The 56,856-nt window shown below is 72.8% G+C and carries 46 protein-coding genes and 7 pseudogenes (2 of these 53 running past the window's edge); 26 read left to right on the top strand and 27 right to left on the bottom strand.

All coding sequences use genetic code 11. The annotated features are described in order from the left end of the window. Nucleotides 1–350: the final stretch of an AfsR/SARP family transcriptional regulator gene (locus tag KKZ08_RS30445; RefSeq protein ID WP_223777473.1), read on the top strand. 2,698 nt of this gene lie to the left of the window's left edge; the window shows 350 of its 3,048 coding nt (coding positions 2,699–3,048); its start codon lies beyond the left edge, outside the window; it ends in the stop codon at nt 348–350. Between the two features lie 402 nt (nt 351–752). Here KKZ08_RS30445 and msrB read toward each other — a convergent pair whose 3' ends face one another. The 4 genes from msrB to KKZ08_RS30425 all read right to left on the bottom strand — a co-directional run bounded on the left by msrB (nt 753) and on the right by KKZ08_RS30425 (nt 4,205). Continuing rightward, entirely contained in the window at nt 753–1,160 is a 408-nt protein-coding gene (gene msrB, locus KKZ08_RS30440; protein ID WP_223777472.1) for a peptide-methionine (R)-S-oxide reductase MsrB, read from the bottom strand. Between the two features lie 13 nt (nt 1,161–1,173). Next, nucleotides 1,174–2,577 (bottom strand): UDP-N-acetylmuramate--L-alanine ligase, encoded by a 1,404-nt coding sequence (gene murC, locus KKZ08_RS30435; protein ID WP_223777471.1) that lies wholly within the window; start codon nt 2,575–2,577, stop codon nt 1,174–1,176. A gap of 184 nt (nt 2,578–2,761) precedes the next feature. Then, entirely contained in the window at nt 2,762–3,235 is a 474-nt protein-coding gene (locus tag KKZ08_RS30430; protein WP_223777470.1) for an indole-3-glycerol phosphate synthase, read from the bottom strand. Nucleotides 3,236–3,368: 133 nt separating this feature from the next. Further along, nucleotides 3,369–4,205, bottom strand: coding sequence for a pyrimidine reductase family protein (locus KKZ08_RS30425; protein ID WP_223777469.1), 837 nt, complete (start codon nt 4,203–4,205; stop codon nt 3,369–3,371). Nucleotides 4,206–4,241: 36 nt separating this feature from the next. Here KKZ08_RS30425 and zapE point away from each other — a divergent pair, with 36 nt between their 5' ends. Together zapE and KKZ08_RS30415 are read left to right on the top strand one after the other, a co-directional pair. Then, nucleotides 4,242–5,333 (top strand): cell division protein ZapE, encoded by a 1,092-nt coding sequence (gene zapE / locus KKZ08_RS30420; protein ID WP_223777468.1) that lies wholly within the window; start codon nt 4,242–4,244, stop codon nt 5,331–5,333. 132 nt (nt 5,334–5,465) lie between these two features. Beyond that, nucleotides 5,466–6,827 (top strand): PhoX family protein, encoded by a 1,362-nt coding sequence (locus KKZ08_RS30415; protein WP_223777467.1) that lies wholly within the window; start codon nt 5,466–5,468, stop codon nt 6,825–6,827. A gap of 52 nt (nt 6,828–6,879) precedes the next feature. Here the strand turns inward: KKZ08_RS30415 and sph are convergent, their stop codons facing one another. Beyond that, nucleotides 6,880–7,866 carry a sphingomyelin phosphodiesterase gene (gene sph / locus KKZ08_RS30410; RefSeq protein WP_223777466.1) on the bottom strand — a complete coding sequence of 329 codons (987 nt, stop codon included), beginning with the start codon at nt 7,864–7,866 and terminating at the stop codon, nt 6,880–6,882. A gap of 364 nt (nt 7,867–8,230) precedes the next feature. Between sph and KKZ08_RS30405 the strand changes: the two genes are divergently transcribed. Next, nucleotides 8,231–8,986: a class I SAM-dependent methyltransferase gene (locus KKZ08_RS30405; RefSeq protein WP_223777465.1), complete on the top strand. Its 756-nt coding sequence runs from the start codon at nt 8,231–8,233 to the stop codon at nt 8,984–8,986. On the opposite strand, the gene KKZ08_RS30400 is transcribed toward KKZ08_RS30405, so the two are convergent. The 4 genes from KKZ08_RS30400 to KKZ08_RS30380 form a co-directional block, all read right to left on the bottom strand. Next, a complete protein-coding gene (locus tag KKZ08_RS30400; protein WP_223777464.1) occupies nt 8,983–10,032 on the bottom strand; it encodes a cytochrome P450 in 1,050 nt (349 codons plus the stop codon). The two genes, KKZ08_RS30405 and KKZ08_RS30400, sit on opposite strands and share 4 nt — an antisense overlap. Before the next feature lie 282 nt (nt 10,033–10,314). Beyond that, nucleotides 10,315–10,893 (bottom strand): TetR/AcrR family transcriptional regulator, encoded by a 579-nt coding sequence (locus KKZ08_RS30390; RefSeq protein WP_223777463.1) that lies wholly within the window; start codon nt 10,891–10,893, stop codon nt 10,315–10,317. 48 nt (nt 10,894–10,941) lie between these two features. Beyond that, nucleotides 10,942–11,400: a RidA family protein gene (locus KKZ08_RS30385; protein WP_223777462.1), complete on the bottom strand. Its 459-nt coding sequence runs from the start codon at nt 11,398–11,400 to the stop codon at nt 10,942–10,944. Between the two features lie 88 nt (nt 11,401–11,488). Further along, nucleotides 11,489–12,598 carry an MFS transporter gene (locus KKZ08_RS30380; RefSeq protein WP_223777461.1) on the bottom strand — a complete coding sequence of 370 codons (1,110 nt, stop codon included), beginning with the start codon at nt 12,596–12,598 and terminating at the stop codon, nt 11,489–11,491. Between the two features lie 201 nt (nt 12,599–12,799). Here KKZ08_RS30380 and KKZ08_RS30375 point away from each other — a divergent pair. Together KKZ08_RS30375 and KKZ08_RS30370 are read left to right on the top strand one after the other, a co-directional pair. Next, nucleotides 12,800–13,661, top strand: a pseudogene (locus KKZ08_RS30375) (polysaccharide deacetylase family protein). Nucleotides 13,662–13,671: 10 nt separating this feature from the next. Then, complete coding sequence (locus KKZ08_RS30370; RefSeq protein WP_223777459.1) at nt 13,672–13,890, top strand: hypothetical protein; 219 nt, start codon at nt 13,672–13,674, stop codon at nt 13,888–13,890. Between the two features lie 77 nt (nt 13,891–13,967). On the opposite strand, the pseudogene KKZ08_RS30365 reads toward KKZ08_RS30370, so the two are convergent. Continuing rightward, nucleotides 13,968–14,635 (bottom strand): annotated as a pseudogene (locus tag KKZ08_RS30365) (ABC transporter). After that, nucleotides 14,632–15,624 (bottom strand): ATP-binding cassette domain-containing protein, encoded by a 993-nt coding sequence (locus KKZ08_RS30360; RefSeq protein WP_223777458.1) that lies wholly within the window; start codon nt 15,622–15,624, stop codon nt 14,632–14,634. The pseudogene KKZ08_RS30365 and the gene KKZ08_RS30360 overlap by 4 nt, the downstream one beginning before the upstream one ends. Before the next feature lie 83 nt (nt 15,625–15,707). Here KKZ08_RS30360 and KKZ08_RS30355 point away from each other — a divergent pair, with 83 nt between their 5' ends. From KKZ08_RS30355 to KKZ08_RS30325, 7 genes are all read left to right on the top strand, one after another. Next, entirely contained in the window at nt 15,708–16,472 is a 765-nt protein-coding gene (locus KKZ08_RS30355) for an aminoacyl-tRNA hydrolase (RefSeq protein WP_223777457.1), read from the top strand. Between the two features lie 140 nt (nt 16,473–16,612). Beyond that, on the top strand, nt 16,613–17,380 hold the full coding sequence (locus KKZ08_RS30350) for a DUF4142 domain-containing protein (RefSeq protein WP_223777456.1): 768 nt from the start codon (nt 16,613–16,615) through the stop codon (nt 17,378–17,380). 106 nt (nt 17,381–17,486) lie between these two features. Continuing rightward, a complete protein-coding gene (locus KKZ08_RS30345) occupies nt 17,487–18,797 on the top strand; it encodes a DUF692 domain-containing protein (RefSeq protein ID WP_223777455.1) in 1,311 nt (436 codons plus the stop codon). Nucleotides 18,798–18,801: 4 nt separating this feature from the next. Beyond that, nucleotides 18,802–19,899: a TIGR04222 domain-containing membrane protein gene (locus tag KKZ08_RS30340; RefSeq protein ID WP_223777454.1), complete on the top strand. Its 1,098-nt coding sequence runs from the start codon at nt 18,802–18,804 to the stop codon at nt 19,897–19,899. Nucleotides 19,900–20,019: 120 nt separating this feature from the next. Further along, nucleotides 20,020–20,829, top strand: a complete 810-nt coding sequence (locus tag KKZ08_RS30335; protein ID WP_223777453.1) for a DUF4142 domain-containing protein — start codon at nt 20,020–20,022, stop codon at nt 20,827–20,829. Between the two features lie 39 nt (nt 20,830–20,868). Next, complete coding sequence (locus KKZ08_RS30330) at nt 20,869–21,642, top strand: TIGR04222 domain-containing membrane protein (protein ID WP_223777452.1); 774 nt, start codon at nt 20,869–20,871, stop codon at nt 21,640–21,642. A gap of 151 nt (nt 21,643–21,793) precedes the next feature. Next, entirely contained in the window at nt 21,794–23,395 is a 1,602-nt protein-coding gene (locus KKZ08_RS30325) for an alpha/beta hydrolase (RefSeq protein ID WP_223777451.1), read from the top strand. Nucleotides 23,396–23,414: 19 nt separating this feature from the next. Here KKZ08_RS30325 and KKZ08_RS30320 read toward each other — a convergent pair whose 3' ends face one another. The 3 genes from KKZ08_RS30320 to hemG all read right to left on the bottom strand — a co-directional run bounded on the left by KKZ08_RS30320 (nt 23,415) and on the right by hemG (nt 26,205). Beyond that, nucleotides 23,415–23,801, bottom strand: a complete 387-nt coding sequence (locus KKZ08_RS30320) for an RNHCP domain-containing protein (protein ID WP_223777450.1) — start codon at nt 23,799–23,801, stop codon at nt 23,415–23,417. A gap of 204 nt (nt 23,802–24,005) precedes the next feature. After that, on the bottom strand, nt 24,006–24,725 hold the full coding sequence (hemQ, locus tag KKZ08_RS30315) for a hydrogen peroxide-dependent heme synthase (RefSeq protein ID WP_223777449.1): 720 nt from the start codon (nt 24,723–24,725) through the stop codon (nt 24,006–24,008). Between the two features lie 4 nt (nt 24,726–24,729). Beyond that, nucleotides 24,730–26,205 carry a protoporphyrinogen oxidase gene (gene hemG / locus KKZ08_RS30310; RefSeq protein ID WP_223777448.1) on the bottom strand — a complete coding sequence of 492 codons (1,476 nt, stop codon included), beginning with the start codon at nt 26,203–26,205 and terminating at the stop codon, nt 24,730–24,732. A 138-nt stretch (nt 26,206–26,343) separates the two neighbouring features. Here hemG and KKZ08_RS30305 point away from each other — a divergent pair, with 138 nt between their 5' ends. The 3 genes and pseudogenes from KKZ08_RS30305 to KKZ08_RS30295 all read left to right on the top strand — a co-directional run. Then, on the top strand, nt 26,344–27,270 hold the full coding sequence (locus tag KKZ08_RS30305) for a DUF4349 domain-containing protein (RefSeq protein WP_223777447.1): 927 nt from the start codon (nt 26,344–26,346) through the stop codon (nt 27,268–27,270). A 94-nt stretch (nt 27,271–27,364) separates the two neighbouring features. Beyond that, on the top strand, nt 27,365–28,750 hold the full coding sequence (locus KKZ08_RS30300) for an FAD-dependent oxidoreductase (RefSeq protein ID WP_223777446.1): 1,386 nt from the start codon (nt 27,365–27,367) through the stop codon (nt 28,748–28,750). Between the two features lie 612 nt (nt 28,751–29,362). Continuing rightward, a pseudogene (locus KKZ08_RS30295) lies at nt 29,363–29,977 on the top strand (NAD-dependent epimerase/dehydratase family protein); the annotation flags it as partial. Between the two features lie 383 nt (nt 29,978–30,360). Here KKZ08_RS30295 and hemE read toward each other — a convergent pair. After that, on the bottom strand, nt 30,361–31,434 hold the full coding sequence (hemE, locus tag KKZ08_RS30290; RefSeq protein WP_223777445.1) for a uroporphyrinogen decarboxylase: 1,074 nt from the start codon (nt 31,432–31,434) through the stop codon (nt 30,361–30,363). Between the two features lie 85 nt (nt 31,435–31,519). Here hemE and KKZ08_RS30285 point away from each other — a divergent pair, with 85 nt between their 5' ends. The 4 genes and pseudogenes from KKZ08_RS30285 to KKZ08_RS38750 form a co-directional block, all read left to right on the top strand. Beyond that, nucleotides 31,520–32,191 (top strand): DUF3000 domain-containing protein, encoded by a 672-nt coding sequence (locus KKZ08_RS30285; RefSeq protein ID WP_223777444.1) that lies wholly within the window; start codon nt 31,520–31,522, stop codon nt 32,189–32,191. Between the two features lie 258 nt (nt 32,192–32,449). Further along, a complete protein-coding gene (locus KKZ08_RS30280; RefSeq protein ID WP_030687574.1) occupies nt 32,450–33,112 on the top strand; it encodes a response regulator transcription factor in 663 nt (220 codons plus the stop codon). A gap of 78 nt (nt 33,113–33,190) precedes the next feature. After that, nucleotides 33,191–34,328, top strand: a pseudogene (locus KKZ08_RS30275) (HRDC domain-containing protein); the annotation flags it as partial. After that, nucleotides 34,280–34,456 (top strand): annotated as a pseudogene (locus KKZ08_RS38750) (hypothetical protein); the annotation flags it as partial. The pseudogenes KKZ08_RS30275 and KKZ08_RS38750, both read left to right, overlap by 49 nt. Before the next feature lie 51 nt (nt 34,457–34,507). On the opposite strand, the gene KKZ08_RS30270 reads toward KKZ08_RS38750, so the two are convergent. Both KKZ08_RS30270 and KKZ08_RS30265 read right to left on the bottom strand, forming a co-directional pair. Further along, complete coding sequence (locus tag KKZ08_RS30270) at nt 34,508–35,506, bottom strand: alpha/beta fold hydrolase (protein WP_223777443.1); 999 nt, start codon at nt 35,504–35,506, stop codon at nt 34,508–34,510. Beyond that, a complete protein-coding gene (locus KKZ08_RS30265) occupies nt 35,503–36,423 on the bottom strand; it encodes a zinc-binding dehydrogenase (RefSeq protein ID WP_223777442.1) in 921 nt (306 codons plus the stop codon). The genes KKZ08_RS30270 and KKZ08_RS30265 overlap by 4 nt, the downstream gene beginning before the upstream one ends. An 89-nt stretch (nt 36,424–36,512) precedes the next feature. Between KKZ08_RS30265 and KKZ08_RS30260 the strand changes: the two genes are divergently transcribed. The 3 genes and pseudogenes from KKZ08_RS30260 to KKZ08_RS30250 all read left to right on the top strand — a co-directional run bounded on the left by KKZ08_RS30260 (nt 36,513) and on the right by KKZ08_RS30250 (nt 40,585). Then, nucleotides 36,513–37,451: a LysR family transcriptional regulator gene (locus KKZ08_RS30260; protein WP_223777441.1), complete on the top strand. Its 939-nt coding sequence runs from the start codon at nt 36,513–36,515 to the stop codon at nt 37,449–37,451. 118 nt (nt 37,452–37,569) lie between these two features. After that, nucleotides 37,570–38,708: pseudogene (locus KKZ08_RS30255) on the top strand (acetyl-CoA C-acyltransferase). Beyond that, nucleotides 38,705–40,585 (top strand): 3-hydroxyacyl-CoA dehydrogenase NAD-binding domain-containing protein, encoded by a 1,881-nt coding sequence (locus tag KKZ08_RS30250; RefSeq protein ID WP_223777440.1) that lies wholly within the window; start codon nt 38,705–38,707, stop codon nt 40,583–40,585. The pseudogene KKZ08_RS30255 and the gene KKZ08_RS30250 overlap by 4 nt, the downstream one beginning before the upstream one ends. 66 nt (nt 40,586–40,651) lie before the next feature. Here KKZ08_RS30250 and KKZ08_RS30245 read toward each other — a convergent pair whose 3' ends face one another. Further along, nucleotides 40,652–41,728, bottom strand: a complete 1,077-nt coding sequence (locus KKZ08_RS30245) for a hypothetical protein (RefSeq protein WP_223777439.1) — start codon at nt 41,726–41,728, stop codon at nt 40,652–40,654. Nucleotides 41,729–41,806: 78 nt separating this feature from the next. Between KKZ08_RS30245 and KKZ08_RS30240 the strand changes: the two genes are divergently transcribed. Then, entirely contained in the window at nt 41,807–42,175 is a 369-nt protein-coding gene (locus tag KKZ08_RS30240) for an NTP pyrophosphohydrolase (RefSeq protein ID WP_223777438.1), read from the top strand. A gap of 202 nt (nt 42,176–42,377) precedes the next feature. Here the strand turns inward: KKZ08_RS30240 and KKZ08_RS30235 are convergent, their stop codons facing one another. The 7 genes from KKZ08_RS30235 to KKZ08_RS30205 form a co-directional block, all read right to left on the bottom strand. Next, a complete protein-coding gene (locus KKZ08_RS30235; RefSeq protein ID WP_223777437.1) occupies nt 42,378–43,874 on the bottom strand; it encodes a glycosyltransferase family 39 protein in 1,497 nt (498 codons plus the stop codon). Nucleotides 43,875–43,957: 83 nt separating this feature from the next. Further along, entirely contained in the window at nt 43,958–45,460 is a 1,503-nt protein-coding gene (locus tag KKZ08_RS30230; protein ID WP_223777436.1) for an amino acid permease, read from the bottom strand. A gap of 159 nt (nt 45,461–45,619) precedes the next feature. After that, complete coding sequence (gene dxs, locus KKZ08_RS30225; RefSeq protein ID WP_223777435.1) at nt 45,620–47,551, bottom strand: 1-deoxy-D-xylulose-5-phosphate synthase; 1,932 nt, start codon at nt 47,549–47,551, stop codon at nt 45,620–45,622. Nucleotides 47,552–47,785: 234 nt separating this feature from the next. Then, a complete protein-coding gene (locus KKZ08_RS30220; RefSeq protein WP_223777434.1) occupies nt 47,786–49,078 on the bottom strand; it encodes a sugar ABC transporter permease in 1,293 nt (430 codons plus the stop codon). Continuing rightward, a complete protein-coding gene (locus KKZ08_RS30215; RefSeq protein ID WP_127911846.1) occupies nt 49,075–49,875 on the bottom strand; it encodes an ATP-binding cassette domain-containing protein in 801 nt (266 codons plus the stop codon). The genes KKZ08_RS30220 and KKZ08_RS30215 overlap by 4 nt, the downstream gene beginning before the upstream one ends. A 132-nt stretch (nt 49,876–50,007) precedes the next feature. Continuing rightward, complete coding sequence (locus KKZ08_RS30210; protein WP_223779248.1) at nt 50,008–51,096, bottom strand: substrate-binding domain-containing protein; 1,089 nt, start codon at nt 51,094–51,096, stop codon at nt 50,008–50,010. A 131-nt stretch (nt 51,097–51,227) separates the two neighbouring features. After that, nucleotides 51,228–52,427 carry an ROK family transcriptional regulator gene (locus tag KKZ08_RS30205; protein ID WP_223777433.1) on the bottom strand — a complete coding sequence of 400 codons (1,200 nt, stop codon included), beginning with the start codon at nt 52,425–52,427 and terminating at the stop codon, nt 51,228–51,230. 336 nt (nt 52,428–52,763) lie between these two features. Between KKZ08_RS30205 and KKZ08_RS30200 the strand changes: the two genes are divergently transcribed. Both KKZ08_RS30200 and KKZ08_RS30195 read left to right on the top strand, forming a co-directional pair. Continuing rightward, a complete protein-coding gene (locus KKZ08_RS30200; RefSeq protein ID WP_223777432.1) occupies nt 52,764–53,849 on the top strand; it encodes a serine/threonine-protein kinase in 1,086 nt (361 codons plus the stop codon). Nucleotides 53,850–53,992: 143 nt separating this feature from the next. Next, a complete protein-coding gene (locus KKZ08_RS30195) occupies nt 53,993–54,376 on the top strand; it encodes a hypothetical protein (RefSeq protein WP_223777431.1) in 384 nt (127 codons plus the stop codon). Nucleotides 54,377–54,800: 424 nt separating this feature from the next. On the opposite strand, the pseudogene KKZ08_RS30190 reads toward KKZ08_RS30195, so the two are convergent. Next, nucleotides 54,801–55,694, bottom strand: a pseudogene (locus KKZ08_RS30190) (serine/threonine-protein kinase); the annotation flags it as partial. Between the two features lie 134 nt (nt 55,695–55,828). Further along, nucleotides 55,829–56,856 carry the end of a CHAT domain-containing protein gene (locus KKZ08_RS30185; protein WP_223777430.1) on the bottom strand. It continues 2,146 nt past the right edge of the window, so only the last 1,028 of its 3,174 coding nucleotides appear in the window; the start codon falls outside the window, past its right edge; the stop codon is at nt 55,829–55,831.

Genomic DNA, 56,856 nt, shown 5'->3' with positions numbered 1-56,856 from the left:
CTTTTCAGCGTCTGGGAGACCGGCGCAATGCGTCGATAACCCTGCACGGAATGGGCCTCGCCCTGCACGCGGCGGCCCGCTTCGAGGAGTCGGCGGATCATCACTCCCGCGCCCTGGATCTTGCGCGGAGCATCGGCTCGGCACACGAGGAAGCGCAGGCCCTGCACGGTCTGGGGGCGGCCGAGCACCGCCTGGGCCGCACGGCGTCGGCGGCGGACCACCTCGCCGTGGCGGTGGCCGTGGCCGAGCGCACGGGAGCGGCGGACGAGGCGGCTCGGGCGCGGGCCACGTTGGCGGGGATCAGAGCGGAATCAAGCATTCCGGATGGAAAGCCCGGCGAGCGGGTGTAGGTCCGCCTCGCATTATCAGAACGGGCGCCGACCAGCGGGCGGATCACGAATTCTTTCCGCGGGCTTGCCAGGCGATTGGCTTTAGTACAAGATCCCGGCAGGCGGAGGAAAGCCTTCCGCCAATCCGTAGATTCAGTAGCTGGGAGTTAGTCCGCACATGGCACGATCGCACCACAGGGGCCGCACGAAGCGCACCCTTTCCACCGTCGCTGTCGGCCTTTTCGTACTCGCCATGGCCGCACTCATTTGCATGCCATCGGTGTTCAGTGAATCCGCGGAGACGACCGCGTCCAAGAGCCCCGCTCACACCGCCGCTCCCCACCCGGGAGGGCCCCGCGCCTGACCGCGCACGCCCGCACGGCGGCGGTGATCCCGCCGCCGTGCTCACCAGCCGTGCCTCGCTCAGCCCTCGTCCGCCGTGAGCCGCAGCGAGATCGAGTTGATGCAGTACCGCTGATCCGTCGGCGTCGGATACCCCTCGCCCTCGAAGACATGGCCGAGGTGCGACCCGCACCGCGCACACCGCACCTCCGTGCGCACCATGCCGTGCGAGGTGTCCTGGAGCAGTTCGACCGCGTCCGTGTCCTTCGGGTCGAAGAAGCTCGGCCAGCCGCAGTGCGACTCGAACTTCTCCGCCGAGGTGAACAGCTCCGCGCCGCACGCGCGGCAGGAGTAGACACCCTTGGTCTTGGTGTCCGTGTACTCACCGACGAAGGCGGGTTCCGTGCCGGCCTGGCGCAGCACCGCGTACTCCGAGGGGGTCAGCTCCGCCCGCCACTGCTCGTCCGGCTTCTCGACGTCGTACGCCATGGGTGACATCCCCTTACTTCGACAAGTGGGCCAGGATCCGCGGGCCGAGGTCCGTGACGTCGCCCGCTCCCATGGTCAGAACGAGATCACCGGGCTTCGCCATTCCCGCGATCGCCGCCACGGCCGCGTCCTTGTCCGCCGCGGCCGCCACCTCGGCGCCCGCCGCGCGGGCCGCGTCGATGATCAGGGCGCTGGTGACGCCGGGGATCGGGTCCTCGCGGGCCGGGTAGATGTCGAGGACCACGGAGGAGTCGGCGAGGGCGAGGGTCTGGCCCATCTCGGTGCCCAGTTCCTGGGTGCGCGAGAAGAGGTGGGGCTGGAAGAGGACGAGGATGCGGGAGTCGCCCGCGGCGGAGCGCATCGCCTCCAGGTCGGCCGTCATCTCCGTCGGGTGGTGCGCGTACGAGTCGATGACCTGCACGCCCGCGGCCTCGCCCTTGAGCTGGAGGCGGCGCTTGACGCCGGTGTACGACTTCAGGGCGCCCGCGAGGTTCCGGGACGGGATGCCGAGGGCGATGCCCGCCGCGAGGGCGGCGACCGCGTTGTTCGCGTAGTGGCGGCCGGGCACCGAGACCGTGAAGGTCAGCAGCTTGCCGTCGAGGAGAACGGTGACCTCGCTGGTCAGGCCGCGCGCGGTGATCTTGTGGATACGCAGGTCGGCGCCCTCGGACTCGCCGTACGTGACGACCTTCAGCTCGCCCAGGTCCCGCACGCGCTTGGTCAGCTCGACGGCGCCCGCCTGGTCCGCCGAGATCACCAGCGTGCCGCCGGGGACGACCTTGCCCGCGAAGATCTCGAAGGACTCGTAGATCTCGTCCATCGACGCGTAGTTGGCGTGGTGGTCGAGCTCCACGTTGAGGACGATGGCGACCTCGGGCGCGTACTTGTGGAAGCTGCGGTCGCTCTCGTCGGCCTCGGCGACGAAGATGTCGCCCTCGCCGTGCAGGGCGTTCGACCCCGGCACGTCCAGGTCGCCGCCGATCGCGTACGACGGGGCGAGGCCGAGGGTGGCGAGCGTGACGGCGAGCATCGACGTCGTCGTGGTCTTGCCGTGCGTGCCCGCCACGGCGATCGGGCGCCGGCCGTTCATCAGGGAGGCCAGGGCGTCCGAGCGGTGCACCACGGGGATGCCGAGCTCGGCGGCGCGGGCCAGCTCGGGGTTGTCGGCGCGGATCGCGGAGGAGACGACGACGCAGGTCGCGTCGGACGCGAGGTGCGCGGCGTCGTGCCCGATGTGGACCGTGACGCCGAGCGCCCGCAGCGCCTCGGCCGTGGCGGACTCCCGGGCGTCACTGCCCGCGACCTTGGCGCCGCGCTGGGCCAGGATCTTCGCGATGCCCGACATTCCGGCGCCGCCGATGCCGATGAAGTGCGGTCGGTCCATGTCGGCCATGGACTGGGGCAGGCCGGGTGCCATGCGTGTGTCTCCCCTGGGTGGTGCGACGGTGTCGCGTTCGTACGACGGTGAAGGCCCCAGCCTATTCCCTGCGTGGAGGACGACATCGCGCGCCGCCAGGGGCGCCCCGAAGGGGCGCGGGGAACTGCGCGACCAGCCCCCACGAACCCGCAGGACAAAGAAACCGCCCCCGCACAGCGAAGCGTCACGCCTCGCTGTGCGAGAACAGCTTGAGGACCGGCACGCCCACCTTGTGCCGCGCCCGCGAGGCCCAGTCCCGGTGGAAGAACTCCTCCACGTAGTGCGGGTCGGTCAGCACGATCACCTCGTCGGCGTCCGCCTCGTCGACCAGGGTCCGCAGGGCGTCCAGCGGGTGGTCCTCGATCAGCCGCCCCTGCGCCTCGCAGCCCGCCGCGTGCAGCGCCGCCAGGGATACCCGCAGCGCCTGCTCGCCGAGGGCCGCCGCGTCCGCCCCCTCGGGGGTCTCTCCCTCGCGTGCCGCCTCGTCGAGCTCGCCCAGGGCGACGTCGTCGATGGCCCGCAGCAGCCGGTCCGCCTGATCGCCCCGGGGCTGGAGCAGCACGTGGAAGGTGACCGGCTCGTCACCGTGCAAGGTGGTGACGAATTCCACGTCGGCGGACGTCAGGGCCTTCTCGATCATCAATACGCTTGTGAACACGACAGGCGCCCTTCTCATCCGTGGGCCGTCCTGAGGCCCTTGCGGAAACCATCCTGCCCCGTGGCCGCACGGGGGTCTGCGAGATCTAGTGTGCCCGGCGAAAGACAAACGGAACGACTGATTCCGCTGATGCTCAGCTACGACGGTATCGGGTGAAAAGGAACCCGGCTTCCTCTAGTACGGACGTAAGTACGAATTGATCGGGGGTGGCCAGCGCGTGCCCGCCCGCGATCCGCTGCGCGTCCCCGGCGGTGAGCATCGGCGAGACCGTCAGGCAGAGCTCGTCCAGCGCCCCCGCGGCCACGAACTGCCCGAGCAGGCGCGGCCCGCCCTCGGTGAGCAGCCGGGTCAGCCCCCGCTCCGCAAGGGCGGGCGCCACACGCGCCGGGTCCACGGTCGCGCCCTCCCCGGCGATCACCACGACGGCGCCCGCCCGCTCGGCGGCGGTGACCCTGTCGGCGGGCGCGGCGGCGCCGGTCACCACGAGGGTGGGCGTCAGCGGCTCCGTGAAAAGCGGAAGCGAGAAATCCAGGTCGAGGCTCGCGCTGACGACCGCGATGGCGGGCGCCGGGGTCTGCCCGGCCGCGGCCCTGCGCGCCGCGAAGGCCTCACGCGCGCGCGGCGGGCGGTAGCCCTCCAGGCGTACCGTTTCCGCTCCCACGACCACGGCGTCGGCGAGCCCGCGCAGGGTGCCGAAGATCCGCATGTCGGTGTCGTTGGAGATGGGCTGGGAGCGGCCGTCGTGCTGGGCGGCGCCGTCGAGCGTGGACACCATGTTGGCGCGCAGCCAGGTCGCCTCCCCGGCGAGCACCCCCGGGGGGTAGGCGTAGGCCTCGGCCAGCTCGTCGAGGCTCCAGTCCCGCGCGGCCGCGGCGCTCGTACCGCTCGCACCCACGGCGTCGGCGGCGTCTGCCGTCCGGTCGGCTGTCTGGTCGGCTGTCTGGTCGGTCACAGGGAACAGGCGTCGCATATCCGCAGTCTCGCACGCCCCCTAAACTGGGGAACCGTGTCGCCCTCCACCACCGCCTCCGGGCCCAGCTCCCTCCCCGACGTGGCTCCGCAGTCCCTGTGCGCCCGCGAGCCCCACGTCCCCGCCGGCCGTCTGGTCGCCGAGATGGTGCCGCCGCCGCGCTTCGACGCGGTCCGCTTCGACACGTACATCCCGGACCCGAACCAGCCCAGCCAGACCGAGGCCGTCCGCGTCCTGAGCGGCTTCGCGGCCGGGCTCGGCGGGGCGCACGCCTCGGGGGCGGGCAAGAAGCGCTGGTTCCAGAAGAAGGCGCCCGCGCCCACGGGACCGCGCGGCGTCTACCTCGACGGTGGCTACGGCGTCGGCAAGACCCACCTCCTCGCCTCCCTCTGGCACGCGACGCCCGCGGCGCCCGAGCAGAAGGCGTTCGGCACCTTCGTCGAGCTGACGAACCTGGTGGGGGCACTCGGCTTCCAGCAGACGGTGCGCACGCTCAGTGACCACCGGCTGCTCTGCATCGACGAGTTCGAGCTCGACGACCCGGGTGACACGGTGCTCGTCTCCTCGCTGCTCGCCAAGCTCGTCGAGCAGGGCGTGGCACTGGCCGCGACCTCGAACACGCTGCCGGGCAAGCTCGGCGAGGGCCGGTTCGCCGCCACCGACTTCATGCGGGAGATCCAGGGCCTGTCCGCGCACTTCACGGCGTTGCGCATCGACGGCGAGGACTACCGCCACCGCGGTCTTCCGGAGGCTCCCGCCCCGTATTCGGAGGAGCAGGTCACCAAGGCGGCGTACGCGACCGCGGGCGCCTCCCTCGACGACTTCCCGCACCTGCTCGCACACCTGGCCAAGGTCCACCCGAGCCGCTACGGCGCGCTGACCGACCAGCTCACGGCCGTCTGCCTCACGGAGGTGACGCCGGTGCCCGACCAGTCGACCGCGCTGCGCCTCGTGGTGCTCGCCGACCGGCTGTACGACCGGGAGGTGCCGGTGCTGGCCTCCGGTGTGCCCTTCGACCAGCTGTTCAGCGAGGAGATGCTGAACGGCGGGTACCGCAAGAAGTACTTCCGCGCCATATCGCGGCTCACGGCGCTCGCCCGTGACGCCAAGGGGCTCGTGCACGCGTAGCCGGTGCGCGGCAGGGGGCTGCCGCGCCGCCGCCACGCCGAACCGATCTCTCCGCGCGTGGTTCCCGCGCACCAAGGCACGTGGTACACACATCCGGTCATATTCCTGTCCGCCAGCAGGAGGTTGCCCATCATGTCTGCCACTCGACGTCAGGTTCTGGCCCGCACCGGTGCCGTAGGCGCGGGAATCGCCTTCACCGGCGCGCTCTCCGAACTCTTCGCGGGCACCGCGGCCGCGCACGGAAAGGCCGGATACGGCCCCCTCGTCCCCGACCCCAAGGGCCTGCTCGACCTGCCGAAAGGTTTCCGCTACCGGGTCCTCTCCCGCGAGGGCGACGAACTCCGGTCGGGCGAGGGCAAGGTGCCCAGCAACCACGACGGCATGGCCGCCTTCCCGGGCAAGGGCGGCGGCGTCCACCTCGTGCGCAACCACGAGAACCGCGTCACCGGCAAGATCGGCGTACCGACGGTCGAAGGCCTCACCTACGACCGGGCCGCCAAGGGCGGCTGTACGGCGCTGGCCCTGGACCGGAGAGACAACGTCCTGGACGAACGCGTCGCGATCGCCGGGACGGCGGTGAACTGCGCGGGCGGGCCGACCCCTTGGGGCACCTGGCTCACCTGCGAGGAGACCGAGGACAAGGCCGGCACGAACGGCTACACCAAGGACCACGGCTTCATCTTCGAGGTCGACCCGGTGGACCCGCGCCGCACCGGCGCCGTGCCGCTCACCGCGATGGGCCGCTTCCAGCACGAGGCCATCGCCGTCGACCCCCGGCGCGGCGTCGTCTACGAGACCGAGGACGCCTTCCAGAAGCCGTTCGGTCTCTTCTACCGCTTCCTGCCCGCGAAGCCGGGGGGCGGCCGCGGTTCGCTGCGTGCGGGCGGCAGGCTCCAGGCGATGCGCGTGCCGGGCGTACCGGACCTGTCCTCCATCCAGGAGACGGGCGCGCGCTTCGACGGCATCGAGTGGGTCGACGTCCCGGACCCGCTGGCCACGCAAACCCCCATCCGCCACCAGGATTTCGGGCCGAAGGGCATCACGCACGCGCAGAAGCTGGAGGGCTGCTACTGGGGCGGTTCGTCCGTCTACTTCGTCTCGTCCTTCGCGCGCAGCGCGGAGGGCTCGGCGGGCGACCACTTCGGCCAGATCTGGCGGTACGACCCGGCCAAGCGCCGCCTCACCCTCGTCATCGTCTTCGGCCCGAGCACGGACATCCAGCTGCCCGGCGAGTCCCCCGACAACATCTGCCTGGCGCCCAGCGGCGGCCTGATGGTGTGCGAGGACGGCGACGGCGCGCAGCACGTCTACGGCCTCACGCGGCGCGGCGAGGTCTACGCGATGGCCCGCAACCGCCAGACCATCGGCACCCCCGAGAAGCCCGAGTGGGGCGAGTTCGCGGGCGTCACGTTCTCCCCCGACCACGACACGATGTACGTCAACTGCTACACCCCCGGCACGACGTTCGCCGTGACGGGGCCCTGGCACAAGTAGCGGCACGTCCGGCGGGGGCACGGTTCTCGTGTCCCCGCCGGGCGCCCGGTGATCAGTACGCCGTCACGGGGTAGTGGTCCGAGAGATTCGTGTACGTGTACTTCGTGCCCCAGCTGGAGACCGTCCAGGGCGCGCTCTGCTCCTTGAGCACGTTGTTGTGCCAGGTGGCGGGGCGGGCGTGGCCCTTGCGGTGCAGGATGTGGTCCAGGTCCTCGCGGGGGTCGTCGGGGTAGCGCTCGACGGCGATCGAGTTGTCCCGGGTGTCGAAGGAGTACGGGTGGCCCGTGCGCGCGTCGGCCGGGACGAAGCCGCCGTCCGCGAGCATCGAGGCGTACTCCGGGCTGTGCGTGTCGACGTTGAAGTCGCCCGCCACGATGACCTGTTCGTTTGCCGGGATGTTCTTGGCGTCGAGGAAGGCGTCCATCTCCTTGAACTGCTTGGCGCGCGTCGCGGCCGCCTCGCCGCTGCCGCAGCCCGGGTCGGTGGACTGGGCGTGCGTGCCCACCACGTGCGCCCGGGTGCCGTTCACGTCCAGCACGGCATAGACGAAGCCCTTGTTGGAGTACGCGTCGGAGCCGCAGGCGTCCTTGTAGACGTACTGCTCCTTGCGCTGGACCGGCCACTTGCTGAGGACCGTCACGCCGCCGTCCTCGGGCGTCACGGAGGAGTACGCGCCGCCGGTGGCGTCCCAGCCGTCCTTGCCTCGGCCCATCACGGGGGTCTGGTGCGGATAGCGCTCCTTGGCGGCGGCCTTCAGCGCGTCGGAGGAGGAGTTGTCGAACGCCTCCTGGAGCACGACGACGTCCTGCCCACCGAAGAAGCGTGCCGCCGGTATGGCCCTGGCGCGGTGGTCCTGGCCCCAGTTGGGGTAGAGCGTCTTGCTGAACAGGAACGTGTTGTACGTGAGCACCTTGAGCGAGGGGGTCGCGGCGGACCCGTCGGCGGCGGTCGCGGCCGGGGCGACGGCGGCGAGGGTGGCGGCGGCGAGCGCGGTGGCGACCGCCGCCGCGTGGGACCTGCGCAGCGCTGAGTGCGGCACGGAGACTCCTGAGGGTGGGGGGTGGTTGCAGCTGTTCCGGATGGTGCGGAAGGCGCCCCCGTTCGGGCGCTCGAACATCCAATCAGCCGCGGTTACTTCTGGGGATACTTCGCGTGAACACGTCCGTTCGTTTCCCTCGTCCCCCTCGGAAAACCCGCTCCGGCGACGTCCGGAAAGGCCCCGTGCGGCCCTTCGGCGGGCGTGCGGGCGGCGTTTGGGGGGGGCCGGGCGAGGCCGCGGCCAGCCTCCGCACGGGCCCGTCAGGCAGCGGCCGAGGCTCTCCCACCGCCTCCCACAAACCCCGCCTGACCTGCGCTTACCCCTTTCGCCGACCTACGATTGCCCTACCGCGAAAGGGGACTTGATGGACCGCGACATCCGCACGACCGACGACGTGATGGACCTTCTCGACGACCTGTTCGCCCCCGAGGCCGACCGCTGGACGTCCGACGGCGCCTCCTGGTGGGACGACTTCTACGCCGACCGCACCAAGCCGGTGCCGTTCTTCGTGGCGAAGCCGGACGAGAACCTCGTCTCCTACGTCGAGCGGGGCCTCCTCACGCCGGGCCGCGCCCTCGACCTCGGCTGCGGCCCTGGCCGCAACGCCCTGCACCTCGCCTCCCTCGGCTTCGAGGTGGACGCCGTCGACCTGTCACCGGCCGCCATCGCCTGGGCCGGGGAGCGCGCCCGCGAGGCGGGGGTCGACGTGTGCTTCCACCAGGGCGACGCCTTCGCGCTGACGCGGGCGGAGTTGGCGGGGCCGTACGACCTGGTCTACGACTCCGGCTGCTTCCACCACCTGCCGCCGCACCACCGCGTCAGCTATCTCGCGCTCCTGGACCGCGTCCTGGCCCCCGGCGGCCACTTCGCGCTCACGTGCTTCGCGGCCGGCGAGGGCGGCATGGGTTCCGAGCTGCCCGACGCGGACTTCTACCGTGACGCGCGGCTGCACGGCGGCCTCGCCTACGAGGACGAGTCGCTGCGGCGGATCTTCCGCGACCTGACGGAGGTGGAGGTGCGCCGCATGCGCGACGAGCCCGCGGACTCCGCGCTCTTCGGCGAACCCTTCCTCTGGACGGGCCTGTTCCGTCGCGGCGGACCAGCTGTCCCGGGCCGCTAACCGCGCCGCACCAGCCGCACCTTGTCGACGCCGAGCAGCCCCGCGAGCGGCACCTTCGCGGTGGTCTGCCGGGCGTCGACCGTCACCCCGTCGGCGCGCAGGATGTCGAGCAGCATCTCGGCCAGCGGCATCACCATGTGCCGTCCCCAGCAGCGTTCGGAGGCGTGCCCGAAGGGGAGGTAGCCGGGGTGGTCGTCGGGGTCGAGGGTGGCCCAGCGCTCCGGACGGAACGTGTCGGGTTCGTCCCAGAGCGCCGGGTCGCGGTGGCTGAGCAGCGGCAGCAGCAGGACGTCGTCGCCGGCACCGATGCGGGCGTCGAGGGCGGGGTACTCCGGGGACGCGTTGCGCAGGATGTTCCAGGAGGGCGGCAGCAGCCGCATCGCCTCGTACAGAATGTGCTCGTTCGGCGTGTCGTCGTCGAAAGGCGCCCCGAGCCAGTACGCGTTCGCGACGAGCATGGAGACGGTGAAGCAGACAGGGGCCGCGGCCCGCCGGTACAGGCCCATCGCGTACCGCCGGTCGCTGTAGTTCGCGGCGTCGGCGGTCAGCCCGGCGATCGCGGTCACGGGCGCTCCGGGGCGGAGCCGGCCGGGCAGCGCCGCACCGGCCGCGATGACGGTCCAGGTCAGTTTGGGCGTCAGCTCCAGAGTGCGGTCCATGAGGACGCGCAGCCGGTAGGGGTCGGCGCCGAGGATCAGGTCGCGCAGGTGGACGTGGCCGACGTGCGGCCACACGCCGGTCAGGTCGGTCCCGCCCGGCACGGGTACGCGCAGCGCGGCGCGTACGTCGCGGCCGATCGCCCGCATGACGCCCGATGCCTCGGGGCGGGAGATGGAGCGGCCGTGCAGCGGCTTGAAGGTCGGGCGTTCATGTTCCGTGGCCGGCCGGGCGGCGAGGATCCGGTCGGTGAGCTCGGGTCCGGCGACGCCCATCGTGTCGGCGTCCAGGCGGAACACGTCCTCGCCTCGGTGGTCGCGCAGCAGGGCGTGGAGTCGGGGCGTGAAGACGGTGGTCCGGGCGAACCGGTCGGTACCGGAGAGGGGCATCGGTGGTCTCCAGGGGCGGGCGGCCCGCGTCCGGCGGCCGCTCGGGCACGCCGGACGCGGCTCTGAGGGACGGTTCGCCGGTTTAGTACCAGTGGTACCAGGCGTACGCCTTCAGGCTCTTCTCCCCGGTGATCCTCTTCTTGAGCGAACGGACGATCTTCATGCACATACCTCCGGTCGTTTCCGCTGGTTCACGTGGACCAGCGGAGCGTGCAGGGAGGCGATCAACATCCGATGAACGGACACCGGGGCCGCGTGAGCGGTACGTCAGCGCGGCGCGTGTCAGAGGTCGGCGAGCGCGCCGTCCACCGTGGCGAGCAGGGTCTCGCGGTCGTCGTGCACGCGGCTGAGGACGCGCAGCCCGTAGTAGGTGCTCTGCACCCGGCGGGCCACGGTCCGCGCGTCGCCGGTGGAGCGGATCTCGCCCGCGCCCCGCCCCTCCTCCACGACCGCGCGCAGCTCCTCCTCGACCCGGTCGAAGCTGCGCCGCACGGCGCCCCTGACCTCGGGGTCGAGCCCTGCGGCCTCGACGGCGGCGTTGATCGCGAAGCAGCCGCGTCCGTCCGCCTCGTCGAGGTCGGTGTCGACGGCGTGCAGCATCATGGCGCGCAGGCGCTCCTTCGCCGGGCCCGGGCCGCGGAGGATCTCGACCTGTTCTGCGGTGGCGGTGTCGTGGTAGCGCTCAAGGGCACGGAGGTAGAGCTGCCGCTTGCCGCCGAAGGTGTTGTAGAGGCTCGAAGGCCCGAGGCCGGTGCTGTCGCACAGGTCGCGCGTCGAGGTGCCCTCGTACCCGTGGCGCCAGAACGTCTCCATGGCCGCGGTGACGACGCGGTCCTCGTTGAACTCTCGTGGCCTGGCCATGGCCCCCACAGTAGACGTTTTGGAACGTGCTCACAAAACTCGCGCCCCTCACCCGACGGCGCCGATCGCCTCGATCTCGATCAGCCACTCGGGGTCGGCGAGCGCGGCGACCTGGACGAAGGACTCGGCGGGGAACGGCGCGGCGTAGTGCTCCGCGCGCAGTTCGGCGAAGACGTCCTGGTGGGCCATGTCGGTGACGAACACGGTGAGCTTGACCAGCCGGTCGAGACCGGAGCCCCCGTGGGCGAGCACGGTGGCGAGATTGGCAAGCGCCTGCCGGGCCTGCGCCTCGAAGTGGCCGACACCGACGGTGACACCGTACGCGTCGATCGGCACCTGCCCCGAGGTGAAGACGAGGCCACCGACGCGGATCCCGAGCGAGATGCCGGCCGGTTCGTACCAGTCGGGGTCGGCGGTCACCCTGATGCGGGTGGCGGGGGTTTGCTGGGCGGGGGTCACGGGGGTCTCCTGGGCGCCGGTTTCACGGGTTTCCTGGGGGCGGGTCATGGGGGTCTCCTGAGCGCGGGCCGCGGGGGGGGCTTCCTGGGGATGGGGCACGGGGGCTTCACGAGCGGCTACCGCCGCGCGCCGATGCTCACGGCCTCGCCTTGGCCGGCTCGGGGGAGATCACGGTCGTACGCGCCTGCGTCCCCGCCCGTCTCGGCTCCGAGCGCTGGAGGTGCGCCGCCCACAGCACGCCGGCCGCTCCCGCCACGGCCAGGCCCGAGCCGACCCAGGCCACCGAGGCGTAGCCGTATCCGGCGTCGATGGTCAGGCCGCCGAGCAGCGGGGCCACGGTGTTGCCGACGTTGAACGCGACCAGCACGACCACCACGGCCGTCACCTGCGCGGTCAGGGCGAGCAGCGCGGAGAACACGGCGAGGGCGCCGAGCCCGAGGCCCAGCGTGCCGAGGGGCCGCGTCTGGCCGGTGCGTCCGCCGATCACGATGCCCGCGAGGCCGCCGACGCCGAACAGGGCGAGGATCACCGGCACCCACCCTTCCGGGACCCCGCTGACCTCGGTCAGGAGCGCCGCCAGATAGCTGAAGGTGACGATGACCGCCCCGAAGGCGAAGGCCGTGACGGCGTACGAGAGCCACAGTTGCGGCCGGGCCATGCCCCGCAGCTCGGCCCTGACCGAGGGCCGCTCGCCCTCGGGGCGGCCGCCGGGGACCACGAGCAGCGTGCAGACGAGGCTCACCCCGGTGGCCGCGGCCACCGCCCAGAACGCGGCGCGCCAGCTGGAGTACTGACTCAGCACCGTGCCGGCGGGGACGCCGACGATCGTGGCGAGCGTCAGTCCGCCCGCCACCACGGCGACCGCCCGCGCCTTGGCCGCCGCCGGGACGAGCGCGACCGCCGCGGCCACGGCGACGGCCCAGTAACCGGCGTACGCGAGGGCGCTGACGACGCGTGAGACGAACAGCACCGCGTGGCCGGGCGCGAGGGCGCCGACCACGTGCGCCACGACGAAGGCGGCCTGGAGCGAGACGAGCGCCGTGCGGCGGGGCCAGCTGAGGGTGGCGATGGCGAGCAGCGGCGCGCCGACGACCATGCCGATCGCGAAGGCCGAGATGAGCAGGCCCGCGTCCGGGATCGACACCCCCAAGTCGTCGGCCATGCCCAGCAGCAGGCCGGACAGCATGAACTCCGAGGTTCCTTGGGTGAAGATGCCGAGCCCCACTATGTACACCGCAGGTGGCATGGGGGTCCTCCGATCGTGATTCGGGAGTCGGGATCCGGGATGGACGGGGGAAGGGAGGGGCCGACGGTTTTTTGGAGCGAGTGCTTCAGAATCGGCGGGTCAGGACGCTAGCACATTCTGAAGCGAGTGCTTCAGAATGGGGGCAGACGGGTGGTCGCGCCGCACCTCGCGGACCGATAACCCCATTTGTCGCATTTGCGCATATATCGTCGCCGCGTGATCACTTCCGCACGGAGACGCGCCGCGCTCTGCGCCCTCGGCGCCCTGACCACCGTCCTCGCCGGCTGCTCGTCCGGCGACCCCGCGACACCCGGCTTACGGCTTACCCGCGGCGTCCGCCCCGCCCACGCTCGCGCCCGGCCCCGCCGGACTCACCCCGGTGTTCGCCCACGGGTCCCGCACCGAGGGCCGTACCGTCGCGCTCACCTTCGACGCCGACATGACCGCGAACCAAGGAGCGCGCGCGGCGGCGGGCGAGCGGTTCGACCATCCCGAGCTGGTGGCGACGCTGCGCCGGCTGAAGGTGCCCGCGACCTTCTTCATGACGGGCCGCTGGGCCGAGGAGTATCCCGACCAGGCCAAGGCCATCGGCCGGGACCCGCTCTTCGAGGTGGCCAACCACTCGTACAGCCACCACGCCTTCACCCGCGACTGCTACGGCCTGCCGACCGTGCCGCCGGAGCGGATGCGCGCCGACGTGGACCGCGCCTTCGACGCCCTCCGCAAGGCGGGCGTCGAGCGTCCGATGCCGTACTTCCGCTTTCCCGGGGGCTGTTACGACGAGCGGTCCCTGCGCACGCTCGCGCCCGGCGGCGTCACCGCCGTGCAGTGGGACGTGGTGAGCGGCGACGCCTTCGCGACGGACGCCGACGCGGTGGCCCGACAGGTGCTCGACGGAGTGCGGCCGGGATCGGTCGTCGTCATGCACTGCACGCGCAGCGCCGCCCCGACGACGGAGCGCGCGCTGCGGACAATCATCCCGAAGCTGCGTGAGCGCGGCTTCCGGTTCGTGAAGGTGTCGGAGCAGATCGGGCCGAAGCGGGCGTCCGGGGCGCGGAGCTAGGCTGGACCGTATGGCAGACGACGACTACTGCGCGGGGACGAGCACGAGCACGGCGGGGGCGAGCACGAGCACGGCGGGGGCGAGCACGAGTACGAGCCCGGCGGACGGCCCCTTCGCCGTCTGTGTGCTGTGCCAGTCCCCCACCGAGTACCCCGAGTCCCACAAGGGCAGCACGCTCTGCCCCGTCTGCGAGTGGCAGGAGGCCGAGCGCACGATGTGCTCGGGCTGAGCGGACCGGCCGCACGTGCCGAGCCTCGCGCTGGGGCCCGGCCCGCGCCCGCCCCTGCCAGGCCCTGCCAAGCGCCGTCAGGACCGCCGCGACGTGAGCGCGCAGGCCGTCCACACCGCCGCCACCGCCACGGCGAACGCCCCGGCGGACGCGCCCAGCGGCCACGGTACGACCCCCTCCCGCGAGCCCGTGGTCAGAGCGGTCAGCACCATCTGGGCCGGGGAACCGGTGGTGACCAGCAGGAACAGCGCGCCGAGCAGCATCGCCGGCACCGCCTTGCCCGCCGAGCGCAGCAGCGGCCACGCGGTGAGCGCCCCGACGGCGGTCCCGAGCGACGCGCTGACCAGCATCGCCAGCAGCCCGGCGGCGCCCGCGGCCAGGCGCGCCACCGGCAGCCGTCCGTTGGTGCTCCCCGCGTCGCTGATCACCGTCACGACGAGCACCGCGAGGACCCGAGCGCGGCCGCCGCGAGGAACGCGGCCAGCAGCGCGGCGAGGTGGGCCCGCGCGGGCCCGGCCGCGGCGGCGGAGCACGTGCGCGCCGCGGGCGGTTCGTTGCTCACGCAGATCCGCACCAGCCAGGCGGCCACCGGCAGCAGCGCCGCGGCGGCGTACGCGAGCGAGTCCAGGATGGGCTGCCCGCCCTGGACGCCGACGGCGAGGAAGACGGCGTACAGGATCACCGGAGCCAGCCACCGCTGCGACCGGGCCAGCAGGGCGAGTTGGTAGTGGAGGAGGGCGCTCATCGGTGGGCCCGCCCGTCAGCCTCAGGGGCCGGGGCCGGGCCGGGGACCACCGGCGCGCGTTCCACCGTCACCACGTGCCAGGGCGGCCGCGCCGTCAGCAGTTCCCGCAGGACGAGGTCCGAGTGGCTCTCCGGGACCATGAGCCGCGTGATCCTCCCGGCCGCCGGAGCGTCAGTCGCCTCGTACGAAGCCCCCTCGTACGAAGAAGCCTGGGCGTGCGCGTCGGCCGTCGTCTCCACCGCCACCGCGGCGACCGGCCCCGGCAGCTCCGCGCCGTGCGGGCCGCGCGTGACGATGACGACCGTGGGGCCGCGCCGCATCGCGGACTCCCGGTCCCCGGCCGTTGGTGCCGTCCCGCCGGGCGTACGTCGTTTCACCGCCGTCCCGTCCACCGCGTACGCCTCCTCGACCGCACCCGCGAGGCGGCGCGGGTCGTGGTCGACGAAGACGACGGAGCCGCCCGCGGCCGTGCGCTCGGCCACCGCGCGGTCCAGTTCCGCGCGGGCGGCGGTGTCCAGGCCGGTCCACGCCTCGTCGAGCACCAGCAGGTCGGGGGCTGCCACCAGGGCCTGGGCCACGGCGACCTTCTGGCTGCTGCCCTTGGACAGGTGCGAGAGGGGCGTCCGCAGGAAGCCGCCCGCGCCGAAGCGCTCCAGCCACTGCTCCGCGCTCCGCTCCGCCGCGCCCCGCGCGAGGCCGTGCACGCGGGCCATGTGCGTGAGGTAGCCGAGCGCGGTGAACGGCATCGCGGCGGGGAAGCGTTCCGGTACGAACGCCGTGCGCGGACGTCCGCTCACCCGCCCCTCCGAGGGGGCGTCGATACCGGCGAGGATCCTCAACAGGGTCGACTTCCCACTGCCGTTGGCGCCTTCCACGCGTACCAGCGTGCCCGCGCCGATGCCGAGGTCGACGCCGCGCAGCACCCACGGGCCCCGCACGCCATAGCGCCGGCCCACCCCGCCGAGCCGCACCGCGAGATCACGTTCCATGCGGGCCATCCTCGCGCACGGGCTCCCCGGGGAGCGCCCGGAGCCCCGGCCGGGCGGCGCCGCCCGCCTGGCAGACTTGCCCCGTGAGCAGCGACGAGACGACCACCACCCCCGCTTCCGGCACCCCGGGCACCTCCGACGCCCCCGACAGCCCCTTCCGTCACGCGAGCACCGCGCGTGACGAGGCCCCGCAGTTCGTGCTGCCCCTCGTCGCCCGCATCGAGCGCGCCGCTCTCCCGGCCCGCACGGACGCCCTGGAGACCGCCGCCCGCGCGGTCCTCGTGATCCTTGGCGACGAGCGCTCCACCGGGGACGGCGAGTGGGCGCGGGCGATGCGCGACTGGCAGGACGCCCGCATCCGCAAGGTGGTGCGCCGGGCGCGCGGCGCCGAGTGGCGCAGGGCCGAGGCGCTGCCCGGCATCACGGTCACCGGCAAGTCGGCGGAGGTCCGCGTCTTCCCGCCGGTGCCGCTGGACGGCTGGCCCAAGGACCTGGCCCGCCTCCAGGTCTCCGGCACGGACCTGGACGACCCGGAGCCCCCGGCCGGCGCCGACCCGACGCACCCCGTCCTGTGGATGAGCCCCGACGTCGCGATGTCGGCGGGCAAGGCCATGGCCCAGGCGGGCCACGGCGCCCAACTGGCCTGGTGGGAGCTGTCGGCCGAGGACCGCACCGCCTGGCGCGACGCCGGTTTCCCGCTCTCCGTGCGCACGCCCGGCCCCGCCCACTGGCGCGAACTCACCGCGAGCGGCCTGCCGGTGGTCCGTGACGCGGGCTTCACGGAGATCGCGCCGGGGTCCTGCACGGTGGTCGCCGACCACCCGGCCCTGCGCCGGGCCCGGCCGTGACCGGTGGCGGTACGCCCGGGGTGTGCCGCCACCGAGCGCCCGCGTCCAAATCGGTCAACCTCTCGCGCCGTTGAACGCCCCGCCCGTATCTTCCGTACTCCCCGGTACCACCGGCGACACGGAGCACCACGGGAGGCACCTTGCGGCGCGTCAACGGCACGGCTCTGATCATCGCGGCACTCGTCGCCACACTGGGCGCGATCGCGTTCCCCGTGTGGTCGTACGCCGACCGCTCCGGCACCGGACCCGCCGAGCTGGCCGCCGGGACCGTGGCCACCCAGTGGGGGCCGCTCTCGGCCGCCGACCGTGACCTGCTGGTGAAGGTGCGGCTCGCCGGGCTCTGGGAGATACCCGCGGGGCAGCAGGCCATGGAGCGCGCGCCCACCGAGGCGATCAAGGAGGCGGGTGACCATCTCATCGTCGGCCACACCGACCTCGACCAGCGGGTGCGGGGCGTCGCCGCGCGGCTCGGCGTGGAGCTGCCCAACCAGCCGACGGAGCAACAGCAGGGCTGGCTCAAGGAGTTGACCGAGGCGAGCGGCGAGACGTATCAGCGGAAGTTCGCGAACCTGCTGCGCGTCGCGCACGGCAAGGTCTTCAGCGTGATCGCCCAGGTGCGCGACACCACCCGCAACACCCTGATCCGGCAGCTCGCCACCGACGCCAACCAGACCGTCCTGGACCACATCACGATGCTGGAGGCCACCGGGCTCGTCGACTTCGACGGGATCGCGAACGGCGCCGCGTCGAACGCCACCGCCGTGCCCACCGGGCCTCCCCCGCCCTCGGGCACCACGCCCCGCGAGCCGGTTCCCGCCGGGCCCCGCGGCGAGGTGTCCACCACGTCCCGGCCCTCGCCGGCGCCACCGGGCCAGGTCAACACCGGTCGGCCGGAACCTCAAATGTAGCTCTGAACGTCTCCCTGTGAGGGTTCGGCCGGTGCCGCCCGGGTGAAAGTGCTGGGGACGGGGGACCGGGGGACGGGGCTCCAGGGGGACGACCAGGGGGAGCGACATGCGGCGACTTGGCACGGGCATCGGCTGGCGGCCCGAGATCGCGGACGCCGTGGAGGCGATGCCGGGCATCGACTGGGTGGAGGCCGTCGCGGAGAACGTCTGCCCGGGGCATCTGCCCGACTCGCTGGTGCGGCTGCGCGAGCGCGGCGTGAGCGTCGTGCCGCACGGCGTCTCGCTGGGGCTCGGCGGCGCGGACCGCCCCGACGAGGGGCGCCTGGCCGCGCTCGCCGAGCGGGCGGTGGCCCTGGACTCGCCGCTGGTCAGCGAGCACATCGCGTTCGTGCGCGGCGGGGGCGACCTGACCGCCACGCAGCCCCTGGAGGCCGGGCATCTGCTGCCGGTGCCGCGCACCCGTGACGCGCTCGACGTGCTCTGCGAGAACATCCGTATCGCGCAGGACGCGCTGCCCGTGCCGCTCGCCGTGGAGAACATCGCGGCGCTGATCTCCTGGCCGGGCGAGGAGATGACGGAGGGGCAGTTCCTGTACGAGCTGGTCGAGCGGACCGGCGTACGTCTCCTCATCGACGTCGCCAATCTCCACACCAACCACGTCAACCGCGGCGAGGACCCGGCCGAGGCGCTCGACGAGCTGCCGGTCGAGGCCATCGCGTACGTCCATGTCGCGGGCGGCTTCGAGCGGGACGGCGTCTGGCACGACAGCCACGCGCACCCCGTGCCCGAGCCGGTCCTGGCGATCCTGGCCGGTCTCGCCTCGCGGGTGACGCCGCCGGGCGTGCTCCTGGAGCGGGACGAGAACTTCCCCGGACCGGCCGAGCTGGAGCGGGAGCTGGACGCGATACGGGCCACGGTGAAGGCCTCGGGCGAGCTGCCCGCGGATCCGCCGGGCACTCGCGCACCGGTTCCGCCGGCCCCCGCCGCCGCCCGGCAGCGCACCGCCGTCGCCCAGGCCGCCCTGCTCTCCGCGCTCGTCGCCGGCACCCCGGCGCCCGAGGGCTTCGACCACGCGCGCCTGAAGGTGCAGAGTCGCGCGCTGGCCGCCAAGCGGGCCGACGTGGTCGCGAAGGTCGCGCCCGAGCTGCCGGACATCCTCGGCGCGGCGTACCGTTCCGCCTTCCTCGACTACGCCAGGGCCCGGCCCATGACGGGCGGCTACCGCCAGGACGCGCTGGCCTTCGCCGGGCACCTGCTGCTCGCGGGGCAGCCCGTGAGTGCCGACGCCGATGCCGACGCCGAGGCGCGGCGGCGGCTGGGCGACTGGTGGCTGGAGCGCTCGGGCCCGGCGCCGCTGTCCCGGCGGCCCGTCGCCCGGCTGCTGCACGCCACCCGCCGCGTCCTGCTGGGGCGGTGACGCCATGAGCATCGCGGGCATCATCTACACGATCGCCGTCGCGCTCTCCTGCGCCGCGCTGATCAGGGCCGTCGTGGCGGCCGGCAGCGCCCAGGTCCCGGCCGGCGGCCACGACGACGAGGTCGCCTTCGTCCGCGGCACGGCGGAGGCCGCGTTCCTCTCGGGCGGTCCCGCGCGGGTCGCCGACGCGGTGATCGCGGGTCTGCACGAGGACGGCCGCCTGGTGGTGGCCGGGCCCGGCGTCGTCGGCATGCCGCGGCCCACCGCCAGGAACGCCGTCGAGCAGGCGGTCGTCGACGCCCATGCGGCGGCTCCGCACGGCTCGCTGCACTGGCTGCGGGCGGCCGTGCTGCGCAGCCGTCCGGTGCAGGAGACGGGCGACGCGCTCGCGGCGCGCGGCCTCGTCATGCGGCCGGGGCCGCGCCGCACCGGCCTGCGCTGGGCCCTGACGCAGCTCTTCGTGGGCTTCCTCGGGTTCCTGGTGGCGGCGATGCTGACGGTGGCGCAGTACGCGGGCGGGGCCGACGAGTTCGGGGGCGCCGACCGCACGATGGACGGCATCCTCGCCCTGGTGCCCGTGCTCGTCCTCAACTTCGCCGTGACGCTGATCTGCTCGGCGGTATGCGAGAAGCAGCTCACCGGTGCCGGACGCCGTGCCCTCGCCGCGTACGTCGCCTCGGCCGGCCATCTCACGGGGGCGGCGCACCTCGTGGCGACCCGGGGTCTGGCCGCCGCCCACCCCGATCTGCGGGCGCAGCTGGTCGCCGCCGCGCGGCTCGGACGCGGTCGCGGGCGGTCCGCCGCGGGGGCGCAACCCGCCCTGCTCCCGGGCCCGCATCTGTGGGGTGCGGCAGCGGTGGTCTGGTGCTCCTCGGGCGGCGGGGGCGGCGGCTTCGTGTGCTCGGGCTCCGGGGGCGGTGGAGGCGGCGGCTCGGCGTGTTCGGGCGGCGGGGGCGGGTCGGCGTGCTCCGGCGGCGGGGGCGGGTCCTCCTGTTCCAGCGGCTCCTCCTGCTCAAGCGGCTCCTCCGGCGGGTCCTCCTGTTCCAGCGGCTCCTCCGGCTCCGGCGGCGGGTCCAGTTGCGGCAGCTCGTCCTCCTCCTGACGGGCGTACACCCCGGAGAGCAACCCGCCTCAGGCATACGGCAGTTGGCGTACCGCACGCCGTAACGCATCCTCCCGTGCCCGAGGCGCACCAACGTGCGGTGCCGCAACTGGAGGCACCATGCGATTCCCCGCCATCAACGGAACCGGCCTCATCGTCGCGGGACTCGTCGCGACCCTGGCCGCGCTGCTCTTCCCGCTCTGGTCCTACGCGGACCGCTCCGGAACCGGCCTCGACAGACTGAACGCCGAGACAGTGCCGACCGACTTCGGGCCGCTGTCCGCCCTGGACCGGGACTTCATCGCGATGGTGCGCCTCGCGGGCCTGTGGGAGCTGCCCGCCGGGCAGCAGGCCGAGGAGCGCGGCACCACCAAGGCGGTGCGGACCGCGGGCGAGCACCTCGTCGAGGGCCACACCTTCCTCGACGCCCGCGTACGCGAGGTCGCGGCCCGGCTCGGCCTCGAACTGCCGAGCCAGCCGGACTCCCGGCAGCGCCGGTGGCTCACGGAGCTGAGCCGTGCGCGCGGCGAGACGTACGACGAGAAGTTCGCGAACATCCTGCGCCGCGCGCACGGCAAGGTCTTCTCCGTGGTGGCGGAGGTCCGGGCGAACACCCGCAACTCGCTGGTGCGCGCCCTGGCCGATGACGCGAACACCACCGTCCTCGACCACATCACGGTCCTTGAGGAGACCGGCCTCGTCGACTTCGAGGGCCTCGCGCGGGACGCCGCGACCACGGGCCCGCCACCCCTGACCCGCTCCCCCGCGCCGCCCGGCCCGACCGCGTCACCGGCCCCGGCTGCGCCGGTCACCCCGTCCCCTGCCTTCCCGCTGCCGCCCGCCGCGTCCCGCCCGAAGCCGGACGCGCCGGACCCCGGGGCTCAAGCGGAACGTTACCCACCCGTCACCCCGCGTCCGCATGGCGAATAGGCTGTGGCGCGCGGGGGCGCCTTCGCATAGAAAACCGCCATGTTCTGGGTCCCCTTGCTTCTCCTCGCCTCTGCCGTGACCGGCCTTGCCTGCGGCCGGCTCTGTCTGACCGCGAGCCGCGCCGCCGACCAGGAGGCGGGCGCGCCTTCCGGGTACGAACTCACCCTGTACGAGGCCGCGTTCCTCGCCGGCGGCCCCGCCCGCGTCGTCGACGTGACGCTCGTGGCGATGGCGCGGACACGGCGGCTGCTCATCGCGCACACCGGCTGGGCGACCGTGGTCGATCCGGTGGGCCGCGACGCGATGGAGCGTTCCGTGCTCGGCGCGATCGGCCCGGCGGGCCAGGCCCGGATAGCCCCGATACGCCGGGGCGCGGCCACCGCCGATGCCGTACGGGCGCTCGCGGACCGGCTGGTCGGCGCGGGTCTCGCCGTGCCGGACGGCGTCGCCTCGGGTGTCGCGGCCGCCGTGCGCCAGGTGCGGGCCGCGACGGTGGTGGTGCTGGCGCTCGGCGCCGCGGCGGTACTGATGCCGGGTCAGACGCGCGGGGGCGCGGGGCAGGTGCCGGTGGCCGTCTGGTTCGGTCTTCCGCTGCTGCTGTGCGTGGGCTGCCTGGTGATCGCACGCGTGGAGGTCCATCCGTACCCGCGCTGGGCCTCCCCCGCGGGCCGGCGACTGCTGGGCGCGCTGTCCACCCGCGACGACCACCTCACCGCGGTGGCCGTGCGCGGGGTCGGTGCCGTCGCCGATCCTGGCCTGCGGGCGGCCCTCTCCACCCGTCGCGGCCCGGGAGCCGCGCACGGGGGGCATTGATGCGACGCCGGGTCCGACACCGGCGGTCGGTGCTTTACTTCGTCGATAATCACACGAATCATCCCTTTTGTTCGAACGTCCTGAGGTTCGGACGTCATCCGGAGCGCATCAACTGGAGCGCCCGGCCGGACAGAAGAGGTGGAGAAGCGCGATGAGAGCAGCAGCCGCCCGCTATGGAACCGCCGGATCCCTGGTCCTGACGGCCCTCGTCGCCGCTCCCGCGGGAAGCGCGGGCGCCGCCCCGCCCGCCCCCGAGACCCGTGGCACCGCCGTCGCCGCGCAGCGCGCCGAGGCCGCCGGTATCCGCTGGCGCGCCTGCGCCAAGGCCGAGGACCTGCCCTCGTTCCTCCGCTGCGGCACGGTCTCCGTACCGCTGGACTACGCCCGTCCGTACGGCCCGCAGATCAGACTGACCGTCAGCCGCGCCAAGGCGACGGGCACGTCGGCGAAGCGGCCCCTCGCGCGGCAGGGCGCCCTCGTCTTCAACCCGGGCGGCCCCGGCGCCTCCGGCATGTACTTCCCGCTGATGGGCCTCATGCCCGAGTGGAAGCGGCTCGCGGCGGCGTACGACTTCGTCGGGTACGCGCCGCGCGGTGTCGGCCGCTCGGCGCCGCTGTCCTGCCAGGACCCGAAGGAGTTCACCAAGGCGCCCACGCAGTCGCAGAGCTACCCCGACCCGTCGTTCAAGCGTGAGCGCATCGCCCAGGCGAAGGCGTACGCGCGCGGGTGCGCCGCCCGCAATCCGGGGCTGCGGCACTACACGACGCTGAACAACGCGCGCGACCTCGATGTGCTGCGGGCCGCGCTCGGCCAGCGGAAGCTGACGTTCATGGGGGCGTCGTACGGCACCTACTTCGGGGCGGTGTACGCGACGCTCTTCCCGGCGCACGTGCGCCGCATGGTCTTCGACTCGGCGGTCAACCCCGCCCCCTCGCAGATCTGGTACCGCAACAACCTCGACCAGTCGGCGGCCTTCGAACGGCGCTGGGCTGACTTCCGCGCCTGGGTCGCCAAGCACGACAGGACGTACCACCTGGGCAAGACGCCCGATGAGGTGCTCCGCAACTACGAGAAGGTGCGCGCCGAGCTGGCCCGCAAGCCCGCCGGCGGCAAGGTCGGCCCCGGCCAGCTCCAGGCCGCCTACCTCACGGCCGGGTACTACGACGACTACTGGCCCTCCCGCGCCAAGGCGCTCTCCGCGTATCTGAAGGGCGACGCCAGGCCGCTGATCCAGCAGGCCGCGCCCGAGCCACGGGCGGCGGTCGAGGAGGAGAACGGCAACGCCGTCTACACGGCCGTCGAGTGCAACGACGCGCCGTGGCCGACGGACTTCGCCACCTGGGACCGCGACAACACCGCCCTGGCCCGTATCGCGCCCTTCGAGACGTGGGACAACGCCTGGATGAACCTGCCGTGCGCCTACTGGTCCGCGCCCCGGCAGCGCCCGGTCGACGTGGGAGCGGCGAAGGGCACGCTGGCCCCGACGCTGATCCTGGCCGCCGAGCGCGACGCGGCGACCCCGTACGGCGGCGCGCTGGAGCTGCACCGCCGGCTGTCCGGTTCGGTCCTCGTCACCGAGCGGGACGCGGGCACGCACGGCATCGGCGGCGGCCCCAACCGCTGTGTCAACGGGTACCTGGAGGCGTACCTCCTGGAGGGCCGCCTCCCGGTGCGGCACGCCGCGTGCGCGCCGCACAAGGAGCCGGAACCGACGTCCGGTGTCCGGGCTAGGGTCCTGCCCAGGGAGCGCTAGGTCGGCCGCCCCCGGCCGGTCACAGCGCCCCGAGCCGCTCCAGCGGGAACGGCGGCCGGGCGAGCGGGCGCACCGCGAGCCGCGTCAGCGGCAGGGCGTTGTCGTCGCCCGCGGTGCGGTTGGCGTGCAGGACGCCGCAGTGGGTGCAGCGGTGGACGAGGACCCATTCGCCGTCTCCCCGCACGGAGATGGCGAGGGGTTCCATCCGGGCGCCGCAGTCAGCGGCCCGGTCGCCCGGGGTGTCGTCGAGGTGACGGCTCCACAGGCAGGTCGGGCAGTGGTTGCGGTGGTCGGTGCCGGGTGCGGCCATCGGTACGTCGAGGCCGCAGTGCAGGCAGCGGAAGGACTCGGCGCGCGCCTCAGTGCGGGCCCGCCGGGATCTGTTGCGAGATGTGTCGCGGGACATGGCTGGAGTGACTCCTGAGCGATGCGGAAGGGGCTGACTTCGAGCTGTTCCGCAGGGCCCTGGGCATACACTCACCGGCTTTCTGTCCGCGTATGGACACATATGAGCATGCGATCGACGCACGAGAGGCCGGACCCTGGTGGGCCCGACCTCTCGATGAAACCCGCGCGGGGCGGGACGCGGCAAGCGAATTACCGGTTGCGGCTAGGCGAGACCCGCCACCAGCTCCGCGACGGACTTGCGGCGGCCGGTGTAGAACGGCACCTCTTCGCGTACGTGCATGCGGGCCTCGGAGGCGCGCAGGTGACGCATCAGGTCGACGATGCGGTACAGCTCGTCGGCCTCGAAGGCCAGCAGCCATTCATAGTCGCCGAGGGAGAACGAGGCGACGGTGTTGGCGCGCACGTCGGGGTAGCCGCGGGCCATCTTGCCGTGGTCGGCGAGCATGCGGCGGCGGTCCTCGTCGGGCAGCAGGTACCAGTCGTAGGAGCGCACGAAGGGGTAGACGCTGACGTAGTCGCGCGGCGTCTCGTCGGCCAGGAAGGCCGGGATGTGCGACTTGTTGAACTCGGCGGGGCGGTGCAGCGCCATGTTCGACCAGACCGGCTCCAGGGCGCGGCCGAGCCTCGTGCGGCGGAAGAGGTTGTAGGCCTCCTGGAGCTCGTCGGCGGTCTCGGCGTGCCACCAGATCATGACGTCGGCGTCGGCGCGCAGGCCGGAGACGTCGTAGGTGCCGCGGACGGTGATGTCCTTGGCGGCGAGCTGGTCGAACAGCTCCTGGACCTCGTCGGCGTAGCCGTCGCGGTTCTCCGGAAGCACGTCACGCAGCTTGAAGACCGACCACAGGGTGTAGCGGATGACCTCGTTGAGGTCCTTGGCCTTCTTGCCTGCGTTGGGGGTCTTGGCGGGGGCGTCGTCACTCATGGGGCTATTCTCCTCCGCCGCCGTGCAGGCTCTGCACCGGGTTGCGGGTGAGCTCCTCCACACCGGCGAGGTCACCGGCCAGCTGGTCGACGGCAGCGTTGGCGCTCGCGACGCACGCGGGGATGCCGACGCCGTCGTACGCCGCTCCGCAGACCGCGAGGCCGGGCAGCGCGGCCACGTGGGCGCGGACGCGGGCCACGCGCGCGTGGTGGCCTACGGGGTACTGCGGGAGGCCGTCGTCCCAGCGGGTGACGCGGGAGGCGACGGGCGTGGCGCTCAGCCCGGTGGCCTCGCGCAGGTCGTGGCGGGAGATGTCGACGAGGTCGGCGTCGTCCTTCTCCAGGACCGCCGTGTCGCCGTACCGCCCGACGGAGGTGCGCAGGACCAGCAGGTCGGGGTCCTGCCGGTCGATCCAGCCCCACTTGCGGCTCGCGAAGGTGGACGCCTTGATGGTGTGCCCGTCGACGGGCGGCACGAGGAAGCCGCTGCCTTCGGGGAGGTCGGCCTCGGCGCGCTTGTACGCGAGGGTGATCAGCGCCATGGAGGCGTACTCGACGGTGCGCAGCTCGGCGGCCGCGGCGGGCGACTCGGCGGCCAGGAGCCGCGCGGCGGCGGGCGCGGGCAGGGCGAGGACGACGGCGTCGGCCTCGTGGACGCCGCTGTCGGTGACCACGCGCCAGCGCTCCCCCGTGCGGTGCAGCCCGGTGACCGGTGTGCCGGTCAGGATGCGTGCGCCACGCGCGCGTACCGAATCGGCGACGGCGAGCGGCAGCTGTCCGATGCCGCCGTCGATGCCCATGAAGACGGGGCCGGTCTGTTGGTTCCGGGCGGCGCGCGCCTGGATGTCGCGGACGCCCTCCGTGAGGGAGGCGTGGGTGCGGGCGGCCTCGAAGAGCTGCGGGACGGCCGAGCGCATCGAGATGCGGTACGCGTCGCCCGCGTAGACCCCGCCGAGCAGGGGCTCCACGAGGCGGTCGACGACCTCGCGGCCGAGGCGTGCGGCGACGTACTCACCGACGGCGACGTCGTCGCCGACCTCGGTGGGGGGCAGCTCGCGGTCCCGCTCGATGCGGCGCAGGCCCTCTTCGGAGAGGACCCCGGCGAGGGTGGAGGCGTCGCCGGGCACGCCCATGACGTGGCCCTTGGGCATGGGGCGCAGGGCGCCGCGGGTCCAGATCGAGGCGGTGGCGGTGGCGGGCGGCTGGAGCCGGCCGTCGAGGCCGACCTCGCGGGCGAGCGCGACGGCCTCCGGGCGGCGGGCGAGCATCGACTCGGCGCCGAGGTCGACGCCGACGCCGGCGATCTCCCCGGCGTGCAACTTGCCGCCGAGCCGGTCGGAGGCCTCCAGGACGGTCACACGGCTCGTCCGGGCGGTGGCAAGGAGCCGGTGTGCGGCGGCGAGGCCGGCGATCCCGCCGCCGATGACGACGGCGTGGCCGGTGCCTGTGCCCGCACCCGTACGTGTGTCCGTTTCGCGCATGTGCCCACTCTCTCAGACCGCGCTCTCTCGGATCGCCGAGTCCCGACCGTGACCGCATCGGGACCGGTCGGCAACCACCGTCGCGGCCTCGCCGGCGTCGTAGGAGCATCACTGGCCACGTCTCTCGGGGGTACGCCGATGCACACATCCAGCACGTCTCGTCACCGCACGACCAGGCACGGCGCGGTCCGTGCCCTCTCGGGGTTCCTGCTGGCGGGCGCGCTCGCGCTCACCGGCTGCACGGCGGGCGGCGACAGCGACAGCAGTGGCGCGGGGAACGACAAGGCGGCGGCAGCCGGACTGGCCGGCCCGGAGGGCGCCAAGGACACCGGCGGCGCGCGGGGCGGCAAGCCGGGCGGGCGAAAGCCCCCGAAGCTCACCGGCACGCACGTCGTCCACACCGCCACGCTCACCGTCCGCGTCAAGGACGTCCACAAGGCGCTGGGCGAGGCCCGGGCGGCGGCCGAGGACGCGGGCGGCCTCGTGGGGAACGAGAGCACCTCGCGCGACGGCGGGGGCCGCGAGCGCTCCCGCGTCGTCCTGCGGGTCCCGCAGGAGGCGTACGAGGACGTCCTGCACGCCCTCGAAGGCACCGGCAAGCTGCTCGGCCGCGAGGTCAAGGCGCAGGACGTCACCGACCGGGTCGTCGACGTCGAGAGCCGCGTCAAGTCCCAGCGGGCGAGCGTGGCGCGCGTACGGGAGCTGATGGACAAGGCGACGAAGCTGAGTGATGTGGTCACCCTGGAAGGGGAGTTGAGCACCCGTCAGGCCGACCTGGAGTCGCTGCTCGCGCAGCGGGCCTCGCTGAAGGACCGCACGAGCATGGCGACGATCACCCTGTCCCTCACGGAGGGCGCACGGGAGGGCGGCGGCGGGGACGACGACCCGACGTTCGGTGACGCGCTCGCGGGCGGCTGGGACGCGTTCGTGACGGGGCTGCGCTGGATCGCCGTCGCGCTGGCCGCGGCCCTGCCGTTCGCGGCGGTCGCCGCGCTGCTGCTCCTGCTGTGGCTGCGGGTGGTACGCCGCCGAGCAACGCGCCCCGGACCGGACAGCGCCCCATAAGGGGCGCGGGGAACTGCGCGGCCGGCCACCACAGACCGGCAGACGACATCACCGCGCCACCACCGCCCCGCTGCCACCCCCGTAGCGTGTCCGCATGAGCAGCACACGAGAGCGACTGGTGATCATCGGGGGCGACGCGGCCGGCATGTCCGCGGCGTCACAGGCACGCAGGCTCAAGGGCCCGGACGAGTTGGAGATCGTCGCGTTCGAACGCGGCGGCTTCACCTCGTACTCCGCCTGCGGCATCCCGTACTGGGTGGGCGGCTCCGTCGGCGACCGGGACGATCTGGTCGCGCGTACGCCCGAGGAGCACCGGGAACGCGCGATCGACCTGCGGATGCGCACCGAGGCGCGGCGGATCGACGTGGAGGGCCGGCGCGTGCTCGCCCGTGACCTGGAGTCGGGCGAGGAGTACTGGACGACGTACGACAAGCTCGTCGTCGCCACCGGCGCCCGGCCCCTGCGTCCGCCGCTGCCCGGCGTCGACGCGCCGGGCGTGCACGGCGTGCAGACCCTCGGCGACGGCCAGACCCTGATCGACACCCTGACCCGCACCGAGGGCCGCCGGGCGGTGGTCGTCGGGGCCGGTTACATCGGCGTGGAGATGGCGGAGGCGCTGATCCAGCGCGGCTATGACGTGACGGTCGTCAACCGCGGCAAGGAGCCGATGTCCACGCTCGACCCGGACATGGGCCGCCTGGTGCACGAGGCGATGACCGGCATGGGCATCGAGATGGTGAACGACGCCGAGGTCACCAAGATCCTCACGGGCGAGGACGGCCGGGTCGCCGCGGTGGCCACGGAGGACGCCGAGTACCCGGCGGACGTGGTGATCCTCGGGGTCGGGGTGCGCCCCGAGACCGAGCTGGCGCGTGCGGCGGGGCTGCCGCTGGGCGAGCACGGCGGCCTGCTGACGGACCTCGCGATGCGGGTGCGCGGCCACGAGGACATCTGGGCGGGCGGGGACTGCGTGGAGGTCCTCGACCTGATGTCGGGGCGGGAGCGGCACATCGCCCTCGGCACGCACGCGAACAAGCACGGACAGGTCATCGGCTCGAACGTGGGCGGGAGTTACGCGACCTTCCCCGGCGTCGTCGGCACGGCCGTCAGCAAGGTGTGCGACCTGGAGATCGCGCGTACGGGCCTGCGCGAGAAGGACGCGCTGGCGGCCGGGCTGCGGTTCGTGGCGGTGACCATCGAGTCGACGAGCCGGGCCGGTTACTACCCGGGCGCGGCCCTGATGACGGTGAAGATGCTGGCCGAGCGGCGCACGGGCCGGCTCCTCGGCGTGCAGATCGTGGGGCGCGAGGGCGCCGGCAAGCGGGTCGACGTCGCGGCGGTCGCGCTGACGGCGGGGATGACGGTGGAGCAGATGACGGCGCTCGACCTCGGGTACGCGCCCCCGTTCTCGCCGGTGTGGGATCCGATCCTGGTGGCGGCGCGCAAGGCGGTGGCGGCGGTACGGGCGGACACGGCCTGAGACCCTGAATACGCCCTGTTCCACGAATACGCCCTGTTCCGCGCCCCGGCCCCGCGGCGCGGAACGCGCTTGCCGTGCAGGTCAGTACGGGCTTTCCGGGAGAATGGCAGCCGTCCGGCGAGTCGGCCCGGTTGGCTGATTCCATGCGGTTCGGGCCGCTCTCGTTTCCCGCTCCGTGGGAGCCCGCCCACGGTGGGCGCGTGTATCCGGCAGCCACCCGTGGCGCGGGCACGGGCGACCCCTCTGAGCGGCCACGGCGCCCTGGAAGCTCCGCTTCCGGGGCGCGTCGCGCTTCCCGGCGCCCCTCACGGCGCACCCCCGAGGACGTCCCACCTCTTTTCCGCCACCTTTCACAGAATCGGCACACACTCCACAGGCGGGCCCCACTATGTGACGCGTCAGAGCGGCACGGACACACACCGCGACAGGTGACCGTGCCGTTTGGGGGCGGGCCCGCGGGGTGGAGACACCCCCGCGGCCCGACCGTGGAGGGGACCACACACCACATGAATCACACCGCGCGAGTGGCGGCTCCCGGCGCCGGCGCATCGCTTCCCGTACCGTCGCCGCCCGGCGCTCCCGCCTCGCTCCTCAAGGGAGCGTGAGGACGCCGTGCGCATACTCCTTCTGGGCTCCACCGGATACCTGGGCGGGCACGTCGCCGAGCGGCTGCGCGCCCTGCCGGGCGTACGGCTGCTGCGCGGGGGCCGCGCGCCCGTCGACGACCACCGGATCGACCTCGCCACCATCACCGCCGACGCGCTCGCCGAGCAGCTCGGCCGGGCGGCGCCGGACGCCGTGGTCAACTGCGCGGGCACGGTCACCGGCACCGCCCTGAACCTCGCCGGGGTCAACTCCCGCGGCCCGGCGGTCCTCTGCCAGGCCCTGCGGACCGCGTCGCCGAGCGCGCGCCTGGTGCACCTCGGCTCGGCGGCCGAGTACGGCCCGAGGGGCGTCGGCGAGCGCACCGCGGAGGACGCCCCCGCCCGCCCGACCGCCCTCTACGGCGCCACCAAGCTGGCCGGCACCCTCGCCGTCCTGGAGGCCCGGATCGACGCCCTGGTGCTGCGGGTCACCGACCCGGTGGGCCCCGGCGCGCCCCCGGCCGGGCTGCCGGGTCGCCTCACCGCCGAGCTGAGCCGGGCCGTCGCGCGCACCCCGCACGGCACGGTGCGGGTCGGCGACCTCTCCGCGCGGCAGGACTTCGTCGACGTACGCGATGTCGCGCAGGCCGTGGCGCTGGCGCTGGCCCTGCCGGGGCGGCTGCCGCGCCTGCTGAACATCGGCAGCGGGCGGGCCGCCCGGCGCGCGACCTGGCGCGGGGCCTGGCGGACGCGGCGGGCTTCACCGGTGACGTCGAGGAGACGCTCGGCCAGGCAGGTAAGCCGACGGCGGCGCCCTGGCAGTGCTCGGACGTCACCGCCGCGGAGTGGGAGCTGGGCTGGCGCCCGCGGTTCACCCTGCGGGAGTCGCTGGCCGCGCTCTGGGCCTCGGACGGCGACCCGCGCCCCGCGCCGGCCGCCGGGAGCCGCGGCACGAGCGTTCCATGACGTACCGCCACGTCAAAAGGGTCCCTGTCCGGCCGGACAGGGACCCTTTCAGGACATTCTTCAGACAGCGGTACGCGTGTGGACGTACTCCACGAGCCTGGTCAGCGCCTCGGGGTCCGTGGTCGGCAGGACGCCGTGGCCGAGGTTGAAGACGTGGCCCTCCAGGCCGCTCGCTGCGGCGAGCACCTCGTCCGTCTTCGCCTCGACGGCCTCGCGCGTGGAGAAGAGGACGGCGGGGTCGAGGTTGCCCTGGAGCGCCTTGCCGGGACCGACGCGGCGCGCCGCCTCGTCCATCGGCACGCGCCAGTCGACGCCGACGACATCCGCGCCGGCCTCGCCCATGGCCCCGAGCAGCTCGCCCGTGCCGACGCCGAAGTGGATCCGGGGCACGCCGTACGAGGCGACGGCGTCGAAGACCTTCGCCGACGCGGGCATCACCGAGTGCCGGTAGTCGGCGGGCGAGAGCGCGCCCACCCACGAGTCGAAGAGCTGTACGGCGCTCGCGCCCGCCTCGATCTGCACCTTCAGGAAGGCCGCGGTGATCTCCGCGAGCCGGTCGAGCAGGTCCGCCCAGAGCTGCGGGTCGCCGTACATGAGCGCCTTGGTGTGCTCGTGGTTGCGGCTCGGGCCGCCCTCCACGAGGTAACTCGCGAGGGTGAAAGGCGCGCCCGCGAACCCGATGAGCGGGGTGGCGCCGAGCTCACCCGTCAGCATCCCGATCGCCTCGGTGACGTAGTGCACGTCCTCGGGGGTGAGGTCCCGCAGCCGCGCGAGGTCGGCGCGCGAGCGGATGGGGTTCTCGACGACCGGGCCGATGCCGGGCTTGATGTCGAGGTCGATGCCGATCGCCTTCAGCGGTACGACGATGTCGCTGAAGTAGATCGCGGCGTCCACGTTGTGGCGGCGCACCGGCTGGAGCGTGATCTCGGTGACCAGGTCGGGCCGCATGCAGGACTCCAGCATGGCGGTGCCCTCGCGGACCTTGCGGTACTCGGGCAGTGAGCGCCCCGCCTGCCGCATGAACCAGACCGGCGTGTGCGGCACGGCCTCGCGCCTGCACGCCTTCATGAAGGCGGAGTCGTACGTCGCTGCGTTCTGCCGGCCCGCGGGGCTCTGGCTGTTGTTGGCACTCACGCGGAAAGTCTCGCACGTTGACCGGGGACCCCCTCACGGGTGTCTCTCCCTGCGCGAAGGCGCCGTTCCCCTTAACCTTCCCCGCATGGCTGCGGCTCAGGGACAACGGTCGGACGGCGCTGGAGAGATGGACGGTTCGGAGGGGAAGGTGGCGGATTCGGCTCCGCGGGCCTTCCGCGCGGCGGTCGAGGCGCTGCGGGGGGCACGGCTGCGGCCGGAGATCGAGATCGATGCGACGCGGGCGCCGCAGCGGCTCGCGCCGTACGCGTACGCGCTGGAGGCGGCGGTCGTGGCCGGCGAGGAGGACCTCGCGGACGGGCGGCTCGTGCTGCTGCACGATCCGGCGGGGCACGACGCCTGGCAGGGCACCTTCCGGCTCGTCACGCTGGTGCGGGCGGAGCTGGAGCCGGAGATGGCGGCGGACCCGCTGCTTCCGGAGGTGTGCTGGTCGTGGCTGACCGGCGCGCTGCACTCGCGGGGGCTCTCCGTGGGTGAGGCCAGCGGCACGGTGACGCGTGCGGGGTCGTACTACTTCGGGGGGCTCGCGGAGCGGCCGCCCGCCTCGCAGATCGAGATCCGGGCGTCGTGGACCCCCCGGGAGGGCGGCGGCGGGGTGCCGGACACCGGGGCGCATCTCGCCGCGTGGTGCGAGTTGCTCTGCCAGATCGCCGGGCTGCCGCCGGCCGGCCCCGGGAACGGGTCGGGGGACGGCTCCGTCGTCTCCCTTCCGCAGCGTCGGGGGCCACTCGCTCCCTGACGGCTCAACCGGTCTTCTCGGCCCCGCGGCTCACCGCCGCGGGGCCGCTGTGCGTGGGTCGCCCGGACGGCGGCTTGTTCGGTCGTTCTCCGGACGGTCGAGTGTGTGTCCGAATTGCCCCGATTGGCTCTCACCAAATCGTGATCATTCCCTAAAGGCGGGCGGGTTTGCTGCCGAAGAGGTTTGTGACCTTGAAAGCACGGTTCGTCCCGGCTTCATCCCCGAGCCGGTCCCGTCCCGCCCCCACCAGGAGGCCTGGTGTCCGTTCTCCTCGAGCAGCCCGCAAGCCTGGTCGCCTACCGCCCGAACAAGCCGACCGCCATGGTCGTCGTGGCCGACCCCCGCGTCCGTTCCACCGTCACCCGCCACCTGTGGGCGCTCGGTGTACGCGACGTCATCGAGGCCTCGTCCATCGCTGAGGCTCGTCCCCGCATCGGCAACCCCCGGGACATCTGCGTCGCAGACGTCCATCTCCCCGACGGCTCCGGCCTGACGCTCCTCTCCGAGACCCGTGCCGCGGGCTGGCCCAACGGCCTCGCCCTCTCCGCCGCCGACGACATCGGTGCCGTGCGCAACGCCCTCGCGGGCGGCGTCAAGGGCTACGTCGTCACCGGCACGCGTACGAACGTCGGACTCCCCACCCGCCCCGGCGCCGCTCCCATCGGCTCGGCCGCCGCCCGAATGCACCGCCGCCCGCCGGGCGCCCCGAGCCACCCCGGCGGTTACCGCGAGCTGTCCGGCCGTGAGGTCGAGGTGCTCAGGCTCGTCGCCGAAGGCCAGTCCAACAAGGCCATCGGCGTCTCCATGGGCCTGTCCGCCCTGACCGTGAAGAGTCACCTCGCCCGGATCGCGCGCAAGCTCGGCACGGGTGACCGGGCCGGGATGGTGGCGGTCGCGCTGCGTACCGGAATCATTCACTGACTGATTTACAACCCTCCCGCGCCCGTCGACGGAACGTTCCGTCGACGGGCGCCGTGCATACACAGATACCCTTGACAGGTGACCGACGCCCAAGAGACCGCAGCAGACAGCTCACTGCGAACCACCGGAGGCGCCCCTCCGGACGACGGCCTCGCTTGTGAAGGGCTGCCGACCCCCTTGCTCGAACCCCGTGACGGCATCCCGCCGGTGATCGCCGACGAGGAATCCCTCGCCGCGGTGATCGCCGAGTACGCCCGCGGCACCGGCCCGGTGGCCGTGGACGCCGAACGCGCGTCGGGCTACCGGTACGGCCAGCGCGCCTACCTCGTGCAGCTCCGCCGCGAGGGCGCGGGCTCCGCGCTCATCGACCCCGTCGCCTGTCCCGACCTCTCGGGTCTCGGCGAGGCCATCGGCGACACCGAGTGGGTCCTGCACGCCGCCACCCAGGACCTGCCGTGCCTGCGCGAGATAGGCATGGTCCCGTCGCAGATCTTCGACACGGAGCTCGCGGGGCGGCTCGCCGGGTTCCCGCGCGTGGGGCTCGGCGCGATGGTCGAGGGCGTACTCGGCTTCGTACTGGAGAAGGGGCACTCCGCCGTCGACTGGTCGACCCGGCCGCTGCCCGAGCCCTGGCTGCGGTACGCCGCGCTCGACGTCGAACTCCTCATCGACCTGCGCGACGCCCTGGAGAAGGAACTGGACCGGCAGGGCAAGCTGGAGTGGGCCCGCGAGGAGTTCGACGCCATCGCCTCCGCGCCGCCCGCGCCGCCCCGCAAGGACCCCTGGCGCCGGACGTCCGGCATGCACAAGGTGCGCAGGCGCCGGCAGATGGCGGTCGTACGGGAGCTGTGGACCGCGCGGGACCGCATCGCGCAGCGGCGTGACGTCTCGCCGGGCAAGGTGCTCAGCGACGGCGCGATCGTCGAGGCGGCGCTCGCCCTGCCGCCCAACGTCCACGCGCTCGCCGGGCTGCCCGGCTTCGGGCACCGCATGGGGCGCCGTCAGCTGGAGCAGTGGCAGGCCGCGGTGGACCGCGCCAAGGCGCTGCCCGACGCGGAGCTGCCGCAGCCGGGGCAGACGGTGAGCGGGCCGCCGCCGCCGCGCTCCTGGGCGGACCGGACCCGGGCCGCCGCGGCGGCTCTCCGCCGCGCGGGCCGCGGTCTCCGCGCTCGCCGAGCAGCTGAACATGCCGCAGGAGAACCTGATCACGCCGGACAGAGCGTCTGCTGGAGCCGCTTCAGGTGGACGCGGACCGTGCGCGTCGGCGCTGCTGCGCGCGTCGCGGCGTCGGTGGTCGAGCAGGTCACCCGTGCGGCCTGGTGCACGGCCGGCGCCGTCTCCTGAGCCGTGCCCCGCCGGGCGAGGTCCAGGCGGGGACGGGCCGCCGTGGCCCGGTCAGACGGTTTCCGGTTCCGCGTCAGTCGACGCGTGCGATGTGGTCGCAGAGGCGGGGCAGCCAGTCCGCGCGCGCGTTGCCGAGGAGGTGGTCGCCGTGCGGAGGTGACACAGGTTGCCGTGCCAGGCGCCAGCCGGGCCGGGCCAGGTCGCCGTCGACCACGGGATGACGTCCCGGCCGCCGTCCACGACCAGCAGCGGCGCCGTGATGCGGGGTGCCCGGGCGGTGAGGTCCACCTGGCGGGCGAACGCGCGGGCGGCGTCGGTTCCTCCCGTGCGGCGGGCCATGATCTCCCGTACGGGCGGGGGCAGTTCCGCCCAGTCGAGGCGGAAGGGGCCGCTGACGGTGGCGACGGCCGCCAGGCGGGGCTCAAGCGATGCGGCCCGGGCCGCGAAGTAGCCGCCCAGACTCAGGCCGACGAGCCCGACGCGAGGGGCGCCGAGGGCGTCGACGACCCGTCCGACGACGTGCTCGTACTCCGGCACGAGGGTCGTGGTGGCCGCGAGGACGCCTTGCCCTGGGCCGTCCATGGCGAACACCGCGAGGCCCCTGGCCAGCAGCGCGGACGCCAGATCGAGGAACTCCTCCTTGGCCGAGTCCAGACCGGGGACGATCACCACGGTCCCGGGCGCGTCGGCGGGGCCGCGCAGCCACCCGGTGAAGCCCTCGCCGCTCACCCGCCGCGCACCGGGTTCCAGCAGCGTGAGCGCCCTCCCCAGGGCGTGGTCGGCCTCGGTGGCGGCATGGTGCGCCTCCGCGTACGGCGCCAGGGTGGCCAGGTGGAACCAGCGGGCGGCCGTCAGCAGGGACTCACCCGCGGACAGGGGTGATCCCGCCTCCTGCGCGCGCCGGAGGTGGCCGCGTGCGGTGCGGACGAAGGACGGACCCCAGTCGGCGACGGAGGTCAGGCCGTCGGTGACGCGCCGGTACTCGTGAGGGTCCACGCCCGCGCCGGTGGCGCGGGTCCACTGGGCGGCGACGAAGTCGGTGGTGCTCATCGCGCTCCTCCGGTCAGCAGGACGGCCTTGCCGCGTATCCGGCGTTCGCGCAGGTCGACCAGGGTGGCGGCGGTCTCCGTCCAGTCGGCGGTGCGGCCGATCTCCGGGTGCAGTCGGCCCCGTTCGACCAGCCGCACCAGAGCCGAGAGATCGGAGCCGTACGGGGCGCCCGCGTAGTGGAAGTGCTGGATCGTGACCCGCTCGGAGCCCTTGAGGAGCTCGAAGAAGTCGAGGGTCACCGGGGCGCGGCTCGCCTGGCCGAACCAGACGAGCAGGCCGCCCGGCCGCACCTTCGACAGGGCGACCGGCAGCGCCGCCCCGCCCGTGGACTCCAGCACGACGTCGAACGGCCCCCGCGCCGCGTCGACCTCGTGCACCACCCGCGCCCCCATCCCCTTGAGCCGCTCACCGCGCGCCGGTGTGGCCGTCACCGCGGTCACCTCGGCCCCGGCGCCGACGGCCAGCTCGGTGACGTAATGTCCGACGCCGCCGGAGGCGCCGGTCAGCAGCACCCGTCGGCCCGGCACGGAACCAGCCGTACGCAGCAGCCGCAGGGCGGTGATCCCGGCCAGGGGCAGGGCCGCCGCCCGTGTGGTGTCGAGGCCGTCCGGGAGCGCCGCCAGCGAGTGCGTGGGTACGGCGGCGTACTCGGCCCAGCCGCCGCGCGCCGGATGTCCGACCACCCGGGTGCCGATGCCGGGGCCCGAGCCGTCGGCCGCCGCCTGCACGACGAGCCCCGCGATGTCCTTGCCGGGCAGCAGCCCCGGTTCCGGGTGTTCGAGAAGGAAGGTCTCGCCCCGGTTCGGCGCGAACGCCTCGACCTTGATCAGTGCCTCACCGGGCGCCGGTACGGGCTGGGGGGCCTCGGTCAGGGCGACCGGGCGCGTCGCTTCCCCCGTGGGAATCAGTCTTCGCATGGAGGGGATGCAACCGTCGCGGCCGTCCGGAGAGCCAACAACGGACGAGCACCACCCACAACTGTTGGTTGTCGCTTATGGTGAGAGCCGTGGATCTTGATGTCGCGCAGGCGCGTGCCTTCGTGCGCACCGCCGAGGAACTGCACTTCGGGCGGGCCGCCGGGACGCTCGCGATCTCGCAGCAGGCACTGTCCAAGAGGATCGCCCGGCTCGAAGCACTGCTCGGCACCCGACTGCTCCTGCGCGGCGGCAGCGGGGTGCGCCTCACCGAGGCCGGGCGGCGCTTTCTCGGTCCGGCCCGGCGGACCGTGGCCGCCGCCGACGCCGCGGTCGCGGCGGTGTCCGGCGCGGATCGTCCGCTGCACGTGGACACCTGGGGCCACCTCTACGCGCCGATGCGGACGCTGGCCCGGGTGGCCGGGCGGGCCGGGGAGCTGGTGTCGGGGCACGGGCGCGATCTGCCGTCGGTGGCGAAGGCGCTGCTGAACGGCGACGTCGACGCGGCGTTCGGCCGGGTCCACCCGCCGCTGCCCGCCGGTCTCGCCCACCGTCTGATCCGCCTCGAACCGGTGGACGCCGTACTGAGTGCCGACCATCCGCTCGCGGCCGAACCGGCGCTGCGGCCCGACCGGTTGAGCGGCGGCGTGCTGTGGGCGCCGGGCCCGCTGGACCGGCTCGACTTCCTCCACCGGTTCGCCGTGCGGTTCGGCGTCCGGCACACGGCGACGGGCGTCAATCTGGGGCTCGGCCACTTCCTCGCCGAGGTGGCGCGCGAGCCGGACCGCTTCTCGCTGATGCCCGCCGATGTGCCCTTGCCGAGGGTCCCGGGGCTGCGCTCCGTCCCGTTGGTCGATCCGACGCCCCTGTACGCGTGGTCGCTGCTGTGGCGTTCCGGGGACGAGCACCCGGGGCTGAAGGGGCTCGTCACCGCCTGCGCGGAGGAAGGGGGGCGCAGGCGGTGGCTGGAGTACGACCCGGCCCGCGACTGGCTGCCGGAGCCGCCCGCGAGCGGGCCGGAACCAGTGTGACCTTCGCCTCGCAGAGGCGGTACGGGGCAGCTCTTGGCCACATAGTTACCGACAAGTAGCATGGCCCCAGGAAGCGCGCCGCAGGCGTGGCGCAACCGCACCCTGGAGGAGAGCCATCGTGCCTCGTACCGTCAGGGACGTCGTCTTCGTGGACGGCGTCCGCACCCCGTTCGGCAAGGCGGGTCCGAAGGGCATCTACCACGAGACCCGTGCCGATGACCTCGTCGTGAAGGCCATCCGGGAGCTGCTGCGCCGCAACCCGGACCTCGACCCCGCCAAGATCGACGAGGTCGCCATCGCGGCGACCACGCAGATCGGCGACCAGGGTCTGACGATCGGCCGCCGCATCCTCCGCTGCCGCAGTCCGTGCCCGCACTCCATCCCCTGCGCCGGGCCCTCACCGCGTGCGGTCGCGGGCACGTTCGGCGCGTACGACATCGGCCGCCATGGGTGTCGCCGCGGTTCCAGCTCGACGACCCGCGTTCGTCGCGTGGACGAGTCCGCGCCAGACCGCACGACCGCTACCCGAGCATCACCAAGCTGCGCGCCGACGAGTACGCGGTGCGCTCGCAGGAGAAGGCCGCCAAGGCGTACGCCGACGGCAAGATCCAGGCGGACCTGGTGCCGATCTCCGTACGCCGTACCAACGCGGAGGCCGGTGAGACCGGCTGGGGCCTCGCCACCGCCGACGAGCCGATGCGTCCGGGCACGACGCTGGAGAACCTCGCGGGGCTGAAGACGCCGTTCCGTACGCACGGCCGCGTCACAGCCGGTAACGCCGCGGGCCTCAACGACGGCGCCACCGCCTCCCTCATCGCTTCCGAGGAGTTCGCGCGGGAGAACAACCTCCCGGTCAAGATGCGCCTCGTCTCGTACGCCTTCGCGGGCGTCGAGCCGGAGGTCATGGGCTACGGCCCGATCCCGGCCACGGAGAAGGCCCTCGCCAAGGCGGGCCTGTCCATCTCCGACATGGGTCTCTTCGAGATCAACGAGGCCTTCGCCGTGCAGGTGCTCGCCTTCCTGGAGCACTACGGCATCGCGGACGACGACGCGCGCGTCAACCAGTACGGCGGCGCCATCGCCTTCGGCCACCCGCTCGCCTCCTCCGGCGTACGCCTGATGACGCAGCTGGCGCGGCAGTTCGAGGAGCAGCCCGAGGTGCGGTACGGCCTCACGACCATGTGCGTCGGCTTCGGCATGGGCGCGACGGTCATCTGGGAGAACCCGAACCACAAGGACGCCGGAGGCGACAAGTGAGCACCACGACCACCGAGCTTCTGAAGGGTGCGGCCGAGCTGTTCCCGGACGAGGTCGTCACGCAGGCGCACGTACGCCACCTCGACGCTTCGCGCTGGACAACGGCTTCGACACCACAAGCCGCGGCGCGCGCCAACCTGAACACGGCGATCGACCAGGTCGAGAAGTGGCGTCGCGTCGGTCTGCACTGCTCCTACCGCACCGTCTCCAAGGCGCTGCCCGCCTTCTCGCTGCCCGAGGTCTTCCTCGGCCTGGTGCCGGGCTGGGGCGGCTGCGCGCTGCTGCCGAACCTCATCGGCGCGGACCGCGCGGTCACGGTCATCATCGAGAACTCGCTCAACCAGAACCGCCAGCTCAAGGGCAAGCAGGTCTTCGAGCTCGGCATCGCCGACGCGATGTTCGAGGGCGCGGACTTCCTGGAGCAGTCGCTGATCTGGACGGCCTCCGTCCTCAACGGCTCGGTCGAGGTCGTCCGGCCCGAGATCGACCGCGGCGAGGGCTGGGACGCCGCCGTCGCGCGCGGCCGTGCCATCGCTGACTCCAAGGTGCACGGCGCCGCTCCGGCCGCCTACCGTGCCCTGGAGATCATCGCGGCCGCCAAGGACGGCGACCTCCAGCAGGGCTTCGACGCCGAGGACGTCGCGCTCGCCGACCTCATCATGGGCGGTGAACTGCGCGCGGGCATCTACTCGTTCAACCTCGTGCAGAAGCGCGCCAAGCGCCCGGCGGGCGCCCCGGACAAGAACCTGGCGCGCCCGGTCACCAAGGTCGGCGTCGTCGGCGCCGGTCTGATGGCCTCGCAGCTCGCGCTGCTCTTCCTGCGCCGCCTGGAGGTGCCGGTCGTGCTGACCGACATCGACCAGGAGCGCGTCGACAAGGGTGTGGGCTACGTCCAGGCCGAGATCGACAAGCTGCTCGGCAAGGGCCGCATCAACCAGGACAAGGCCAACCGCCTGAAGGCGCTGGTCTCCGGTGTCCTGGACAAGGCCGAGGGCTTCTCCGACGCCGACTTCATCATCGAGGCCGTCTTCGAGGAGATCGGCGTCAAGCAGCAGGTGTTCGCCGAGGTCGAGGCCGTGGCCCCGGCGCACGCGATCCTCGCCACGAACACCTCCTCGCTGTCGGTCACCGAGATGGCGTCGAAGCTGAAGCACCCCGAGCGGGTCGTCGGCTTCCACTTCTTCAACCCGGTCGCGATCCTGCCGCTCCTGGAGATCGTGCGCGGTGAGCAGACGGACGACGCGTCGCTGGCCACGGCCTTCGGTGTCGCCAAGAAGCTGAAGAAGACCGCGGTGCTCGTGAAGGACGCCCCGGCGTTCGTCGTGAACCGCATCCTGACGCGCTTCATGGGCGAGATCCAGAACGTCATCGACGAGGGCACCCCGGTCGCCGTCGCCGAGAAGGCCGTCGAGCCGCTCGGTCTGCCGATGTCGCCGCTGGTTCTCCTTGAGCTGGTCGGCCCGGCCATCGGCCTGCACGTCTCGGAGACCCTGAACCGCGCCTTCCCCGAGCGCTTCACCGTCTCCCCGAACCTCGCGGCCGTCGTGAAGGCGGGCAAGCGCGGGTTCTACGTGTACGACTCCGGGAAGCCGGAGCTGGACCCGGAGGTCGCCGCTCTCCTGAAGCAGGGCGACAAGGTCCTGACCGAGGAGCAGGTGCGGGACCGCGTGCTCGACGCGGTGGCGCAGGAGATCGGGCTCATGCTCGACGAGGGCGTCGTCGCCGAGGCCCAGGACATCGACCTGTGCCTGATCACCGGCGCGGGCTGGCCCTTCCACCTGGGCGGCATCACGCCGTACCTGGACCGTGAGGGTGTCAGCGAGCGGGTGAACGGCAAGCGGTTCCTGGCGCAGGGCGTGGCGAGCGTCCCGGCGTAGCAGGTACCACAACGACGGTGGGCCGTACGGGAGTCGTCCCGTACGGCCCACCGTCGTCTGTTCGCTTCACACCCGGGTCCACGCTTCCAGCGCGAGGCCAGGCTCCGCCTTCTGGCGGGCGAGGCGCAGGGTGCCGTCGAGGCCGATCGCCGCCATGACGACGCGGCCCCGCGCGTCCAGTGCCAACGCCGGGGCGCCCAGGCACGGTTCGCCGGTCGCGGCCCACCACAGGCCCGCTTCCTCGTCCTCGGTGGGGAACGCGGCCAGTTCGGGGCGGCCGGTGGCCGTGCGGTGCGCGAGGACCGTGCAGTCGTGGCCGTCTATGGCGGTGCGCAGGGCCGCGACGGGGCCGGTGCCCGGGGCGCCGCCGAGGGGGATCGCGGGGCCGCCGAGCGCGGGGCGGTGGGCGAGGACGCCGCTGCCGAGCGCGTCGGCGGCGTAGTACGTGAGGCGGTCGGGGGCGGTCTCCAGGGCGGTGCCGGAGCCGGGGGCCGGGGCGAGCGGGATGTCGTCCGCGCGTACGAGTTCGCCGCCCTGCTTCTCCTGCGCCCAGCGCAGGGTGGCCTTGGCGCCGGGTGCGAGGACTTCGACCCGGCCGGTGGAGGTGGCGAGGGCGGCGATGCCGTCCAGGGCCTCGCGGACCTTGAAGTCCTTCCAGCCCTCCCACTTGCCGCCCTTGCCCTCACGGCGCATGCGTACGCTGTTCACGGCGTCCCGCACGAAGACATGCACCGTGCCCGCGGCGTCCACGGCGGCGGCGGGCGCGCCGAGGCGCGGCGCGCGCTCCACGAGCTTGGTGTGCGGGTTGCCGAGGGAGCGCCAGTCCATGAGCGGCCGCCCCGACTGGTACTGCACGGAGTGCACGAGGTCGACGACGGCCTCGCCCTTCTCGTCGCGCCGCTCCCTGCGGCCGACGAAGTGCACGTATCCGTCGGCGCCCTGGGCGAGGGTGAGGTACGTCAGGTCGGGCGCCTCGAAGAAGTCGGGGCCGTCCCACTCGGGGCCGCCGGCCCTGGCCTCGGTCCAGCGCAGCAGGCCGCCCTCGGCGCGGGCGTACGCGGTGAGGCGGCCGTCCTTGCCGCGCAGCAGCCACCGGGCGGTGTCCGGGGCACCGGTGCTGAGGTTCCTCGTCCTCGACGGCATGACTCGGCGGCACCCTTCCACGTCCACGTACACGTGCGCATACGCACAGCGTTCTGCCGATTAGTTTACGTTTGCCGTATGAGAACTCTTGTCGTCGTCGACGCCGCGAACGTGGTGGGTTCCGTGCCCGACGGCTGGTGGCACGACCGCCGCGGGGCCGCCGAGCGGCTACGGGACCGGCTCGTCCCGTACGCGGAGGAGGGCATCGCCGGGCATCCGGGCCCGGTGGAGGTCGTCCTCGTCGTCGAGGGCGCCGCGCGCGGCGTCGAGTCCATCCCCGGCGTCCGCGTCGAGAGCGCACCCGCCGGCGGCGACGACCGCATCGTGGAGGTAGCCGCCGAGGCGGCGGACCGCCCGTGCGTGGTGGTCACGGCCGACCGTGAACTGCGCCGCAGGGTCGAGGCGTCGGGGGCGGAGTGCGTGGGGCCGCGGACGGTGCGGCCGTAGCGCGGGTCCGCCCCCGCCGTGCCAGGGGCGCGGGGAACTGCGCGCGTAACCCAGAACCCACCCACAGCCGCCACACAGCCGCCGAAGGCAGACGCGTCTGCGAAGACCGGACCGCAGGCCGCCGCAAGTCATGACGGGCTGAGCGCGCAGTTCCCCGCGCCCCTAGGGAGGCTGCTGCCACGGCGGCGACTTGCCCCCCACCTCACCGCGCCGCCCCGCCCACTCTCGCGTACACCACCGCCCCCTCCACCCACAGCACCGGCTCGTACCCCACCGCCAAGGCCCTCCGCAGGGACGGCACCCTGGAGGGGGCGTACGGCTTGCCGCGGGAGTCGTCGATCACCAGGGTCGGCGGGTGGGCGTGCCACTCCTCGCGGAAGGCGGCCCAGGCTCCCTCCACCGCGTACTTCTCGCCCACCTGCGGGCCGTTGCGGCCGCCGCTGTAGTTGGTGAGCAGGCCCGCCGTGAGGAAGCGGCTCGCGGGAGGGCGGTCGGCCAGCCAGTAGCCTTCCGGGTGTATGCCCCAGAACAGCACCTTCGCGTCGGGCCGGGTGTGTGCCCTCACCGTCTCCGCGAGGCGCGCCGCGTGGACCAGTTCGGGGCGCGGCGCGGTCAGGCCCCAGGCCAGGAACACCGCGCAGGCGCACCCGGACGTGACGATCGCCCTGACCGTCCGCTCGCGCGGCAGGATCTGGAGTGCCGCCGTGCCCAACAGCGCGAGCGGCGGCGTGAGTTGCAGGTAGTAGTGGCCGAAGAAGTGGAAGCCGAGCAGCACCGCCGCCACCGCCGAGGCGAGCCACAGCCACAGCTCCCCCGCCCCGGTGCGGGCGACACGCAGGACGCGCAGGACCGGCGGGGCGAGGCCCGCGCAGGCCGCGGTGAGGATCGCGGCGTTCGCCAACCCCCGCCCGAGGACGTGGAGTTCGGAGCCGGTGAAGGAGGCGTAGGCACCCGATCCCGTCACCGTCCAGAACAGGAAGCCCGAGGGTGAGGTCAGCAGGGCCGCGGCCAGGACGGGCCCGCACAGTCCGGCCGCCAGGCGTGGGCCGCCGCTCCGGGGCGCCCCGGAGCGCCACAGCAGCCAGAGCACCGGCAGGAGCACCGCCCCGCCGGTCTGCTTGGCGAGGAAGGCGCAGGCCACCGCCGCCCCCGCCGCGCCCCACCGGCGGCGGTCCGCGCACCACATGGCGGCGGCCGTGCACGGCAGCATGAAGACCTCGAAGGTGGCCGCCTGGGCGTCCTCGGGGTTCAGGCCGATCGAGATCAGGAGGTACAGCACGCCCGCCGTGCGGCCCGCCCCGTCGCCCCAGCGGCGCCGGGCCAGCGAGGCCAGGAGCAGCGCCGTCAGGAGCTGTGCGGCGACGGCGAGGACCTTGAGGGGCAGGAGCGAGGAGTCGCCGAAGAGCGCGAAGGCGCCCGCGTAGAGCCAGGGGACGAGCGGCGGCTTGCGGTCGACCACCGTCTCGTAGAGCTCGCCGCCGTCGGCCAATATCCGGGCCTGGACGGCGAGATAGCCCTCGTCGGGGTTCCACAGCGGCAGCCGGAAGGAGGGCAGCCGGGTCACGCACGCCAGGGCCGCGAGCAGAGGGAGCAGGCGCCTCCAGTAACCGGTCCGGGGGGCGGTCAGGGGCTCCTTGCGCGGCCCCGGCACCCGGAGGCCGCGTACGGAGCGTAGTGAGGTGGCGGGCGCGGCGGGCATACGGTGCACGCTATCCGGCCCCGCAGTTCCGATCGGATCGGGACATACGGGGCCGGTGAGAAATGCCTGCCGAACGGCGGCGGCTACCGTGCGTCGTCGGCGTGGAGCTGCTTCCCGCGCCGGCCCAGCCGGCTGTGGGAACGCCCGTACACGAAGTAGACGACGAAGCCTAGCGCCATCCAGATGCCGAACCGCAGCCAGGTCTCGGCGGGCAGGTTCAGCATCAGCCACACCGAGGCCGCCACCGAGAGGATGGGCACGAGGGGCACCATCGGGGTGCGGAAGGCGCGGGGCAGGTCGGGGCGGGTGCGGCGCAGGATGATGACGCTCAGGGCGACGACGACGAAGGCGAAGAGCGTGCCGATGTTCACCAGTTCGGCGAGTTCGTTGAGGCTGGTGAAGCCCGCGAGGATCGCGATGAGCACGCCGAGGAGGATGGTCGGCCGGTGCGGCGTCTTGTACTTCGGGTGGACGTGGGAGAAGAACCGGGGCAGCAGCCCGTCCCTGCTCATCGCGAAGAAGACGCGGGTCTGGCCGAGCAGCAGGATCATGCAGACGGTGGTGAGGCCGACGGCGGCGCCGAAGCTGATGACGCCCGCGTAGAAGGGATGCCCGGTGGCCTTGAAGGCGTCGGCCAGTGGGGCGTCCACGGAGAGTTCGCTGTAGTGCTGCATGCCCGTGACGACGATGGACACGGCGACGTACAGGAGCGTGCAGATGAGGAGGGAGCCGAGGATGCCGCGCGGCATGTCTCGCTGCGGCAGCCTGGTCTCCTCGGCGGCGGTGGCCACGATGTCGAAGCCGATGAAGGCGAAGAAGACGACCGAGGCGGCCGTGAAGATGCCGAGGACGCCGAAGTTGGTGGGCGCGTACCCGAACATCAGCTGGATCAGCGGCGACTGGATGCTGTCGCCCGGCGGCACCTCCTGCGCCTTGGGGATGAACGGCTTGTAGTTGTCGGCCTTGATGAAGAAGGCGCCCGCGATGATGACGATCAGGACGACGGCCACCTTGATGGCCACGACGACCGTGGTGACGCGCGCGGAGAGCTTCATGCCGAGGACGAGGATGACGGTGAGGACGAGGACCAGCGCGAAGGCGAGGATGTCAAAGCCGAAGCCCTCGGCGGCGTCGGGCCCGGTGAGCGTCTCCGGCAGCTGCCAGCCCGCGTTGTCCAGCAGCGAGCGGACGTAGCCGGACCAGCCGACGGCGACGACGGCGGTGCCGAGCGCGAATTCCAGCACCAGGTCCCAGCCGATGATCCAGGCGGGCAGCTCGCCCAGTGAGGCGTAGGAGAAGGTGTACGCCGACCCGGCCACCGGCACGGTCGAGGCGAACTCCGCGTAGCAGAGGGCCGCGAGCGCGCAGACGACGCCCGCCGCGACGAAGGCGAGCGCGGTGGCGGGCCCCGCGGTCTCCTTGGCCACCTTTCCGGTGAGGACGAAGATGCCGGTGCCGATGATGACGCCGACGCCGAACACGGTGAGGTCGAGGGCGGAGAGCGACTTCTTGAGCGCGTGCTCCGGTTCCTCGGTGTCCTGGATGGACTGTTCGACGCTCTTTGTTCGGAACAGGGTGCTTGTCACGGGCGAACCTCCACGCTTGCCTCCACGCTTGTCGTCCCCGACATGATCGAGAGGCCGGGTATCGCACACCGTCCGGCACGGCCCTATTCACGCGAATGGGCCGGTCCCACCACCCGTACAGGGTGCCGGAACCGGCCCATCGGCCGTGTCGGGTCGACGTCAGTCGCGCGCGGGCTCCACGGATTCCACGGCCGCGGCCGTGTCGCGCTCGTACCTGCCGTCCAGCTTGGCGACCAGACCCGTGACCTGGCGGGCGATGTCCGGCGCGGTCAGACCGATCTCGGCCATGATCTCCTTGCGGGAGGCGTGGTCGAGGAAGCGCGGCGGGATGCCGAAGTCACGCAGCGGTACGTCGACGCCCGCGTCGCGCAGGGCCTGGGCGATCGCCGAACCGACGCCGCCGGCGCGGGAGTTGTCCTCGACGGTGACGACGACGCGGTGCTTCTCGGCGAGCGGCGCCATGGCCTCGTCGACCGGCTTGACCCAGCGCGGGTCGACGACGGTCGTGGTGATGCCCTGCTTGTCGAGCAGGCCCGCGATCTCCAGGCACATGGGCGCGAGCGCGCCGATGGAGACCAGCAGCACGTCGGGCCGGTCGCTGCCCGCCTCGCGCAGCACGTCCATGCCGCCGACCGTGCCGACGGCCTTGACGGCCGGGCCGACCGCGCCCTTGGAGTAGCGCACGACGGTCGGCGCGTCGTCGACCTCGACGGCCTCGCGCAGTTGGAGGCGGACCTGGTCGGCGTCGCGCGGGGCGGCGATCCGCACCGTCGGCACGCACTGGAGGATCGACATGTCCCACATGCCGTTGTGCGAGGCGCCGTCCGTGCCGGTGACGCCCGCCCGGTCCAGGACGAAGGTCACACCGCACTTGTGCAGGGCCACGTCCATCAGGAGCTGGTCGAAGGCGCGGTTGAGGAAGGTGGCGTAGACCGCGAAGACGGGGTGCAGGCCGCCGGTGGCGAGGCCCGCGGCGGAGACCGCCGCGTGCTGCTCGGCGATGCCGACGTCATACACGCGATCGGGGAACTCCTTGGCGAACTTGGCCAGGCCGACGGGCTGGAGCATGGCCGCCGTGATGGCGACGATGTCCTCGCGCTCGTGGCCGAGCTTGACCATCTCCTCGCCGAAGACGGACGTCCAGTCCATGCCGCCCGCGGCGATGGGCAGGCCGGTGTCGGGGTGGATCGGGCCGATGCCGTGGAAGTGGTCGGCCTCGTCCTCCTCGGCGGGCTTGTAGCCGCGGCCCTTCTCGGTGAGGCAGTGCACGATGACCGGGCCGCCGAAGCGCTTGGCGCGCTGGAGGGCGGACTCCAGGGCCTCGATGTCGTGGCCGTCGATCGGGCCCACGTACTTCAGGCCGAGGTCCTCGAACATGCCCTGCGGGGCGATGAAGTCCTTCAGGCCCTTCTTGGCGCCGTGCAGCGTCTCGTAGAGCGGCCTGCCGACGACCGGGGTGCGCTCCAGGATGTCCTTGCCGCGGGCCAGGAAGCGCTCGTAGCCGTCCGTCGTGCGCAGCGTGGCGAGGTGGTTGGCGAGACCGCCGATCGTGGGGGCGTAGGAACGCTCGTTGTCGTTGACGACGATCACCAGCGGGCGGTCCTTGGCGGCCGCGATGTTGTTCAGCGCCTCCCAGGCCATGCCGCCGGTGAGCGCGCCGTCACCGATGACGGCGACGACGTGGTCGTCCTTGCCGCGCACCTCATTGGCCTTGGCGAGGCCGTCGGCCCAGCCGAGGACCGTGGAGGCGTGGCTGTTCTCGATCACGTCGTGGTCGGACTCGGCCCGCGAGGGGTAGCCGGAGAGGCCGCCCTTGGCGCGCAGCCTCTCGAAGTCCTGGCGGCCGGTGAGCAGCTTGTGGACGTAGCTCTGGTGGCCCGTGTCGAAGAGGACCTTGTCCTTGGGGGAGTCGAAGACGCGGTGCAGGGCGATGGTCAGCTCGACCACGCCGAGGTTGGGGCCGAGGTGGCCGCCGGTCTTGGAGACGGCGTCGACGAGGAAGCCGCGGATCTCTCCGGCCAGCTCGTCCAGCTCCTCGGGGCTGAGCCGGTCCAGATCGCGCGGTCCCGTGATGCGGGTCAGCAGCGGCACCCGTGCCTCCTTGCAGTAGAGCTGAGATGTGCTGTTCGAGCGTTGCCGGGTCTGTCGAGTCTAATGTTCCGCCACCGCGCGCTGCGCCCGGGAGGCGGGTGTACCGGACACAGGGAACCCCGCGCCCCTCATCAGGGACGCGGGGAGAGCCCCGTCAGGGGCGCGGGGAACCGCGCGACCAGCCACGACGGCCCGGCAGCCAAAAAGACCGCCCCAAAAGACCGTCCTGAAACGCTACGCGCGCCCCGCCGACTTCTGCGTACGCCGCGAAACGGAGTCGATGACCACCGCGGCCAGCAGCACCGCCCCCGTGATCATGTACTGGATCTCACTCGCCATGCCGAGCAGGTTCAGCCCCTGCTGGATGGACTGGATCACCAGCATGCCGAGGAGCGCGGACCACACCTTGCCGCGCCCGCCGAAGAGACTCGTACCGCCGATGACGGCCGCCGCGATCACCATCATCAGCGTGTTGCCGCCGCCCAGGCTCTTCGTCGCGCCACCGGAGAGGCTCGCGATGAACAGTCCGCCGAAGGCCGCCAGCATGCCGGAGATGGCGAAGACGGTGATCCGGACCCGGTCCACGTTGATACCGGCGCGCCGCGCCGCCTCCGCGTTGCCGCCGACCGCGAAGACCTGCCGGCCGAAGGTGGTGCGCCGCGCCACGAAGTCCGCGATCACGAGGACGGCGAGGAAGAGCACCAGGGCAAGCGGCAGGCCGCGCGCGCCGGCGGGCTCGTTCAGGACGTACGCCGCGCCGCCCGCGAGGACCGCGACGACGACCGTGCGCAGCACGATCTCGCTGACCGGGCGCGAGGGCAGCCCGGCGGCCTTGCGGCGCTTGCTGTCGAGCAGCAGGGAGGCGGCGTACGCGAAGATCGCGACGGCCGCGAGACCGTACGCCGCGGCCTTGTCCGCGAAGAAGTGGCCGGTGAGGTCCTCGACGACACTGCCCTCGGGCGTGTTGATGCTGCCCTCGCCGCCCATCAGCCAGATCTGGAGGCCGCTCCAGCCGAGGAAGCCCGCCAGGGTGACCACGAAGGCGGGCACGCCGATCTTGGCGAAAAACGCTCCGTGGACGGCGCCGATGACGAGGCCGGTGAGGACGGCGAGGAGGACCGCGAGCCAGTCGTTCAGGCCGTGGGTGACGCTCAGCACGGCCCAGACCGCCGCGCCCATGCCGGCCACCGAGCCGACCGAGAGGTCGATCTCGCCGAGCAGCAGGACGAAGACGATGCCGACGGCCATGATGCCGAGGCCGGAGGTGAAGACCGCGATGTTCGCGAGGCTGCTCGCGTCCAGGAAGTGGTCGTTCTTCAGCTGGAAGACGACCGCGATGACGATCAGGCCGATGACGACAGGCAGCGAGCCGAGTTCGCCGCCGCGCATCTTGCGCTTGAACTCGGTCCAGTACCCGGCCAGGCCCTCCTCGCGGACGAGGAGGCGCGGGTCGACGGCGGGGACGGGCGCCGCGGAGGCCGGGGCGTCGGTGTTCTTGCTCGTCGGGGTCTTGGCGAGGTCGCTCACTTCGCTCCCTCCTTCGGTGCCGTGGCCGTGCGCGCCTTGCGGCGGGTCACGGCGTTGTCCGTGGCGCCGGTGATCGCGGCGATGATCTCTTCGTTGGTGGTGTCGGCGACGGAGAACGTGCCGTTGTTGCGGCCGAGCCGCAGCACCGCCACGCGGTCCGCGACGGCCTTCACGTCGGCCATGTTGTGGCTGATGAGGATCACGCCGTGGCCGCGCTCGCGCAGCCGCTCCACCAGGTCGAGGACCTGCGCGGTCTGCTCGACGCCGAGGGCGGCGGTGGGCTCGTCGAGGATGACGACCTTGGGGTCGCCGACCAGCGCGCGGGCGATGGCGACGACCTGGCGCTGACCGCCGGAGAGCGCCGCGACCGGGATGCGGACGCTGGGGATGCGGATGGAGAGGGTGTCCAGGAGCTCCCTGGCCCGCTTCTCCATCTTGATCTCGTCGAGGACGGAGGCGCTCTTCAGCTCGCTGCCGAGGAAGAGGTTGGCGACGACGTCGAGGTTGTCGCAGAGCGCGAGGTCCTGGTAGACGGTGGCCACGCCGAGGTTCTGGGCGTCGTGCGGCCGGCCGATGCGGACCGGGCGGCCCTCCCACTCGATGGTGCCGTCGTCGATCGGGTGAACGCCCGAGATCGTCTTGACGAGGGTGGACTTGCCGGCGCCGTTGTCGCCGACCAGGGCGACCACCTCACCGGTGTGGATTTCGAGGTCTACGTCCGTGAGCGCCTGGACGGCGCCGAACCGCTTGGAGACCCCGCGCAACGCCAGCACGGGCGTAGCGGACACGTGAATCATCTCCTTCGCCGCCTGACCGGCGGGGATGGTGGTACAGCGAGAGCAGAGCAGCGGGCCGTGGAGCGCTCTCACGAACGCCCCACGGAACCCACGGGGTGCGAACGGCTCGGCCGTCCGCGGGAGTTGCGGGGGTTACTTGATGCCCGCGGCGTCGCACGCCTTCTTGTACTGGGCGGTGCAGATCTCGCTGACCTTGTAGACCTTGTCCTTGATGATCGTGTCGGCGATCTCGGACTTGGTGATCGCCTGCGCGTCGAACAGCTTGGCCGGAATGCCCTTGAACTCGCCGCTGAGCGAGTCGACCTTGCGGTCGGTGAGGGTGTCGACGGCCTTGCCCTTGAGGAGCGCCACGGCGATCTCGGCGGTGGTCTCGGCCTCCGGCTTGATCTCCTTGTAGATCGTGTAGTCCTGGTCGCCGCTCAGCAGGCGCTGCACGCCCGCGAGCTCGGCGTCCTGGCCGCCGACCGGGACCTTGATGCCGCGCTGCTTGAGGGCGGTGATCACGCCGCCCGCCATGCCGTCGTTGGCGGCGTAGACGCCCTGGATGCCGTCCTTGCCGAGCTTGTCGATCGCGGAGGACATCTTCTTGTTCGCCTCGTCGGGCGACCAGTCCGGGATGTCCTGCTCGTACGCGATCTTCTTGACCTTCTTGTCGAGCACCGAGTGGGCGCCCTTCTTGAAGAAGGGGGCGTTCGGGTCGGTCGGCGAGCCGTTGATCATGACGACGTTGGCGTCCTTGGCGTCGGAGCCGAGCGCCTTGACCATGGCCCCGCCCTGGAGGCGGCCGATCTTCTCGTTGTCGTAGGACACGTAGGCGGCGAGCGGGCCCTCGGCGAGGCGGTCGTACGCCACGACCTTCACGCCCTGCTTGTCGGCCTGCTTGACCCACGACTTCGTCGACTTGTAGTCGACCGCGTCCAGGATGATCACTTTGACGCCCTGGGTGACGAGGGCGTCGAACTGCTTCTTCTGGTTCTCGATGTCCTGAGCGGCGTTGTTGTACTTGACCTTGCAGTCCGAGCAGAGTTCCTTGATCTTCGCCTCCATGATGGGGCGGTCGAAGGTCTCGTACCGGGTGGTCTTGTTCTCGGGGAGCAGCAGACCGATGGTCTTGTCGTCGCCGCCGCTGCCCTTGTCGTCGCCGTCGCCGGCCTTGCCGCACGCGGTCATGGCCAGTGCCATCGAAACCGCGGCCGTGCCTATGACGACGCGACGCGTCATTGCGTTCATGGTGGGGTGCCTCCCTGACGAGGCCGCGTCGTTGCGGCCGAGGTGGCTCGAAGTCAACTCGGCCGCCACACCAGCGTCAAGGAGTAAATCCTTAACGAGATGACAACGGTGCCATGCGTTATCTAAGTGAAGGCAGGCGTCCCGGCGGGCAGCGTCCCGTCCAAAAGGGTCGAATCGCCCATCTCGCTGAGCGCGAGGGCGAGCGCGCCCAGCACCTCCGCCCGTCCGCCAAGTGCCCCGGGCAGTACGGACAGTTGGCGCGCGGCGCTCGGGATCGCGTACCGCCCGACCGACTCCCTGATGGGCCCGAGCACCAGCTCACCGGCCTCCGCGAGGTCCCCGCCGAGCACCACCCGGGAGGGGTTGAGCAGGTTGCAGAGGTTCGCGACGCCGCTGCCGATGTGCCGCCCGACGTCGGCGATCACCCGCCGGCACCCCGGGTCGCCGTCCCGCGCGAGACCCACCACGCGCTCCATGGTCAGGTCGGTGCCGTGGCTGGACTGGAGCAGCGGCAGGACATAACGGGCGGCGGTGAAGGTCTCCAGGCAGCCGCGGTTGCCGCAGCGGCAGACCGGGCCCGACTCGTCGAGCGTGATGTGCCCGATCTCCCCGGCCGTGCCACCGGGGCCCCGGTAGATCCGTCCGCTGATCACGAGCCCGGCGCCGACACCGCTGGCGACCTTGATGTACGCGAGGTCCTTGACCCCTCGGCCGCTCCCCCAGACCAGCTCGCCCAGGGCGCCGAGGTTGGCGTCGTTGTCCACGTGCACCGGCACGCCGAGCCGGGCGCCCAGCTCCTCGGCGGGCTTCGTCCCTGTCCAGCCCGGCAGGATCGACGTCGAGCCGAGCGTCCCGGACTCCACGTCGATGGGCCCCGGTACGCCGAGCCCCACCCCGGCGATCTTCGCCGGGTCCACTCCCGTGGCCGCGATCAAGCGGCTGACCAGCTGCTCGGCCCGGTCGAAGCCCTGCGCGGCGGACGCGTCCACGTCCAGCGGTTCGGCCTCCTCTGCGAGCACCTGGTGGGCGAGGTTGCCGACGGCCACGCGCAGGTGCGTGTGCCCGAAGTCGACGCCGATGACGATGCCCGCGTCCCCGCTGAGCGAGACGCTGCGGGCCCGCCTGCCGCCCGCCGAGGTGGGCGTGACCTCGACGGTGCCGGCGTCCTTCAGCTCCCGCACGATGTTGGAGACCGTCGCCGCCGACAGGCCCGTCGTCCTCGCGATCTCCGCCTGCGTGAGCGAACCGGCGAGGCGTACGGCGCGTACGACCCGCTCGAGATTGGCCCGGTGCAGAGACGACTGCGACCCCGGAGTCTCCATTGACTCTCACCTTTGCCCTCTTTACGGACGACCCGAGGCCCCCCGCGACGCCGGTCCCGGAAACGGCTACCGGGCCATGTACAAGTTGTGAACTCCAAACTCTGCTGAAGGAGATGCCGCAGTCAAGTCGTTGAGGGAAATCCGCCACCGCGACCTGTCCGACCTCGCGGACCCCCGTGGGCCGGTGCGAGGGGCGGGACGTGACCGTGTGCAAGAGATGTCGGCATGCCGCCCGGCCTCTTGTCCGGGGTCCGGGGCGCGCGAGACGATCTGCCCCGTCCGTTGTACGGCTCGCCCGACACGGGACACGGAGGCACCGGGGACAGGGGGGACGCGGTGAGACGACTGACAGGGAGCGATCCGGTGGAGGTCGGGCGCTACCGCTCGATCGCGGAGCTCGGCCGGGGTGGCATGGGGCGGGTCCTGCTGAGCAGCGATCCGGACGGCCGCCTCGTCGCGCTGAAGCAGGTGCGTACGCAGTTCGTCGAGGACGACGGTTTCCGTGCCCGCTTCCGCCGTGAGGTGGCGGCCTCCCGCAAGGTGTCAGGAGCCCATACGTCGGCGGTGATCGACGCGGACGCGGAGGCGGAAGAGCCGTGGCTGACCTCGGAGTTCGTGCCCGGGCCCTCGTTGCAGCAGGCGGTGGCCGCGGTCGGCGCGCTGCCCGAGGAAGCGGTCCTGCGCATGACCGCGGGACTCGCTTCGGCACTGGTCGACATCCATCGGGCCGGGCTGGTGCACCGGGACCTGAAGCCGTCGAACGTACTGCTCGCCGACGACGGGCCCCGTGTGATCGACTTCGGCATCGCCCGGGCGACCGAGAACGAGACCGGCATCGGTACCGGCACGGACCTGACCCACACGGGACGTCTGGTCGGCTCGCCCGGCTTCATGTCCCCCGAGCAGGCCGAGGGGCGGCCGCTCGGTCCGGCCAGTGACGTGTTCTCGCTGGGGACGGTGCTGGTCATGGCGTGCACGGGGACGTGCCCCTTCGTCGGGCCCTCCGTGCCGCAGACGCTGTACAACATCGTGCATACCGAGCCCGACCTCGGCGGGCTGCCCCCGAGGGTCCGCCCCCTCGTCGCCCGCTGCCTTGCGAAGGACCCCGAGGCGCGTCCGACGCCCGCCCAGCTCCTTGAGGACATGGGCCGGATCACGTCGCGGGAGCGGCCCTGGCCCACGGAGGTGCACGAGCTGATCGCGGCCCAGCAGGCCGAGATCGCCCGGCTCCGGGAGGAGTTGGAGCGTCGCCCGCGGGAAGAGCTCGACGGGGCGGCGGTCGCCGTCGAGGGGGCGCCGGGCCGGCGCGAGTGGCCCCCCCCGCGCGGGTTCGCCGCGCTCGCGGTGACGGCCGTCGCGGTCGCCGTGCTGACCGCCACGGCCGTCATCGCGCTGAACCCCTGGCGCGAGGACGGCACCTGACCGTCGACCGCCCGCGGCGGGCGACCGAGACGGTCCAGCGGACGCCCGCGCCGCGCCCCGGGACCGACCGCCGAGCCGTCGCCGACCGTCGAGCCGTCGCTTAGCCGCCGAGAAGGAGACGGCGCCCGGCCCCGCCCTCGGCCGTGCGCGAGCCCTCCCGGCAGCCCCCGACCAGGGTCGGGACGAGGCCGAGCACGCGGCCCGCCGCCATCGCCGACTGCGGCGGGCAGGCGCTGGACAGGCCGGAGCGGCTCCTGGTCGCCTGCGGCGACGGGAAGGCCGGGCTCCTGGGCCTGTCGTGGTCGGGCTGGGGCGAGCCCACGGCCCGCGCCACCGGGCGCGGTTGGCACGTCACCTGCGAGCCGAGCTGCGCGGAGGGCAGGGAGGTCCGGTACCCGGTGACGGTGACCGTCGGCGGCCTTGCGGGCGGGCGCTACACGACGATGCGGGTCGACGCCCCGCAATCAGCCGACGACCCCGTCCGCTCCTACTCCCTCGACACGCTCGGACCGACACGGCGCAACTGACACGCGCTGCTCAGACACCCCGTGGTGAACGCCGCCCAGCCGAACTGCGCGCGAAGGCAGGGACGGGTCAGGGTGTTGCGCGCTGAAGGCCGCCGGAACCGACGGCGGCGACTCCCTCGGAACCCATGGGGATCATCCCCAGGTGCTTCTCGTCGATCCCCGTCGAGTACGTCTGGGCAGGCAGGGAAGCCGGGCAGGCGGTGTCGGCGGAGTCGGCGGAGTGATCCCGGGGCGACCCCGGCTCCAGGTTCGTGGTGAAGAGGAAGTCCTTCTTCTCGCCGGATATCGAGAACACGCCTCCCTGGCAGTAGCACCAGGTGGCCTCACCGGGCTTCCCGGCCTTCAGGAAGACCGCGACCTTGCTGGTGAGGAGCACGTTTCCCGGATCGATGGTGGCTGTCTGGAGCTGGAGCTTCCGGTCTGGCAACTCGGCGGTGCGGCGGCCCGGTTGGGCGAGCACCTCGCCGGGGAGCCAGGGCTCGGTCGACCCGTCCTCGGTGCGCTCGGCGATCTGGCCGGGGGTGGGGCGCTGCCGCGGGTCCTTCGCCAGGCAGTCCCGCACGAGATCCACCAGCGAAGACGGCACTCCGCTCAGGTCCGGCTCATCCTCGGCCACACTGAACAGCTGGGCGGCGAGCCTGCCGTTTCCGCCCGCGCCGAACGGCTGACGCCCCGTGGCCGCGTACACGAGGACGGAGCCGAGGCAGAACACGTCGCTGGCCGGGGTGAGTTCGCGACCGCTGGCCTGCTCGGGGGACATGAACCCGGGCGAGCCGATGACCATGCCCGTGCGGGTCATCGCCGATTCGGCGGCCGTCGCGTCCAGGGCGTCGAGGGCCCGCGCGATCCCGAAGTCGATGACACGCGGCCCGTCGACCGTGACCAGGATGTTCGACGGTTTGAGGTCGCGGTGGATCAACCCGCCGCCGTGTACGGCCTGGAGGGCGAGGGCGAGGCGGCAGGCGAGGAAGCGCACGGAACGCTCGGGGAGCGGGGCGAAGTCCTGTGCGACCACGGTGTGCAGATCCGGGCCCGGGATGTACTGAGTGGCGACCCAAGGGACGGCCGCTTCGACGTCGGCGTCGAGAACGGCCGCGGCCCACGGTCCGGCCACACGCCGCGCGGCATCCACCTCGCGCGCGAACCGCCGTCGGAAGTCGGGCACTTGGGCGATCTCGCTCCGTACGACCTTGAGCGCGACCGTGCGTCCGCCCTCCGACCGGCCCATGTACACGCGGCCCATGCCGCCCTCACCGAGCACACCCAGGAGCCGATACGCCCCTATGCGTGCTGGATCCCCGTCGCCCAGTGCCTTCACGCCGTCCCCCGCTGTCTGCCGCGCCTGGCCGAAGGTCAAAGCACCCCACATGCGTGCGGCGGGGCGGGGAGGTCGAGTACGCCATCCACCGCGCGCGCCGGAGCCACTGGCCAGCGGCACATCAGGTCCGTCCCTCAGACGCCCCACGCGGTGAACGCCGCCCAGTGGACCGGTGAGGCGAACGGGTGGTCCTGCGTCGTCCTCGCGTGGGCGGCGTACCGGTCCGCGAGGTCCGCGAGGTGCGGGTGCGTGTCCGTGTACCGCGCGAACTCCTCCCACGTGAGGCGGCGCAACCAGCGGCGCGCGCGGCGCAGTGCCGGTACCGGTACCGGTTCCTCGGCCTGGCAGAGGAATTCGTAGAAGCGCGTCATCAGGAACGCGGTGGCCATGTCGTCCACCTGCCACAGGCCGGTCACCGCGCAGGCGGCGCCCGCCTGGAGGAAGGCGGCAGGGAGCCCCTGGAACTCGTCGGGCGTCTCGATGATTCCGTAGTGCCCCGACTGGCAGGCGCTCGCCACCGCCAGTCTGCACAGCGGGAGTTGGTGCCGTACGAGGGTGTCCATGTCCAGGTGGCCGTCGGCGAGGACGAGCGAGCCGCCCCGGCTGTCGGAGCCCGCGCTGCCGTGGCAGCTCAGGTGCAGGTACGACGCCTCGGCGAGGTGGTCGAGCACCCAGCCCACCGTGGCCTCCTCCCCCACCGCGCGGCTGACCTCGCCGCGCGGCGCGAACAGCGCCTGGATCTCGGCGAGTTCGCCGCGGCTGCCGGGGAGCGAGCCGTCGGGGTCGGTGACGGCCACCAGGCGCGGCACGGCGCGCGGCGGGCGGGCGGCGCGGGCCCGGGAGGCGGCGTGGACGGCCGCGGACGGGGTGAGGGTCACGGTGCCGATGTCGTCGACCACCTGGTCGGGGCCGAGCGGCACGGCGTGCAGCGGGACGAGGCCGAGCAGGCCGGTCGGGACGACGACCGCCTCGTTGCGCGGGTCGTCGGCGAGGAGCGCGGCGAGGGGGCGCATGAGGGGTTCGAGGGCCGTGAGGCGTTCCAGCGTGGCGGGGAAGGTACGCCGCCAGGCCAGCCTCGTGCCGTACTGCGCGAGCCACAGGCCGGTGGTGCCCTCGTCCGGGTCGATGACCAGGAGGTGCAGCAGGGTGACGCTGCTGACCT

This window comes from Streptomyces sp. 135 (genome assembly GCF_020026305.1).
Taxonomy (GTDB): Bacteria; Actinomycetota; Actinomycetes; order Streptomycetales; family Streptomycetaceae; genus Streptomyces.
The sequence above is the reverse complement of the archived record's forward strand: the minus strand, read 5'-3'. Positions and strand labels throughout refer to the sequence as shown.

Bases quoted from the DNA above. Each gene is read 5' to 3' on its own strand.
- KKZ08_RS30265 (WP_223777442.1), bottom strand. From the start codon at position 36,423: ATGCGAAGACTGATTCCCACGGGGGAAGCGACGCGCCCGGTCGCCCTG.
- KKZ08_RS30425 (WP_223777469.1), bottom strand. From the start codon at position 4,205: ATGCGACGCCTGTTCCCTGTGACCGACCAGACAGCCGACCAGACAGCC.
- KKZ08_RS30335 (WP_223777453.1), top strand. From the start codon at position 20,020: ATGCGATTCCCCGCCATCAACGGAACCGGCCTCATCGTCGCGGGACTC.
- KKZ08_RS30215 (WP_127911846.1), bottom strand. From the start codon at position 49,875: ATGATTCACGTGTCCGCTACGCCCGTGCTGGCGTTGCGCGGGGTCTCC.
- KKZ08_RS30245 (WP_223777439.1), bottom strand. From the start codon at position 41,728: ATGCCGTCGAGGACGAGGAACCTCAGCACCGGTGCCCCGGACACCGCC.
- KKZ08_RS30330 (WP_223777452.1), top strand. From the start codon at position 20,869: ATGTTCTGGGTCCCCTTGCTTCTCCTCGCCTCTGCCGTGACCGGCCTT.
- KKZ08_RS30370 (WP_223777459.1), top strand. From the start codon at position 13,672: ATGGCAGACGACGACTACTGCGCGGGGACGAGCACGAGCACGGCGGGG.
- KKZ08_RS30415 (WP_223777467.1), top strand. From the start codon at position 5,466: ATGTCTGCCACTCGACGTCAGGTTCTGGCCCGCACCGGTGCCGTAGGC.
- KKZ08_RS30240 (WP_223777438.1), top strand. From the start codon at position 41,807: ATGAGAACTCTTGTCGTCGTCGACGCCGCGAACGTGGTGGGTTCCGTG.
- KKZ08_RS30235 (WP_223777437.1), bottom strand. From the start codon at position 43,874: ATGCCCGCCGCGCCCGCCACCTCACTACGCTCCGTACGCGGCCTCCGG.
- KKZ08_RS30405 (WP_223777465.1), top strand. From the start codon at position 8,231: ATGGACCGCGACATCCGCACGACCGACGACGTGATGGACCTTCTCGAC.
- KKZ08_RS30385 (WP_223777462.1), bottom strand. From the start codon at position 11,400: ATGACCCGCCCCCAGGAAACCCGTGAAACCGGCGCCCAGGAGACCCCC.
- KKZ08_RS30320 (WP_223777450.1), bottom strand. From the start codon at position 23,801: ATGTCCCGCGACACATCTCGCAACAGATCCCGGCGGGCCCGCACTGAG.
- hemQ (WP_223777449.1), bottom strand. From the start codon at position 24,725: ATGAGTGACGACGCCCCCGCCAAGACCCCCAACGCAGGCAAGAAGGCC.
- msrB (WP_223777472.1), bottom strand. From the start codon at position 1,160: ATGGCGTACGACGTCGAGAAGCCGGACGAGCAGTGGCGGGCGGAGCTG.
- KKZ08_RS30270 (WP_223777443.1), bottom strand. From the start codon at position 35,506: ATGAGCACCACCGACTTCGTCGCCGCCCAGTGGACCCGCGCCACCGGC.
- KKZ08_RS30205 (WP_223777433.1), bottom strand. From the start codon at position 52,427: ATGGAGACTCCGGGGTCGCAGTCGTCTCTGCACCGGGCCAATCTCGAG.
- KKZ08_RS30210 (WP_223779248.1), bottom strand. From the start codon at position 51,096: ATGACGCGTCGCGTCGTCATAGGCACGGCCGCGGTTTCGATGGCACTG.
- KKZ08_RS30325 (WP_223777451.1), top strand. From the start codon at position 21,794: ATGAGAGCAGCAGCCGCCCGCTATGGAACCGCCGGATCCCTGGTCCTG.
- KKZ08_RS30300 (WP_223777446.1), top strand. From the start codon at position 27,365: ATGAGCAGCACACGAGAGCGACTGGTGATCATCGGGGGCGACGCGGCC.
- KKZ08_RS30360 (WP_223777458.1), bottom strand. From the start codon at position 15,624: ATGGAACGTGATCTCGCGGTGCGGCTCGGCGGGGTGGGCCGGCGCTAT.
- KKZ08_RS30340 (WP_223777454.1), top strand. From the start codon at position 18,802: ATGAGCATCGCGGGCATCATCTACACGATCGCCGTCGCGCTCTCCTGC.
- KKZ08_RS30305 (WP_223777447.1), top strand. From the start codon at position 26,344: ATGCACACATCCAGCACGTCTCGTCACCGCACGACCAGGCACGGCGCG.
- murC (WP_223777471.1), bottom strand. From the start codon at position 2,577: ATGGCACCCGGCCTGCCCCAGTCCATGGCCGACATGGACCGACCGCAC.
- KKZ08_RS30390 (WP_223777463.1), bottom strand. From the start codon at position 10,893: ATGGCCAGGCCACGAGAGTTCAACGAGGACCGCGTCGTCACCGCGGCC.
- KKZ08_RS30285 (WP_223777444.1), top strand. From the start codon at position 31,520: ATGGCTGCGGCTCAGGGACAACGGTCGGACGGCGCTGGAGAGATGGAC.
- KKZ08_RS30380 (WP_223777461.1), bottom strand. From the start codon at position 12,598: ATGCCACCTGCGGTGTACATAGTGGGGCTCGGCATCTTCACCCAAGGA.
- KKZ08_RS30400 (WP_223777464.1), bottom strand. From the start codon at position 10,032: ATGCCCCTCTCCGGTACCGACCGGTTCGCCCGGACCACCGTCTTCACG.
- hemG (WP_223777448.1), bottom strand. From the start codon at position 26,205: ATGCGCGAAACGGACACACGTACGGGTGCGGGCACAGGCACCGGCCAC.
- KKZ08_RS30345 (WP_223777455.1), top strand. From the start codon at position 17,487: ATGCGGCGACTTGGCACGGGCATCGGCTGGCGGCCCGAGATCGCGGAC.